Source organism: Streptomyces sp. DH24 (assembly GCF_029813775.1).
GTDB lineage: Bacteria > Actinomycetota > Actinomycetes > Streptomycetales > Streptomycetaceae > Streptomyces.
This window is the reverse complement of record NZ_JARVKW010000013.1, coordinates 115,344-162,622: the sequence shown is the minus strand read 5'-3', so window position 1 is coordinate 162,622 and position 47,279 is coordinate 115,344. Positions and strand designations below refer to the sequence as shown.

The following is a 47,279-nucleotide window of genomic DNA, read 5'->3' as shown; positions in this document are numbered from 1 at the left end:
CCCCCTCCCACCCCCCATCTCCGTCCGCTCCGCCCCCTCCCCCCTCCGCCCCCTGCGCTACGAGCTCCGGCGGGCCGCCGGTGTCGCCACCTCGTTCGTCATCGGTGCGGCCGTGCTGCTGGTGTCCGCCGTCACCGCCGTCGTGCTGGCACGGATCGGGCACACCCCGCAGCCGCGGCTGCTCGCCGCGTGGCCGCAGGAACTGCCGCTGCCGCCCGCGGCGCTCGGCGCGGGGCTGATCGGCGCGCTCGCCTTCGGCGACGAGTTCCGCCATCCCGCCCTGGCGGCCGATCGCGGCACGGTGCCCCGCCGGCTGGGGCTGCTGGCCGCGAAACTCGTCGTCTCCGCCGTCACCGCGCTGGTGCTGGCCGTTCTGGCTGTCGGGTGTGACGCCGAGGTGTTGTATCTGATTTACGGACGGGAGGTCGCGGAGGTTCCCGGGGACTGGCCCGTGCTGGGCGCGAGTTGGATCGGGCTGGTCGTGGGGTGTGCCTGGGCCGGTGTGCTGGCGGCGGGGGTGTTCCGGTCGACCACGGCGGGACTGGCGGCGGTGGTCGCCGTACCGGTCGCCGTCGTGCCACTCGTACACAAGCTCCTGGAGGGAGCGTCCGTGCGAACGGCGGCGGGGCTGCACGCTCGGCTGCGAGAGGTGTTCCTGGTGCAGTGGCCGTTCGGAGGAGGGCGATACGTGGCCGGTGCACTGAAGATGATCGTCCAACCCGTCGGCGGCGCGCTGGCGTTGTCGCTGACCACGCTGCTCTGCGTGTATGTGCTCACCACGATGCGCGGCAGGGTCCGCTGAACCCGGTTCGCACACTTCCGGTCCCGCCCTGTGCGCAACTCCCCGTGGAAAGCCCATTTCTTTCCGATAAGGCGTCAATTGCGACGGGGTGAGCGATCACCCTTTCGTGTGCTTTTCACCAAAGACCTCAAGGGAGTTGAGGACAGCGCCGACAAAGGATCCGTGAGTACCCTTGCGCACACCATGATGACCGCCGCCCGCTCCGTCGACTCCGGCCTGACGAGCCCGGGCGAACTCGACCGCTACCCCTTCGCGGAGGCGCCCGTCGGCGACCGCGTGGGCGCCCCCGCGTGGGAGGCCGCGGAACCCGAGCTGGGCCGCGTGGGCCGGCGCGCCGCGGGCAGCCGCGGACGCGGGCTGCACGGCCAACTCGTCCAGCAGCTCGGCCAGATGATCGTTTCCGGCGACCTGGGCGCCGACCGCCCGCTGGTGCCCGAGGAGATCGGCCAGCGTTTCGAGGTCTCCCGCACCGTCGTGCGCGAGTCGCTCCGTGTCCTTGAGGCCAAGGGCCTGGTCAGCGCCCGTCCGAACGTCGGCACGCGCGTGCGTCCCGTCAGCGACTGGAACCTCCTGGATCCGGACATCATCGAATGGCGCGCTTTCGGGCCGCAGCGCGACGACCAGCGCCGCGAGCTGAATGAGCTGCGCTGGACGATCGAGCCGCTGGCCGCCCGCCTCGCCGCGGGGCACGGCCGTGAGGACGTCCAGCAGCGCCTCACAGACATGGTGGAGATCATGAACCACGCCATGGCGCAGGGTGACGCGCTCACCTTCGCCCGCGCCGACGCCGAGTTCCACTCGCTCCTCATCCAGGTCGCCGGCAACCGCATGCTGGAGCACCTCTTCGGGATCGTCTCCGCCGCCCTGCAGGTCTCCGGCGGTCCGGTCACCGGCTGTGACCGGCCGAACGAGGTGTCGCTGGCGCACCACGCGAGGATCGTCGACGCCCTCGCCGCCGGCGACGGCGCGGCGGCCGAGACGACCATGCGGCAACTGCTCACGGTCCTCCCCGAGGTGGAGCGTGTGGTGCCTGCCCCGCGCGAGCACTGACCGCCCACCGAGGACGGCGCCGCCGGGGGTGGCACCCCCTCCTGTGGCATCGCCCGGCCGGCGAGCCGTCCCCCGTCGGGCCCCGCAGAATCCTGCGGGGCCCGACCGCGCGAGGCGCCCGTAGACCGCCGTGCCGACCGAATCGACACCGTCGGTGACCCACTCCGCCCATGTCTGACCGCTTTTGAGTGTTTACGAGGTGTGACTCGGGCCACGCGGATTGGGCGTAACACTCGTGGGAACAACGCGATGACCTAAGAGGCGACAGCCGCGGAGGAATACGGACGCCGTTCACGGCGCTGTGCATCTCCCGGCCCCCGCCCGCGCCGTCGGCCCATCCCCAAGCCGGCGGTCGGCTCCTGTCCGTCGTGGACGGGGCCGGAAGCCGTTTTCCAACGTTCCGAGAGGTTGTTCGTGTCGGCCAGCACATCCCGTACGCTCCCGCCGGAGATCGCCGAGTCCGTCTCTGTCATGGCGCTCATTGAGCGGGGAAAGGCTGAGGGGCAGATCGCCGGCGATGACGTGCGTCGGGCCTTCGAAGCTGACCAGATTCCGGCCACTCAGTGGAAGAACGTACTGCGCAGCCTCAACCAGATCCTCGAGGAAGAGGGTGTGACGCTGATGGTCAGTGCCGCAGAGCCCAAGCGCACCCGAAAGAGCGTCGCAGCGAAGAGCCCGGCCAAGCGCACCGCCACCAAGACGGTCGCGGCGAAGACGGTGACCGCCCGTAAGGCCACCGCCACCGCCGCCACACCGGCGGCGCCCACCGCCGACACCCCCGCCGAGGAAGAAGAGGCGGCGCCGGCCAAGAAGGCGGCCGCCAAGAAGACCACCGCCAAGAAGACAGCGGCGAAGAAGACCACCGCGGCGAAGAAGACAGCGGCGAAGAAGACCACGGCCAAGAAGGACGACGCCGAGGTCGTCGAGGACGAGGTCCTCGAGGAGGTCAAGCCCGGCGAGGAGCCCGAGGGCACCGAGAACGCGGGCTTCGTGCTGTCCGACGAGGACGAGGACGACGCGCCCGCGCAGCAGGTCGCCGCCGCCGGCGCCACCGCCGACCCGGTCAAGGACTACCTCAAGCAGATCGGCAAGGTCCCGCTGCTCAACGCCGAGCAGGAGGTCGAGCTCGCCAAGCGCATCGAGGCCGGTCTGTTCGCCGAGGACAAGCTGGCCAACTCCGACAAGCTCGCCCCCAAGCTCAAGCGCGAGCTGGAGATCATCGCCGAGGACGGCCGCCGCGCCAAGAACCACCTCCTGGAGGCCAACCTCCGTCTGGTGGTCTCCCTGGCCAAGCGCTACACCGGTCGCGGCATGCTCTTCCTGGACCTCATCCAGGAGGGCAACCTCGGTCTGATCCGCGCGGTCGAGAAGTTCGACTACACCAAGGGCTACAAGTTCTCCACGTACGCCACCTGGTGGATCCGTCAGGCGATCACCCGCGCCATGGCCGACCAGGCCCGCACCATCCGTATCCCGGTGCACATGGTCGAGGTCATCAACAAGCTCGCGCGCGTGCAGCGCCAGATGCTCCAGGACCTGGGCCGCGAGCCCACCCCGGAGGAGCTGGCCAAGGAACTCGACATGACCCCCGAGAAGGTCATCGAGGTCCAGAAGTACGGCCGTGAGCCCATCTCGCTGCACACCCCGCTGGGCGAGGACGGCGACAGCGAGTTCGGTGACCTCATCGAGGACTCCGAGGCCGTCGTCCCGGCCGACGCGGTCAGCTTCACGCTCCTGCAGGAGCAGCTCCACTCGGTCCTGGACACCCTGTCCGAGCGCGAGGCGGGCGTCGTCTCCATGCGCTTCGGTCTCACCGACGGTCAGCCGAAGACCCTCGACGAGATCGGCAAGGTCTACGGCGTGACGCGTGAGCGCATCCGCCAGATCGAGTCCAAGACCATGTCGAAGCTGCGCCACCCGTCGCGCTCGCAGGTGCTGCGCGACTACCTCGACTGAGTCCCGCTCGCACGAGGACAGGGCCCGGTTCCCCCGCGGGGGAACCGGGCCTTCGTGCTGTCGCGCGGGTGCGAGCCGCGGCGGGCTGGATGACGCTGGGTGTTCCACGTACACCCCAGAGTGAGGAGCGTTCATGCGTCGTCCCTTCGCCCGGGCGCTGGCCTGGCCGCTGGTTCTGGCGGCCGCCGCGTCCGCCCTGCCCCTGGTGTCCGCCGTCCCCGCCGCCGCCGACAGCGTTGTCGTCGGCGGCTTCCCGGTCGACGCGTCCGCCAGTCCCTGGACGGTGGCGCTGTCCAGCCGTGACCGGTTCGGGGGTACGCGGTCCGGGCAGTTCTGCGGCGGGGTCGCCGTGGGCCGGAGCACCGTGCTCACCGCGGCCCACTGCATGGGCGAGGAGGTCCTCGGGGCACGACCGGACCAGCTGCGCGACCTGCGGGTCATAGCGGGGCGTACGGACCTGCGCACCGACGAGGGGCGCGAGATCCCGGTCCGGGAGACCTGGGTGAATCCGGACTACGACGCCGGGAGCAACGCCGGCGACTTCGCCGTGCTGACCCTCGCCGAACCGCTGCCCCGCGAAGCGGTCGTCCCGGCGGCGGGCGCGGGCGATCCCGCGTACCAGCCGGGCACGAGCGCCCACGTCTACGGGTGGGGCGACACCACGGGCGGCGGCGACTACGCGCACAGCCTGCGCGCGGCACGCGTGCAGGTACTGCCCGACGCGCGCTGCGAGCGGGCGTATCCGGGCAGCGCCGACGAAGCGTACGTCGCCGCGCGCATGGTGTGCGCGGGGGAGTCACAGGGGGGCCGTGACGCCTGCCAGGGCGACAGCGGTGGGCCGCTGGTGGCCCAGGGACGGCTCATCGGCCTGGTGTCCTGGGGCAGCGGCTGCGGCCGTGCGGGCAGCCCGGGCGTCTACACGCGCGTGTCCGACGTCGTGCGGACACTGGGGTGGGACGTGGCGCGGGACGGCGCGCAAGGGCTCAGGGGAGCGGCTGAGGGCGTCTGACGGGCCTCGCCGGAACACGACGAAGGCGGCCGCCTCCGCGAGTGCGGGGGCGGCCGCCCGTTCACCGGCCTTGCCGGGCTGGCTCGTCGGACGCGAGGTCTAGCGCTGCAATCAGCGCTCTTCTTCGGGAGCGGGAACGGCCGTCAGCCGCTCCGTCTCGTCCTGTATCTCAGCGGCGATCTTCTTGAGTTCCGGCTCGAACTTGCGACCGTGGTGGGCGCAGAAGAGCAGTTCTCCGCCACTCAGCAGGACGACGCGCAGGTACGCCTGGGCGCCGCAGCGGTCGCAGCGATCAGCGGCCGTCAGCGGGCTCGCGGAAGTCAGAACAGTAGTCACGTCGCCTCTTCTCTAGCTCGACGAGCTGTCGTACCAGGGTCAACATCCAACCAGCCCCCAAACGTTCCCGCTCGCGGCTTTTCCTCGAAAAAATCTTTCCGAGACGGCTGGCAGTTGCCGGTTGGCGGCGAATGTGCCGTATTACGTGTCTGTCGTGTCGTACGGGTTCGCGCTGTCGGTCATGGCAGGTCCTCCCGGCCGGATTGCCGGTTTGTTCATGAGGACGTGCCCGGAGCCTAAATGGTTCATGCCTCGAAGGGAACGTGATGTGTACTTCACCCCCTCGAGGGATCGAACACGCATGCGACCGTGGTCTAGTGTGAGTCCCGGACGAGGGTGGCGTTACAACGGCTCTACCAGGCCTCGGTACCCTCTCACCGGTGACCGAAGCCGCGCCCTTACCCATCGGGGCCCCATCTGAAATTCAGCGAGGAGCGAACCGCGTGACCGCCGAGACGTCCGTGCCGTCCACAGCGCTGCTGGCAGGAGCAGACCGGGACGGTTCCAACTACACCGCGCGGCACCTGCTCGTCCTCGAAGGTCTTGAGGCCGTGCGGAAGCGCCCGGGCATGTACATCGGGTCGACCGACAGCCGGGGCCTGCTGCACTGCCTCTGGGAGATCATCGACAACTCCGTCGACGAGGCCCTGGGCGGGTACTGCGACCACATCGACGTGATCCTCCACGACGACGGCTCGGTCGAGGTGCGGGACAACGGCCGGGGCATCCCGGTCGACGTCGAGCCCAAGACCGGCCTGTCCGGCGTCGAGGTCGTCATGACCAAGCTGCACGCCGGCGGCAAGTTCGGCGGCGGCTCCTACGCCGCCTCCGGCGGCCTGCACGGCGTCGGCGCCTCCGTGGTGAACGCCCTGTCCGCCCGGCTCGACGTCGAGGTGGACCGTGGCGGACACACCAACGCCATCAGTTTCCGGCGCGGTGTCCCCGGCGCCTTCTCCGGAAATGGCCCGGACGCGAAGTTCGAGCCCGCCAGTGGCCTGCGCAAGACCAAGAAGATCCCCAAGACGCGCACCGGCACGCGCGTGCGCTACTGGGCCGACCGGCAGATCTTCCTGAAGGACGCCAAGCTCTCCCTGGACACGCTGCACCAGCGCGCCCGCCAGACCGCGTTCCTGGTGCCCGGCCTGACCATCGTCGTCCGTGACGAGTACGGCCTGGGGGAGGGCGGCAGCAAGGGCGAGGAGTCCTTCCGCTTCGACGGGGGCATCAGCGAGTTCTGCGAGTTCCTGGCCACCGACAGGCCGGTCTGCGACGTCCTCCGCTTCACCGGACAGGGCACCTTCAAGGAGACCGTCCCCGTCCTGGACGACCGCGGCCAGATGACGCCCACCGAGGTCACCCGCGAGCTCGGCGTCGACGTCGCGCTGCGCTGGGGGACGGGCTACGACACGACGGTCAAGTCGTTCGTCAACATCATCGCCACCCCCAAGGGCGGCACCCACGTCGCCGGCTTCGAGCAGGCCGTCGCCAAGACGATGAACGAGGTGCTGCGCGCCAAGAAGATGCTGCGCGTAGCCGAGGACGACATCGTCAAGGACGACGCCCTGGAGGGCCTGACCGCCGTCGTCACGGTCCGGCTGGCCGAGCCGCAGTTCGAGGGCCAGACCAAGGAGGTCCTCGGCACCTCGGCGGCCCGCCGCATCGTGAACACGGTGATCTCCCGCGAGCTCAAGGCGTTCCTGACCTCCACCAAGCGGGACGCCGCCCAGCAGGCCCGCGTCGTCATGGAGAAGGCCGTCGCCGCCGCCCGTACCCGCATCGCCGCACGTCAGCACAAGGACGCCCAGCGCCGCAAGACGGCCCTGGAGTCCTCCTCGCTGCCCGCCAAGCTCGCCGACTGCCGCAGCGACGACGTCGACCGCAGCGAACTGTTCATCGTCGAGGGAGACTCCGCGCTCGGTACGGCGAAGCTCGCCCGGAACTCGGAGTTCCAGGCGCTGCTGCCGATCCGCGGCAAGATCCTCAACGTCCAGAAGTCGTCCGTCACGGACATGCTGAAGAACGCCGAGTGCGGCGCGATCATCCAGGTCATAGGAGCCGGGTCCGGCCGGACCTTCGACATCGACACCGCGCGCTACGGCAAGATCATCATGATGACCGACGCCGACGTGGACGGCTCCCACATCCGCACGCTGCTGCTGACGCTGTTCCACCGCTACATGCGGCCCATGGTCGAGGCCGGCCGGGTGTTCGCCGCGGTGCCGCCGCTGCACCGGGTCGAACTCGTCCAACCGAAGAAGGGCCAGGACAAGTACGTCTACACGTACTCGGACCGCGAGCTGCGGGACAAGCTCATGGAGTTCCAGAGCAAGGGCATCCGGTACAAGGACTCCATCCAGCGCTACAAGGGCCTCGGTGAGATGGACGCCGACCAGCTGGCCGAGACCACCATGGACCCGCGGCGCCGCACCCTGCGGCGGATCAACCTCACCGACCTGGAGGCCGCCGAGCAGGTCTTCGACCTGCTGATGGGCAACGACGTCGCCCCGCGCAAGGAGTTCATCTCCAACTCGGCGGCGACGCTCGACCGGTCCCGCATCGACGCGTAGCAGCCGTCGTACCCGGCCGGGCGCGAGTCGTCGCACCCGGCCGTGCGTCGTGCCCGCGTACGGGCGCGTGCAGGGCATCGCCGGGGTTCGGTCACCTGATGGGGTGAAGGGTTCTGGGAAGAAGAGTCACGGATCTTCCCGGTCTGTCCATGCTTGGGCATGCAGTCAAGCAACGGCCGTTCCCCGGGCGGGGGAGCCGAGAGCCCGGCCGGGAAGCACCCGGACACTGCTGGTGAGACGTTCGGCGGTGTGCGGTACGACGACCCCTGGTACGACGCGCTGGCCTCCGGCTGGGGCGAGGAGGCGGGCGCGGCCGTACCGGCGGCCCGCCGGGAGCCCGGGGCAGGATCGGCGGCCGAGGTGTATCTGGAGGTGCAGCGCAGCCCGGCCTTCCAGGAGGTGCGCAGCCGCTACCGTAGATTCGTCGTACCGGCCGTCGCCGTCTTCCTCGCCTGGTACATCGCCTACGTCGTGACCGCCACCAGCGCGCCCGGCCTCATGGCCCGGCCCGTGGCCGGCGCCGTCAATGTGGCGATGCTCGCCGGACTCGGCCAGTTCCTCACCACGTTCCTGCTCACCTGGGCCTACGCCCGGCACGCGCGGCTGCGCCGGGACCGGGCCGCTCTCGAAGTGCGCTGGGACACCCAGGAACTGACGCGCGGCATCAGGGACGGAGCGTCGTGACCGGCGACCACCAGACCCTGGCACTGCTGCTGTTCAGCGCCTTCGTCGCCGTCACCCTCGGCATCACCACCTGGGTGAGCCGCGAACGACGCGGCTCGGCCGAGGAGTTCTACGCCGGCGGCCGTCTGTTCACCCCCATGGAGAATGGCTTCGCCATCGCGGGCGACTACATGTCTGCCGCCTCCTTCCTCGGCATCTCCGGGCTCATCGCGCTGTTCGGCCACGACGGGATGCTGTACTCGGTGGGCTTCCTGGTGGCCTGGCTCGTGGTGCTGTTCCTCGTCGCCGAACTGGTCCGCAACTGCGGCCGGTTCACCCTCGCCGACGTCGTCGCGGCACGCATGTCCGAGCGGCCCGTGCGGATCGCCGCGGGAACTTCCTCGGTGACCGTGTCCGTTCTGTATCTGGTGGCGCAGATGGTGGGCGCGGGCAGCCTGGTCGCCCTGCTCCTCGGAGGCACGGGAGAGGCGGCACGGACCTGGACCGTCGTCGCCGTCGGCGCGCTCATGGTCGTCTATGTGTCGCTGGGAGGGATGCGGGCCACCACCTGGATCCAGATCGTGAAGGCGGTCCTGCTGCTCGCCGGCACCGTCACGCTCACCGCCCTCGTCCTGATCCGCTTCCACGGCGACTTCAACCGGCTCCTGCTGTCCGCGGCCGAGCGCAGCGGCCACGGCGCGGCCTTCCTCGCCCCCGGACTCAAGTACGGCGGAGACTGGACCGCCCGCTTCGACTTCATCAGCCTCGGACTCGCCCTGGTCCTCGGCACGGCCGGGCTGCCGCACATCCTGTCCCGCTTCTACACCGTGCCCACGGCGCGGGCGGCGCGCCGGTCCGTCGTCTGGGCGATCGGACTGATCGGCGGCTTCTACCTGATGACGATCGTCCTCGGCTTCGGCGCGGCCGCGATCGTCGGCCCGGACGCCGTCCGCGCCTCCAACGCGGCCGGGAACACCGCCGTGCCGCTGCTCGCCCTCGACCTGGGCGGCGGCGCCGGCTCCACCGGCGGGACGGTGCTGTTCGCGGTGGTCGCCGCCGTCGCCTTCGCCACGATCCTCGCCGTCGTCGCCGGCATCACGCTCGCGTCCTCCGCGTCCGTGGCCCACGATCTGTACGCGTCCCTGCGCCGCCGCCGGACCGAGCCGCGCAGTGAGGTGGCCGTGGCCCGCGTCGCCGCCGTCGGCATCGGCGTCGTCGCGATCGCCCTCGGCCTGCTGGCCAAGGACCTCAACGTCGCCTTCCTGGTCGGCCTCGCCTTCGCCGTCGCCGCGTCCGCCAACCTGCCGGTGCTGCTCTACTCGCTGTTCTGGCGCGGCTTCACGACCCGCGGCGCCGTGTGGTCGGTGTACGGCGGACTGGTGCCGGCGATCGTCCTCGTGCTGCTGTCGCCCGTCGTGTCGGGCAGCCCCGAATCGCTGTTCCCCGGCGTGGACTTCCAGCTGTTCCCGCTGCGGAACCCCGGCCTGGTCTCCGTCCCCCTGGGCTTCCTCGCGGGCTGGCTCGGCACCGTCACCTCGTCCGAGCCCGCCGACGAGGCCAAGCACGCGGAGACGGAGGTACGGGCCCTGACGGGCGCTGGGGCCGCGTGAGAAAGAGCGGCGGCCGAGGCGTACGCGCGCGTGTGGGGCGGGTGCGGCCCGCGCTCACCCCGGGTGCCGGATGCGCGGTCCCCGCCGAACGCGTGTGTCCTACGCGCGCGTGGCCCACGCGTAACGGTGCTCGGGGCGGCCCGCGTCGCCGTACTTGAGGGTCAGTCGGGCCCGTCCCGTGCGCTCCAGGAGCTTCAGATAGCGCTGGGCGGTCTGCCTGCTCACGCCGGTCCGCTCCGCGATCTCCTGCGCCGACAGCGGGCCCTCGGCGTTCATCAGCGCCTGGCGCACCAACTCGGCGGTGGTGGGGGAGTGGCCTTTGGGCAGCCCCGGCTCCGACGGCGCGGACAGGGCGCCGAAGATGCGGTCCACCTCGGCCTGCTCCGCCTCGCCGCCGCCCTCCAGGGTGCGGCGCAGCTCCGCGTACGCCTCCAGCTTGGCGCGCAGGCCCGCGAAGGCGAACGGCTTGACCAGGTACTGAAGCGCCCCGTGCCGCATCGCCGCCTGCACCGTCGACACGTCCCGCGCCGCCGTCACCATGATCACGTCGGTCTGGTGGCCGCGCCGGCGCATCTCCCGGACCACCGACAGGCCCGTCTCGTCGGGCAGATAGTGGTCCATCAGCACCAGGTCCACCCGGGGCAGCGTCTCGACCTGGCGCAGCGCCTCGGCAGCGGTGTGCGCCTCGCCCGCGACGCGGAAGCCCGGGACCTTCTCGACGTAGGCGGCGTTGACCCGCGCGACCCTGACGTCGTCGTCCACGACCAGGACCTCGATCATCGCGACTCCTCCCCGGCGGCCGGGTCTGCGGCGGTGGGCCCGGCGGACGGCACGGTCAACGCCGGCACCGCACCCGCGTCGGCCAGTGCCTCCGGCAGGACCACGGTGAACTCCGCGCCCCCACCGGGCGCCGCACCGACCGTCGCACTGCCACCCTGCCGCTCGGCCAGCCTGCGCACCAGGGACAGCCCGATGCCACGCTGCCGGTGCGCCGGGGCCTCCTTCGTGGACCACCCCTCCCTGAAGATCAACTCGCGCTGGTCCGGCGGGATTCCCGGCCCCGTGTCGCGCACCTGGAGCATCACGGCCCGCCCTTCGGAGCGCAGCGCCACCTCCACGCGTGCGTGCGGCGTCCCCGCGGCGGCGTCGAGGGCGTTGTCCACCAGATTGCCGACGACCGTGACCAGCCCACGGGGGTCGATCAGCCGGTCCGGCAGCCGGGTGCGGTTCGAGATGCCGAGGGCGACGCCCCGCTCGGCCGCGACGGTCGCCTTGCCGACCAGCAGCGCCGCAAGCAGCGGGTCCCGGATCTTCTCCGTGACCTGCTCGGCGGTGGCCCGGTGGTCGCCGACGACCTCCCCGATGTACTCCACGGCGTCGTCGTACATCTCCAGTTCCAGCAGCCCCAGAAGGGTGTGCATACGGTTGGCGTGCTCGTGGTCCTGGGCGCGCAGCGCGTCGATCAGGCCGCGTGTCGAGTCGAGCTCCCGGCCCAGCTGCTCCAGCTCGGTGCGGTCGCGCAGGGTGGCCACGGCTCCGCCGTCCTCGGTGGGCATGCGGTTGGCGACCAGGACGCGCCTGCCGCGCACGGTCAGCAGGTCGGTGCCCGTGACCCGGCCGGCCAGGACGTCGGCCGTACGGCCCGCGCCGAGCGCCTCGTCGGGGGTCCGGCCGACGGCCTCCTCACCCAGGCTCAGCAGGCGCTGCGCCTCGTCGTTCAGGAGGCGTACCCGGCCGGCGCGGTCCAGCGCGACGACGCCCTCCCGGATGCCGTGCAGCATCGCCTCGCGCTCCGCGAGCAGCGCCGCGATGTCCGAGAAGGCCAGGTCCCGGGTCTGCTTCTGCACCCGCCGGGAGATCAGCCACGCCGCCAGGGCACCGACGGCCAGGGCACCGCCCGCGTACGCGAACAGCCCCGGGATCGCGTGCATCAGCCGGGCCCGGACACTGTCGTACGCGATGCCCACCGAGACCGCTCCGACGATGTCGCCGTCACCGTCCCGCAGCGGTACCTTCCCGCGCGCGGAGCGGCCCAGGGTGCCCTCGTCGATCTCCATCACCTCTTCGCCGGCCAGGGCACGGTCCGGGTCGGTGGAGACGTGCCCGCCGATCTGGTCCGGGTCGGTGTGCGACCAGCGCACGCCCCGCCGGTCCATCACCACGACGTACTCCGCGCCGGTGGCCTTCCTGATCCGCTCCGCCTCCCGCTGCACCGGTCCGTCCGGTGACGCGGGCGTGCTCCGCACGTCGTCCGCGAGCTGCGGTTCCTGCGCGGTCGTCTGCGCGATCGCGAGCGCGCGACGCATCGCCTGGTCGTCCAGCTGGTCACTGAGAGGCGCCAGGAACAACCCGGTCGCCAGTACCGCGACACCCGCGGCGATCGCCAGCTGCATCAGCAGGACCTGCGAGAACACCCGCCGCGGCAGACCGAGGCGCAGACGGCGTGCGGGGGGAGTGGAGCTCATACCCATGACGGTACGTGGACGGCGGCCCCGGGAAGGAACAGGTGCCGTGTGGATACCTTGATCAACCCATGCGCGGGCGGGGGCCGGCCGCGTGTCAGCCGGCGAGCGCCGTCACCGTGACCTCTCGCACCGCCACCACGTCCATCCGCGCCGGCGCACCGAGCACCGACGCGCCGCAGCTCTCCGCGCGGGGCGGCAGGGACGCGCCCTGCGCCACCACGACCCGCCAGCGGCGCCCGTCCGCGTGGGCGACGGTCACCTCCCAGCGCGGGGCGGCACCGTCGGTCCGCACCACGCTCAGCACGTCCGCCGCGTACTCGCCGGCCGCCGTGCGCACGGCCAGTTCGGCCGCCTGGCCGGGCCGCTCCCACGCGGAGCTGCCCCGGCAGCCCTCCACCACGATCCGTCCGTCCTGCACCGCGTGCAGGATCTCCTTGACGCCGTGGGCCTCGGCGCGGCCGTACGCGTATCCGTAGGGCAGCACGAGCAGCGTCGGGGAGAAGCGATGACCGCCCAGATGAGTGACCTCCCAGACGCCGTCGACACCGGACGCGGCGAGCTCCGCGGCGAGCGGGCGGCCGAGGAGGGCGCAGCAGCGGTCCCGCTTGCCGTTGGTGCACACGAGGGCGAGCGGGTCGCCGGTGTGGGGGTGGCCGTCGAGTGCGGCGTCGAAGGCGGTGTGGTCGCCCCTGCCGAGCGCGGCGAAATCGAGGTCGAGCAGCCGCGCCGGGTCCGTTGTGGTGGCCTCGTGCAGCCAGACCTTCCCGGGTGTGGTGTGAGCGGCGTAGACGCGGCGCGTGGCGGGGGTGCCGAAGTCGGCGTGCCGTCCGGGGCGGCGGATGAGCGCGATGCGTACGCCCGTGCCCTTCGCGGCCGCCTCCAGGGCGCGGCCCAACGCGGGATCCAAGTGGCTCGAAGTGAGCGCTGCGGCACCCCACGGACCCGGTTGCTCCAGCAGCAGCCAGGTCCTCGCGGTGGCCGCGGTGCCCGAAATGGGCTCGTCGAGGTCCCGGGAGACGGTTGAGCACGTACTCACAGAGGTGAGCCTAACCTGACTTGACGCGGGGTGACTTCCAGCCGCGCCCGGAAGCTACTCCGGCAGGGGCCGGGGCGGCCTCGGGCCCGTGTAGAGACCGCTCGGGCGCATGCGCATGGGGTGCTCGCCGTACTCCTCCAGGGCGTGCGCGATCCAGCCCGCGGTGCGGGACACCGCGAAGATCGTCTCGCCTGCCGTGGCGGGCATCCCCGACGACGCGGTCAGTACGGCCAGCGCCAGGTCCACGTTGGCGTGCAGCGGTGCGTGACGTGCGGCGGTGGCCACGACGTCGCGGGCCGCGGCCAGGGCCGGCGCCGCGCGCGGGATCTCCTCCAGCAGGGCGAACAGCGCACGCGCGCGTGGGTCCTCGCCGGTGTAGATCCGGTGGCCGAGGCCCGGGACGCGGCGGCCGGCCCGCAGTTCCTCCGCGACGACGGGGGCGGCGCTGCCGTGGTCCAGCACGTCGAGCAGCATGCGGTGGGCGAGGCCGCTCGCCGCCCCGTGCAGCGGCCCCTCGATCACGCCGAGCCCGGCGGAGACGGCCGCGTAGGCGTGCGCGCGGGCCGAGGCGGCGACGCGCACGGCGAGTGTCGACGCGGCCAGGTCGTGGTCGACGAGCAGGGCGAGCGCCGTGTCCAGGGCGCGCAGCGACGCCTCGTCGGGGTCGCGGTGGCTCAGCCGCCCCCACAGCCGGTCGGCCAGCGGGCCGTCCCCGCCGGCGTACGCCTTCGGAGGCAGGGCGTCGACCAGCGTGGGGATGAGGATGCGCGCGGTGGCCAGGACGGTGTCCTCGGACAGGTCGAAACGCAGCGGGTCGGCCGCCGCCGCGGCGATCGCGGCGACCCGCAGCCGGTCGGTGGGGCCCGCGTGTTCGGGCAGGGCGTCCACGGCGCGGCGGGCGACGGCGACGGAGGCCTCGGGCGCGGTGAAGACTGCGCCGGGGCGTGGTGTGCCCGTCCACAGCCACTCGGCGACCTCTTCGTAGCTGTGGCGCGCGGCCAGTTCGGTAGCGTCGACTCCCCGGAAGTAGTACCGGTCCCCCTCGATGAGGGTCAGCCGGGTCCGGACGGACAGCTCGCTGCCGGGGCCCGAACTCCCGCCGCTCTCGCGCCTGTTGCGCCGGGCGAGCGCCTCCACCTCGGCGGCGTCGAAGGTGCTGCCCCGGCCGCCGGGCGTCCGGCGGCTGCTGAGCTGGCCGCGGCTCACGTACGCGTACACCGTTTCGGGCTTCACGCCGAGCAGCTCGGCGGCCTCCTTGGTGCTCAGCCGGCGTTCCGAGGCGGCGGGGGAGGGCTCGTGATCACGCATGGAGGCCACCGTATCGACAGTCGGACGTATTGATTGTTAATCAATATTGACAGGTATTGAGTCAACCATGGACAGTCGAATCAAGTCCAGGGAGGTCATCATGTCCGTCAGCAGGTCCGAAGCAACTCTTGTCGACGTTCCGCGGGGACTCGCCGGCGTCGTCGTCACCGACACCCGCGTCGGGGACGTCCGAGGGCACGAGGGCTTCTACCACTACCGCCAGTACTCGGCCGTCGAACTCGCGCGGAGCCGTTCCTTCGAGGACGTCTGGCACCTCCTCGTGCACGGCGAACTGCCCGGCGCCGCGCGCGGTGCGGCCTTCGCCGCCGAGACCGCGGCGCTGCGCCGGCTGCCGGACGAGGTGCGGGCGGTGCTGCCCGCCGTCGCGGCGGCCGGCGGACGCTCCGGCCCGCTCGCCGGCCTGCGCACGGCCCTGTCCCTGCTGGGCGCGGCGAAGGGCTTCCGCCCGGTCTACGACATCGACGCCGGGCAACGCCGGCGGGACACCCTCGTCGCCGCGGCGGCCGTACCGACGCTGCTCACCGCGCTCCACCGACTGGGCAAGGGACGCGAACCGGTGGAGCCGCGCGAGGACCTGTCGTACGCGGCCAACTACCTGTACATGCTGACCGGTTCGGAGCCGGACGAGGAGCGGGCCCGGGCGATCGAGCAGTATCTGATCTCAACTATTGATCACGGATTCAATGCATCAACATTCACGGCACGGGTCATCGCGTCCACGGGCGCGGACGTGGCGGCCTGCCTGTCGGGCGCGGTGGCGGCACTGTCGGGCCCGCTGCACGGGGGTGCGCCGAGTCGCGCACTGGACACCCTGGACGCCATCGCCACGCCCGACCGCATCGACTCATGGATCCGTGAACGGGTCCTCGCCGGTGAGCGCATCATGGGCTTCGGGCACGCCGTGTACCGCACGGAGGACCCGCGCTCCCGGATGCTCCGGGAGGTCGCCCTGCGGTTCGGCGGCCCGCGCGTGGGGTTCGCCGTGGAGGTCGAACGCCGCGTCGAGGCGATCCTCGCGGAACTGAAGCCGGGCCGCGAACTCCACACCAACGTCGAGTTCTACGCGGGCGTGGTCATGGAACTGTGCGGCCTGCCCCGCGAGATGTTCACGCCGACGTTCGCGGCGGCGCGGACGGTGGGGTGGAGCGCCAACGTGCTGGAACAGGCGGGCGACTCCAAGATCATCAGGCCGGCGGCCCGGTATGTGGGGCCGCGGGCACCGGAGCCGGTACCGGCCGCCGGCTGACACCTGCGAGCGGCCGGGACCACCGACACCCGCGCCGGTGCCGGCCACGGCCGAACGGTGATCCTCCCGGCTCGTATCCTGGGGCGGCATCATTCCCCGTGCGTGCGCCGCAGACGTGAGCCGGTGCACGCGTAGGCGTCAGAGAGGTCGCACGTTGGGTCAGAGTCCGCGTCCGCAGATCCCGGTCGTCGTCCTCGCCGGGTTCCTCGGCTCCGGGAAGACCACCCTGCTCAACCATCTGCTGCACCGCAGCGGAGGCAGCCGTATCGGCGCCGTCGTCAACGACTTCGGCGCCATCGAGATCGACGCGATGGCCGTCGCCGGCGCCCTCGGCGACTCGACCGTCTCGCTCGGCAACGGCTGCCTGTGCTGTGCCGTCGACGCCAGTGAGCTGGACGAGTACCTGGAGCGCCTGGCCCGCCCCGAGGCCGGTATCGACGTCATCGTCATCGAGGCGAGCGGCCTGGCCGAGCCGCAGGAACTCGTGCGCATGGTGCTGGCGAGCGAGAACCCGGCCGTGGTCTACGGCGGGCTCGTCGAGGTCGTGGACGCCGCCGAGTTCGACGACACCCGCGCCCGGCACCCCGAGCTCGACCGGCACCTCTCGCTCGCCGACCTCGTCGTGGTCAACAAGCTCGACCGCGCGCCGGACGCCGAACGCGTCCTCGGCCTCGTGCGGTCCCTGGTCGACCGCGCCGCCGTCGTCCCCGCGACCTACGGCCGCGTCGACCCCGAGTTCCTCTTCGACTGCCGGCCCAGCGAGGAACGCATCGGGCAGCTGTCCTTCGACGACCTGCACGAGCACGACGAGCACGACGAGCACGGCCCGCTCGGCCCGGACACCCACGCCGGGCACCTGCACGCCGCCTACGACAGTCTGTCCTTCGTGTCCGACGTGCCCCTCGACCCGCGCCGGCTCATCGCGTTCCTCGACAGCCGGCCCGAGGGGCTGTACCGGATCAAGGGATACGTCGACTTCGGCGCGTCCGACAGCCGCAACCGGTACGCCGTGCACGCCGTCGGCCGGTTCCTGCGCTTCTACCCCGAGCCGTGGCCCGCCGCCGAGGAGCGCCTCACCCAGCTCGTCCTCATCGGCTCCGGCATCGACACCCGCGCCCTCGGCAAGGAGCTCGACGCCTGCCGCAGCGACCCCCCGCACACCGCCGACGAGCACGGCATGTGGGGCGTCCTGCGCTACGTACAGCACCCGGACGACCAGGATCCGCACGGCCAGGACCCCGACCTGACGGAACCCGGCCTGACGGAACCCGGCCTCGCGGGTCCGGCCGGCCTCGCGTCCCCGGGTGAGGACCCGGACAGCCCGGGCCCCCACCGCCTCGTTCCCTAGATCGGCCCTGCCACCACCGACACCGTCTTCGGCAGGGACACGCCCGAGCCGTCGCGGCGCGGGTCCATGTCCGGGAGCTCGGCCGGGGTGCCGTTCTTCTGCGCGGCCCGCGCCGGGGCCGGGCCCGCCCAGGCCAGCGACAGGCAGTCCTCGCCCTTCAGGAACCGCTGGCAGCGCACGCCGCCCGTCGCGCGGCCCTTGCGCGGGAACTGGTCGAACGGGGTGAGCTTCGCCGTCGTCTGCACGGAGTCGTCCAGCGTGCCCCGCGAGCCCGCGACCGTGAACACCACCGCGTCCGCCGCCGGGTCGACGGCCGTGAAGGAGATGACCTTCGCGCCCTCGGCGAGCTTGACGCCCGCCACCCCGCCCGCCGGACGGCCCTGGGGGCGGACCTGCGAGGCCTGGAAGCGCAGCAGCTGCGCGTCGTCCGTGATGAAGACCAGGTCCTCCTCGCCGGTGCGCAGTTCCACCGCGCCGACGATCCGGTCGCCCTCCTTGAGCCCGATGACCTCCAGCTCCTCCTTGTTGGCCGGGTAGTCGGGCACCACGCGCTTGACGACACCCTGTTCCGTGCCGAGCGCGAGGCCCGGCGACGACTCGTCCAGCGTGGTCAGGCAGATCACCGTCTCGTCGTCCTCCAGGGACACGAACTCGGCGAGCGGCGCGCCGCCCGAGAGGTTCGGCGTCGGCATCTCCTGCGGGAGCTGCGGCAGGTCGACCACGTTCAGCCGGAGGAGGCGGCCGGCCGAGGTGACCACGCCGACCTCGCCGCGGGCCGTGGCGGGAACGGCCGAGACGATCACGTCGTGCTTGACGCGCTTGGCCTTGGCGTCCTCCTGGAAGGGCTCGCTGTTCGCCGTGCGGGCCAGCAGGCCCGTCGAGGACAGCAGGACGCGGCACGGGTCGTCCGCGACCTGGAGCGGCACGGCGGCCGGGGCGCCCGCCGACTCCAGCAGGAGCGTGCGGCGGTCGGTGCCGAACTTCTTGGCGACGTTCGCCAGTTCCGTCGAGACGAGCTTGCGCAGCTCCGCGTCCGAGTCGAGGATCCGGGTCAGCTCCTCGATCTCCGCGTTCAGCCGGTCCTTCTCCGCCTCCAGCTCGATGCGGTCGTACCTGGTGAGCCGGCGCAGCGGCGTGTCGAGGATGTACTGGGTCTGCACGTCGCTCAGCGAGAAGCGGTCGATCAGGCGCTGCTTGGCCTCGGCGGAGTTGTCGCTGGAGCGGATCAGGCGGATGACCTCGTCGATGTCGACCAGGGCCGTCAGCAGACCCTCGACCAGGTGCAGCCGGTCGCGCTTCTTGCCGCGGCGGAACTCCGAGCGGCGGCGCACCACATCGAAGCGGTGGTCGAGGTAGACCTCCAGCAGTTCCTTCAGGCCCAGGGTGAGGGGCTGGCCGTCCACCAGGGCGACGTTGTTGATGCCGAAGGACTCCTCCATCGGCGTCAGCTTGTAGAGCTGCTCCAGGACCGCCTCCGGCACGAAGCCGTTCTTGATCTCGATGACCAGGCGCAGGCCGTGCTGGCGGTCGGTGAGGTCCTTGACGTCGGCGATGCCCTGGAGCTTCTTCGAGCCGACCAGGTCTTTGATCTTGGCGATGACCTTCTCGGGGCCGACCGTGAAGGGCAGCTCCGTGACGACGAGGCCCTTGCGGCGCGGTGTCACGTTGTCCACGGTGACCGTCGCGCGGATCTTGAACGTGCCGCGGCCGGTCTCGTAGGCGTCCCGGATGCCGGACAGGCCGACGATGCGGCCGCCGGTGGGCAGGTCGGGGCCCGGGACGTGCTTCATCAGGGCGTCGAGATCCGCGTTCGGGTGGCGGATCAGGTGGCGGGCGGCGGCGATGACCTCGCGCAGGTTGTGCGGCGGCATGTTCGTGGCCATGCCGACCGCGATGCCGGACGCGCCGTTCACCAGGAGGTTCGGGAAGGCGGCGGGCAGGGCGACCGGCTCGCGCTCCTGACCGTCGTAGTTGGGCGCGAAGTCGACCGTGTCCTCGTCGATGGACTCCGTCATCAGGCTGGTGGCCTCGGCCATCCGGCACTCGGTGTACCGCATGGCGGCCGGCGGGTCGTCGTTGCCCAGTGAGCCGAAGTTGCCGTGGCCGTCGACCAGCGGGACGCGCATCGAGAAGGGCTGCGCCATGCGCACCAGCGCGTCGTAGATCGACGCGTCGCCGTGCGGGTGCAGCTTGCCCATGACCTCGCCGACGACACGGGCGCACTTCACGTAGCCCCGCTCGGGGCGCAGGCCCATCTCGTTCATCTGGTAGACGATGCGGCGGTGCACCGGCTTGAGGCCGTCGCGTGCGTCCGGCAGGGCGCGGGAGTAGATGACCGAGTACGCGTACTCGAGGAAGGAGCCCTGCATCTCGTCGACGACGTCGATGTCGAGGATCTTCTCCTCGTACGAGTCGTCGGGCGGCGGGGTCTTCGTACTACGGCGGGCCATCGCTGCCGGCTCCTTGCTGAAGCAGTGAACGGACGGATCTGACGCGGACCATTGTGGACCGAGGCACTGACAGCGACCGACCAGGACCCGAGACGGCGCCCCGGCCCGGCGCTGCCCGCAGGTTACGCCCTCCCGCGGCGCAACCCCGTTCTCGCTGTGGGCGTACAGCGCCGCGGGAACTTCGCGGAGGCTCCGCACGCTTGCATACAGTGGCAGGACCGGCAGCATTCTGCGGTTTCCATGCAGTTTCCGCGATCGAAGGGACGTACATGCCCATGGGTCACACGGCCACAGCCCAGGCAGGCTCCGGCGGCCTGACAGCGACCGAGCACCGCCTGGCCAACGGCCTGCGCGTGGTGCTCTCCGAGGACCACCTGACCCCGGTCGCCGCGGTGTGCCTCTGGTACGACGTCGGCTCGCGCCACGAGGTCAAGGGGCGCACCGGCCTGGCTCACCTTTTCGAGCACCTGATGTTCCAGGGCTCCGCCCAGGTCAAGGGCAACGGTCACTTCGAGCTGGTGCAGGGCGCGGGCGGCTCGCTCAACGGCACGACGAGCTTCGAGCGGACCAACTACTTCGAGACCATGCCCGCCCACCAGCTGGAGCTCGCCCTGTGGCTGGAGGCCGACCGCATGGGCTCCCTGCTGGCCGCCCTCGACGACGAGTCGATGGAGAATCAGCGTGACGTCGTCAAGAACGAACGCCGCCAGCGCTACGACAACGTGCCCTACGGCACGGCGTTCGAGAAGCTGACCGCCCTCGCCTACCCGGAGGGCCACCCCTACCACCACACGCCGATCGGTTCCATGGCCGACCTGGACGCGGCGACGCTGGAGGACGCGCGCGCGTTCTTCCGCACCTACTACGCGCCCAACAACGCCGTGCTCTCCGTGGTCGGCGACATCGACCCCGAGCAGACGCTCGCCTGGATCGAGAAGTACTTCGGCTCCATTCCCGGGCACGACGGCAAGCCCGCCCCGCGCGACGGCACGCTGCCGGACGTCATCGGCGAGCAGCTGCGCGAGGTCGTCGAGGAGGAGGTCCCCGCGCGTGCGCTGATGGCGGCCTACCGCCTCCCGCAGGACGGCACACGCGCGTGCGACGCGGCCGACCTGGCGCTGACGGTCCTCGGCGGCGGCGAGTCGTCGCGCCTGTACAACCGGCTGGTGCGCCGGGACCGTACGGCTGTCGCGGCCGGCTTCGGCCTGCTGCGGCTGGCCGGGGCGCCCTCCCTGGGCTGGCTGGACGTGAAGACGTCCGGCGACGTCGAGGTGCCGGTCATCGAGACCGCGATCGACGAGGAGCTCGCCCGGTTCGCCGAGGAGGGCCCCACGGCGGAGGAAATGGAGCGCGCCCAGGCCCAGTTGGAGCGCGAGTGGCTGGACCGCCTCGGCACGGTCGCGGGCCGCGCCGACGAACTGTGCCGGTTCGCGGTCCTGTTCGGCGACCCGCAGCTCGCCCTCACCGCCGTGCAGCGCGTGCTCGACGTGACCGCCGAGGAGGTCCAGGAGGTCGCCAAGGCCCGCCTGCGCCCCGACAACCGCGCGGTGCTCGTCTACGAGCCGACGGCGCCCGAAGCCGACGCGACCGACGCCACCGACGAGAACGAGGAGACGGCCAAGTGACCGACCTGGCCCCCATGGACTTCCACCCCCGTCCGCAGGGCGGCGAGCCCAAGCCCTGGGCCTTCCCGGCACCCGAGCGCGGCACGCTCGACAACGGCCTGACGGTTCTGCGCTGCCACCGCCCCGGCCAGCAGGTCGTCGCCGTCGAGGTGCTCCTGGACGCGCCCCTGGAGGCCGAGCCCCAGGGCCTGGACGGCGTCGCCACGATCATGGCGCGCGCGTTCTCGGAAGGCACCGACAAGCACTCCGCCGAGGAGTTCGCCGCCGAGCTGGAGCGCTGCGGCGCCACACTCGACTCGCACGCCGACCACCCCGGTGTGCGCCTCAGCCTGGAGGTGCCCGCCTCCCGCCTGGCCAAGGGGCTCGGGCTGATCGCCGACGCCCTGCGGGCGCCCGCGTTCGCCGACAGCGAGGTCGAGCGGCTGGTCCGCAACCGCCTCGACGAGATCCCGCACGAGCTGGCCAACCCCGCGCGGCGGGCCGCCAAGGAGCTCTCCAAGGAGCTGTTCCCGGCGGACTCGCGCATGTCGCGCCCGCGCCAGGGCACCGAGGAGACGGTCGCCGCCGTCGACGCGGCGGCGGTGCGCGCCTTCTACGAGCGGCACGTCAGGCCCGCCACCGCCACGGCCGTGGTCGTCGGCGACCTCACCGGCACCGACCTGGACGCCCTGCTCGGCGACACGCTCGGCGCGTGGACCGGCTCCCCGGCCGCCGCCCGTCCCGTGCCGCCGGTGACCGCCGACGACACCGGCCGCGTCGTCATCGTGGACCGCCCCGGCGCCGTCCAGACGCAGCTGCTCATCGGCCGCGTCGGCCCGGACCGCCACGACCGCGTGTGGCCGGCGCAGGTGCTCGGCACGTACTGCCTGGGCGGCACCCTCACCTCCCGCCTGGACCGCGTCCTGCGCGAGGAGAAGGGCTACACCTACGGTGTGCGGTCGTTCGCGCAGGTCCTGAGGTCCGCCCCGGACGGCTCGGGCGCCGCGATGCTCGCCATCAGCGGCTCCGTCGACACCCCGAACACCGGCCCGGCCCTGGAGGACCTGTGGACGGTGCTGCGCACGCTCGCCGAGGAGGGGCTCACCGACGCCGAACGCGACGTCGCGGTGCAGAACCTGGTGGGTGTCGCGCCGCTCAAGTACGAGACGGCGGCGGCCGTGGCGAGCACGCTGGCCGACCAGGTCGAGCAGCACCTGCCCGACGACTACCAGGCCACGCTGTACCGGCAGCTCGCCGCGACCGGCACCGTGGAGGCCACCGCGGCGGTCGTCAACGCCTTCCCCGGGGACCGGCTGGTGACGGTCCTCGTCGGTGACGCGGCGCAGATCAAGGAGCCCGTCGAGGCGCTCGGCATCGGCGAAGTCACCGTGGTGTCCGCGGAGTAGGACGCGCGCGAACGGCGCGTCGGAGGCACGCCCGAACCAGGTGCCCTGGTGGCTGAAGCGCCACCAGGGCACCTTTATGCCGGAATTGGCATGGATTGCGGGAGAGGTTGCCTGTCTGACCTGTGGCATGCGCTACAAAAGCCATGCTCCGTTTGGGATTTGAAAGATGTCCCGTTTAGCGTCATCCGGGCTGTCCGTCAGGCACCACGCCGCACCCGCGGCACCGGACAGTCATCGCCGAGTCCCCGGACGGCGCGAGCCAGGGGAGCCGGGGACCCACCATCACAGTCCCTGGGGTGAATCGGACGCCCGCGCGTGCCGCGAGGGGGTCCGTAGGAGACCTTCCTGCTCCGAACCCGTCAGCTAACCCGGTAGGCGAGAGGGAAGGAAAGGACAAGCCTCTACATGGCGTTCACTCGCGCCACCGGGAAGCACCGTCGTCCCAGCCGAATGCAGCGCTCCACCGCCCGCGCGGCGGGTGTGGCGGCACTCGCCACCACCGGCGTCGTCGGCACCCTCGCGGCCCCGGCCCTCGCCGCCGGAACCGCCGCCGAGCACACCGGTCTCACCCCCGTCGTCAGCATCGGCGACACGGTCGCCGACCGGATCGAGGCCCAGGCCGCCGCCCAGCGGCACGCCGCCGAGGTGGCCGAGGCGGAGCGCAAGGCCGCCGAGGAGGCCCGCGAGAGGGCGGCTCGGGCCGCCGAGGAGGCCGCCGAACGGGCCCGCGAGGCCAAGGAGCGCGCCGCCCGCGAGGCCGAGCGCAAGCGCCTCACCACCTACGTCTCCCCGATCGCCGGTTCGTACGTCTCCACCGGCTACAAGAGCGGCGGCGCCGTCTGGTCCTCCGGCAGCCACACCGGCGTCGACTTCCACGCGGCCGGCGGCACGCCCGTCCGATCGGTCGGCACGGGCACCGTCGTCGAGGCCGGCTGGGGCGGCGCGTACGGCAACCAGATCGTCATCCGGATGAACGACGGCACGTACACCCAGTACGGCCACCTGTCGTCCATCGGCGTCTCGGTGGGCCGGCAGGTCACCCCGGGCACGCAGATCGGGCTGTCCGGCGCGACCGGCAACGTCACCGGGCCGCACCTGCACTTCGAGGTGCGGACGTCCCAGGAGTACGGCTCCGACATCGACCCCGTCGCCTACCTCCGCTCGCACGGCGTGGCCGTCTGAGGCGTCCGAAAGCCTCGGCGCGTCCGCCTGACGGCAGGCGTCGGCGGCCGCCCCCGGCGCCCGTCCGACGGCGGACGTCGCGATTCCGCCCGGCCCCGGCTCACCAGCCGGGGCTTTCGGCGTTCCGGGCGGCCGTACGTCCAAAAACTTTCCATGGATTTCGACCCGCCGTCGGAAATTCCGGCTCATTGCAATAGAGTCACGGAACACGCGTCCATCGTCGACGTTTCACGGGGATTAAGGCGGAGGTCGGTCATGCGTATTCCGGCGCATTCGGTGTGCACGGCGATCCGGGACGACATCGTCGCGGGTGTCTACGAGCGCGGCAGCCGGCTCACCGAGGAACTCCTCGCCCGCCGCTACGGCGTCTCACGCGTCCCCGTCCGCGAGGCCCTGCGCACCCTGGAGGCCGAGGGATTCGTGGTGACCCGGCGGCACGCGGGCGCGTGCGTGGCGGAACCGACCGAGCAGGAGGCCGCCGACCTGCTGGAGATGCGGCTGCTCCTGGAACCGCTCGGCGCCTCCCGGGCCGCCCAGCGGCGCACCGAGGCCCATCTGAAGGTGCTGCGCGGCCTGGTCCGGCTCGGCCAGGAGCGCGCCCGGCGCGGCAACAGCGACGACCTGCGCTCCCTGGGCGGCTGGTTCCACGAAACGCTCGCCCAGGCCTCCGGCAGCCAGGCGCTGGCCTCGATGCTGACCCAGCTGCGGCACAAGATCGCGTGGATGTACGCGGTGGAGGCGCCCGCCAGCCCCACGGAGTCCTGGGCGGAGCACGGCGCGATCGTCGACGCCGTGGCCCGCGGCGACAGTGAGCGCGCGCGGGCCGTCACGGCGCTGCACGCCGAGCGTTCCGGCGCCGCGCACCGGCTGCGGTTCGCTTCCCGGGGCGAGCGCCCGGACCGTGTGAGGAACTCGCAACATTCCGTAAACACGGCGAGCCTGCGCTATTAACACGGGCGCCGTATACAAAGGAAAGATATTCGGCGAAGGGCTGTTCGGCGTGCCCTTTTCTCGCGCGGCGTGAATTTCCGTCGCGCTGTTTCCGCGTGCCTGTTTCGGAGCGCCGCGCTCCGGCCCCGTCAATCAATGAACCGTGCCGTAATAACGGCGGAGCCGTGCCCGCCGGAAAGCGGGCACGGCTCCGCGCAACTGCGCTCGGTTGCTCAGACGGTCTCGGGAAGTTCCTCAAGACCCTCGGAGACCAGCTTCGCCAGACGGTCCAGGGCGGCGTCGGCACCCTCGGCGTCGGAGGCGAGGACGATCTCCTCACCGCCCTGGGCGCCGAGACCCAGGACGGCCAGCATGGACGCCGCGTTGACGGGGTTGCCCCCGGCCTTGGCGATCGTCACCGGGACGCCTGCGGCCGTGGCGGCTCGGACGAAGATGGAGGCGGGGCGGGCGTGGAGACCCTCGGCCCAGCCGACGTTGACGCGGCGCTCAGCCATGTGATGCTGCCCTTCAGGTGTTCAGGGTTGTCTAGACCAGTTTCCCATATCGTGAAGCATGCCCCGGGCGGCGCTGCGCACCGTTCGGGGACGACTCCGGACCGCGGCCTCGGCCCGGTGTGCCGTCATTGTCCTCGTGGTGGCTGTCCTCCGCAGACTGCCTCGCGCCGTTGTCGTACGCGAGCCGTACTCTGGGGCCCATGCAGACCTCGTCGGACCGGCACGAGTACCCCGCCCACTGGGAGGCCGACGTGGTGCTGCGCGACGGGGGCACCGCGCGCATCCGGCCCATCACCGTCGATGACGCCGAGCGCCTGGTCAGCTTCTACGAGCAGGTCTCCGACGAGTCGAAGTACTACCGCTTCTTCGCGCCCTACCCGCGCCTGTCCGCGAAGGACGTCCACCGCTTCACGCACCACGACTTTGTGGACCGGGTGGGACTCGCGGCCACCGTGGGCGGCGAGTTCATCGCCACCGTACGCTACGACCGGATCGGCGCCGACGGCACGCCCGCGTCCGTCTCCGACGAGGCCGAGGTCGCCTTCCTCGTGCAGGACGCCCACCAGGGCCGAGGCGTCGCCTCCGCCCTGCTCGAACACATCGCGGCCGTCGCCCGGGAGCGCGGCATCCGCCGCTTCGCCGCCGAGGTGCTGCCCGCCAACTCCAAAATGATCAAGGTGTTCACCGACGCGGGCTACACCCAGAAGCGCAGCTTCGAGGACGGCGTCGTCCGCCTGGAGTTCGACCTCGAACCCACCGACCGCTCCCTCGCCGTGCAGTACGCGCGCGAGCACCGCGCCGAGGCCCGGTCCGTGCAGCGGCTGCTGACGCCCTCCTCGGTCGCCGTCATCGGCGTCGGCCGCACCCCCGGCGGAGTGGGCCGCAGCATCCTCGGCAACATCCGGGACGGCGGCTACACCGGCCGCCTGCACGCCGTGAACCGGGCGCTCCCGGACGGGCAGAAGGACATCGACGGGGTCCTCGCCCACCGCTCGGTGGCCGACATCGGGGAGCCGGTCGACCTCGCCGTCGTCGCCGTGCCCGCCGAGCACGTGCCGCGGGTCGTCACCGAGTGCGGCGAGCACGGCGTGCGGGGACTCGTCGTGATCTCCGCCGGGTACGCCGAGAGCGGGCCCGAGGGCCGCGAGCGCCAGCGGGAACTCGTGCGGCACGCGCGCGCGTACGGCATGCGGATCATCGGCCCGAACGCCTTCGGCATCATCAACACCTCCGCGCGCGTGCGGCTCAACGCCTCCCTCGCCCCCGAGATGCCCAGGCCCGGCCGGATCGGCCTGTTCGCCCAGTCCGGCGCCATCGGCATCGCCCTGCTGTCCCGGCTGCACCGGCGCGGCGGCGGCGTCACGGGCGTCACGGGCGTGTCGACCTTCGTCTCCTCCGGCAACCGCGCCGACGTCTCGGGCAACGACGTCCTGCAGTACTGGTACGACGACCCGGACACCGACGTCGCCCTGATGTACCTGGAGTCGATCGGCAACCCCCGCAAGTTCACCCGCCTCGCCCGGCGCACGGCCGCGGCCAAGCCGCTCGTCGTGGTCCAGGGCGCCCGGCACGGCGGCGCGGCCCCGCCCGGACACGCCGTACGGGCGACCCGGCTGCCGCACGCCACGGTGTCGGCGCTGCTGCGCCAGGCCGGCGTCATCCGCGTCGACACGATCACCGAACTGGTCGACGCGGGCCTGCTGCTCGCCCGGCAGCCCCTGCCGACCGGACCGCGCGTGGCGATCCTCGGCAACTCCGAGTCGCTCGGCCTGCTGACCTACGACGCGTGCCTCGCCGAGGGCCTGCGTCCGCAGCCGCCCCTGGACCTGACGACCGGCGCCGGCCCGGAGGACTTCCGCATGGCGCTGGCCCGGGCGCTCGCCGACGACACCTGCGACGCGGTCGTCGTGACCGCAATCCCCACGGTCGGCGAGGACTCCGCGGGGGACGCGGCGCTGGCCGAGGCCCTGCGGTCGGCCGCCGCGACGGTGCCGTACAAGCCGGTGCTCGTCGTGCACGTGGAGCTGGGCGGCCTCGCGAACGCCCTCTCGGCCGCCGCCAGCACGGCACCGCAGGCCGCCTCCGGCACCCCGTCGCCGCCCCCGGCCTCCACCACGGGGGAACCCGCCGCACCCCCGGCCCCCGCCACGAGCGGACCCGCCGCACCTCCGGAACCCACCACCGGCGAGCCGGCCGCACCCGCCGACTCCCGCCTCATCCCGGCCTACCCGGCCGCCGAGCGCGCGGTGCGAGCCCTGGCCGAGGCCGTCCGGTACGCGCAGTGGCGGCGGGACGCCGCCGACCCCGGCAAGGTGCCCGAGTTCGAGGACATCGACGAGAAGGGCGCCGCCGAACAGATCGACGGCCTCCTCGCACGTGCGCAGGGCTTCACGCTCGGCATGGAGGAGACCTGCGAACTGCTCGGCACGTACGGCATCCACGTCCACCGAGCCCTGCCCGCCCCCACGCCCGACGAGGCGGTCGCGGCGGCCCGCGCCCTCGGTTACCCGGTCGCCCTCAAGGCCACCGCCCCGCACCTGAGGCACCGCGCCGACCTCGGCGGCGTACGCCTGGACCTCGCCGACGAGGAGCAACTGCGCCGGGCGTACGCCGAGTTGACAGAGCTGTTCGGCACGCCGGAGGAGTTGCGCCCGGTGGTGCAGCGGATGGCACCGCGCGGCGTGGACACGGTGGTGCGGGCCGTGATCGACCCGGCGGCCGGCGCCGTGCTCTCCTTCGGGCTCGCCGGGGCCGCGTCCCAGCTGCTCGGAGACACCGCTCACCGGCTGATTCCGGTCACCGACCGCGAGGCGACGTCCCTGGTGCGGTCCATCCGGACGGCGCCGCTGCTGTTCGGCTGGCGCGGCTCCACCCCGGTCGACACCCCCGCGCTGCAGGAATTGCTACTGAGAGTGTCTCGCCTGGTGGACGACCATCCCGAGGTCGTCGCGGTCACCCTGGAGCCGGTCGTGGTCGCCCAGCAGGGCCTGAGCGTCCTGGCCGCCTCAATACGCCTGGCCCCGCCCCCTGCCCGGGACGACCTGGGGCCCCGTACCCTTCCGGCGTACTGACCGGAACGACCGCCGGAACCCTGTCGGGAACCACCGCCGGGCCCCATTCGGACCGTCCCCGGCGGTGCCTCGCAGTCAGCGGTCCCCCGTAGGATGGGCGCATGGCCAAGACCAGTACGACGACCCAGGGGCTGCGTGCGGCGATCGAGCGCAGCGGCTACTACCCGGCCCTCGTGGCCGAGGCGGTGGAGGCCGCCGTGGGCGGCGAGCCCGTCCGGTCGTACCTGGTCCACCAGGAGACGACGTTCGACCAGAACGAGGTGCGGCGGCACGTGACGGTGCTCGTCCTCACCGGCAACCGCTTCATCGTCAGCCACACCGACGAGCAGGCCGCCGACAGCACCTCCCCGACGCCGTACGCCACGACGTCGACCGAGTCCGTGAAGCTCAGCCGGATCTCGTCGATCGTCGTCAGCCGCGTCGTCGCCAACCCCGAGTCGTACACGCCGGGCACCCTGCCCCGCGAGATCGTGCTGACCATCGGCTGGGGCGCCGTCTCCCGCATCGACCTGGAGCCCGCCGCGTGCGGCGACCCCAACTGCGAGGCGGACCACGGTTACACGGGCAACTCGACGGCGGACGACCTGAGCCTGCGCGTCAGCGAGGCCGGGGACGGCCCGGAGACGGTGCGCCAGGCGCTGGTCTTCGCGCAGGCCCTCTCCGAGGCGACCGCGGACCCGACGCACTGATGGCGCAGCCCGCCGCCTGGGACCACGACCCGGAACCGCTCGCCCTGGACACCGCGCCCCTGCCCGCGTACGGCACGGGTTCGCTCGCCGACCTGCTGCCCACGCTCGCCGCCGGCATGGGCGTCCCCGGCACGACCGCCGCGATCCCCGAGCTGACCCCCGCCGACCGGAACTGCGTGTTCCTGATCGACGGCCTCGGCTGGGAGCAGCTGAGGGCGCACCCGGACGAGGCCCCCTTCATGGCCTCCCTGCTCGCCACCTCGCGCGGCGGCACCGGACGCCCGATCACCGCCGGCTACCCGGCGACCACCGCCACCTCCCTCGCCTCCGTGGGCACCGGCCTGCCGCCCGGCGCCCACGGCCTGCCCGGCTACACGGTGCGCAACCCGGACACCGGCGAGCTGATGAACCAGCTGCGCTGGCAGCCGTGGACCCCGCCGGCCCCCTGGCAGCCGTACCCCACGGTCTTCCAGCTGGCCCACGACGCGGGCGTGCACGCCGCCCAGGTGACCTCCCCGACCTTCGAGAACACCCCGCTGACCAAGATCGCCCTCAGCGGAGGAGCGTTCCACGGGCGGCTGTCCGGCGAGGACCGCATGGACGTCGCGGCCGAGCAGCTGGCCGCCGCCGACCGCTCCCTGGTCTACACGTACTACGCCGAGGTCGACGGCGCCGGGCACCGCTTCGGCGTCGACTCCGACACCTGGCGCGGCCAGCTCATGTACGTCGACCGCCTGGTGCAGCGCCTCGCCGAGCAGCTCCCGCCGCGCAGCGCGCTCTACGTCACCGCCGACCACGGCATGATCGACGTGCCGTTCGACGAGGACCACCGCATCGACTTCGACCACGACTGGGAGCTGCGCGCCGGCGTCGCCCTGCTCGGCGGGGAGGGCCGCGCCCGGCACGTCTACGCGGTGCCCGGCGCCCAGAACGACGTGCTGACCTGCTGGCGCGAGGTGCTCGGCGAGCAGTTCTGGGTGGCCTCGCGGGACGAGGCGATCGAGGCGGGCTGGTTCGGCCCGCGCATCGACGAGCGGGTCTACGACCGCATCGGCGACGTCGTGGCCGCCGCCCGGGACGACGTGCTGCTCATCGCCTCCGAGCGGGAGCCGAAGGAGTCCTCGATGGTGGGCAACCACGGCTCGATGACCCCCGCCGAGCAGCTGGTCCCGCTGCTCGAAGTACGCTCCTGACCCACCCCGAACCACCTCCCGTTCCGCCGAAAGGTGCTCAACCCCCCATGCCCGAGCTGGTCTTCTTCTCCGGAACCATGGACTGCGGGAAGTCGACGCTGGCTCTGCAGATCGAGCACAACCGCTCGGCGCGCGGCCTGGCAGGCATGATCTTCACCCGGGACGACCGGGCCGGCGAGGGCAAGCTGTCCTCACGCCTCGGCCTGGTCACCGACGCGGTGGAGGTCGAGGACGGCACGGACCTGTACGCCTACCTCGTCGATCACCTCTCGCACGGCGGGCGCGCGGACTACGTCATCGCCGACGAGGCGCAGTTCCTCGCGCCGGAACAGATCGACCAGCTCGCGCGCGTGGTGGACGACCTGGAAATCGACGTCTTCGCCTTCGGCATCACGACCGACTTCCGCAGCAAGCTGTTCCCCGGCTCCCAGCGGCTGGTCGAGCTCGCCGACCGCGTCGAGGTGCTCCAGGTGGAGGCGCTGTGCTGGTGCGGCGCCCGCGCCACGCACAACGCCCGCACCATCGGCGGCGTCATGGTGGTCGAGGGCGCCCAGGTGGTCGTCGGCGACGTCAACCAGTCCGCGGACGAGGTCGGCTACGAGGTGCTGTGCCGCCGGCACCACCGGCGCCGCATGACGGCGGCGACGGCACGGGCGGCGGCGCTGTCCCCGGACGTGCTACCGGTGTCGTCGGCCTGACCGGCCCGGCGACCGCGGCGGGCAGGGGAGTCAGCGCGCGCCGCACAGCAGCGAGAACCGCGCCCCCTCCGGATCCGCCACCGTGGCCACCCGCCCCCGCGGGCCGTCCCCGGCCGGCACCAGGACCTGACCGCCCAGCTCCTTCACCCGCGTCAGCGCCTGGTCGAGATCGTCGACCTCGAAGTACGTGATCCAGTGCGGGCCGCGGTCCCGTAGCAGGCCGTCGCCCAGGCCGTGGATGCCGGCGACCGGACGGCCGTCGAGGTGCAGCGTCACGTGGTCGAGGCCGGCGCAGGCCTCGGCCTCCTCCTGGTAGCCGAACACCGACTTGTAGAACTTGGCGGTGCTCGCCGAGTCGAAGGTCAGCAGCTCGTTCCAGGTGGGCGTGCCCGGCACGCCGGTGACCGCCGTGCCGAGGTACGCCGCGGCCTGCCAGATGCCGAAGACCGCGCCCGACGGGTCGGAGCCGATCGCCAGGCGCCCGGCGTCGGCGGCGTCCAGCGGGCCCACGCCGATCGTGCCGCCGCACAGCCGTACCGTTTCGGCGGTCGCGTCCACGTCGTCCGAGGCGAGGTACGGAGTCCAGGCGACGGGCAGATGGCGGTCCGCGGGCAGCCGGCCGATGCCGGCCACCTCGCGTCCGTCGAGCAGGGCCCGTACGTACGGGCCGAGTTGCTGCGGGCCGGGCCGGAACTCCCAGCCGAACAGCGCCCCGTAGAAGACCTGGGTCGCGGCCACGTCGTGCACCATCAGACTCACCCAGCAGGGCGTGCCGGGCGCGTACCGGGTCTGATCCGCGCCGTGCAGGCCGGCCGACCCCCGTGCGTCGGTCATCGTCACTCTCTTCTCGGCCCCTCGTGGTGGGCCGTGTTCGCGTCGCCGCTCCCGTGCCGATGTCGCACCACCCGCTGCGCCGCGCGCGGCCGGCGCGCCCCCTGTCCGGGATTGCCAGGCTCGCGGGCCGACGTCCGCATCCGAGCGCGTCGGCGGTGTTGATCGGCTGTACAGCATGTGCTCGATCCCGTACGCCACGTGACCGAGACGGTCCGGCCGAGCAGACTAGCCGGACATGGGCGACTCGGCCACCCTGTGCGCAAGGATGGTGACCATGAACGCCATCATCTCCGCATCCGAACTCGCGAGCGAACTCGCGGGCGATAACCCGCCAGTCCTGCTGGACGTCCGCTGGCAGCTGAGCGTCGCCAGGGCGGCCGGCGAACCGCCCTTCGACGGGCGTGCCGAGTACGCGGCCGGTCACCTTCCCGGCGCCGTCTTCGTCGATCTGGACAGGGAGTTGGCGGGTGCGCCCGGCACGGGCGGTAGGCATCCGCTGCCCGATCTCGCGGTGTTCGGCGCCGCGATGCGCCGGGCGGGCGTGTCGGCGAACCGGCCGGTCATCGTGTACGACGGCGGGCAGGGCTGGGCGGCGGCACGCGCGTGGTGGCTGCTGCGCTGGACGGGTCACCCGAACGTGCGAGTGCTCGACGGCGGGTTGCCGGCCTGGCAGGGTCCCCTGGAGACCGCGGTGCCGACGCCGGCCGAGGGCGACTTCCGGCCGGTGCCGGGCGGGGCGGGGCTGCTCGACGCCGACGGCGCCGCGACGTTGGCGCGATCCGGCGTGCTGTTCGACGCGCGCGCGGGGGAGCGGTACCGGGGCGAGGTGGAGCCGATCGACCCGGTCGGCGGGCACATTCCGGGCGCCGTGTCCGCGCCGACCTCCGAGAACGTGGCGGCGGACGGGCGGTTCCTGCCCGCGGCGGAACTGCGGGCGCGCTTCACGGCGCTCGGCGCGTCCGACGGGACGGACGTGGGCGTGTACTGCGGCTCGGGCGTCTCCGCGGCCCACGAGGTGCTGGCCCTGGCCGTGGCGGGGATTCCGGCCGCGCTGTACGTCGGCTCGTGGTCGCAGTGGTCGTCGGACCCGCAGCGGCCGGTCGCCGTGGGGCCCGATCCCCAGTAGCCCCGCACGCGCCGGGCCGACCGGCGGCCGTGCACGAGTGAGGGCCCGCACCATCCGGCGCGGACCCTCACCTCGGAGAACGGCGACTACTCCTGCTTCTTGCGCCGCGTCCCGAACACGATCTCGTCCCAGCTCGGCACGGCCGCGCGGCGACCCGGGCGGACACCGTCCGCCTCGGCCTGACGGTCGGTGGAACCGATCAGCCGGTCGCGGTGACTGCCGACGGAACGCGGCATGAGCACATCGGCGTAGGCCGAACCCGCCGACGCGGCGGGCGCGGGTGGCTCCTCGGCCTCGGGCTCCGGCTGCTCGTCCGCCTCGGCCTCCGCGGGACGCTCCGGGACCACCAGGTCGCCCCGGAAGCTGGGCACGGCCTCCAACAGGCTGGTCAGCGAGTCCCGTTCGGCCGTGGCCGTGGTCTCCTCGGCCGGCTCGGACGGCTGCGCCGGCAGGCTCGGCCGCTCCCGGTCCAGGGAACGGTCCAGCGGACGGTCGCGCGGCAGCCGGGCGATGCGCGGCACGAAGGGGAAGCTGGGCTCCGAGGCGGCGAGGTCGTCGGACTCGCCGATCAGCGAGCGGGCCTCCTCGTCGACGGCCTGCACGAGTCGCCGCGGCGGGTCGTACGTCCAGCTCGCCGAGTGCGGTTCGCCGGCGACCCGGTAGACCAGCAGGACCTCCCAGGTGCCGTCGTCGCGGCGCCAGGAGTCCCACTGGACGGTGTCCTTCTCGGCGCCGCGCAGCAGCAGCCGCTCCTGGACGGCCTCGCCCAGCGGTGGACCGGAGTTCTCGCCGGGCCGGCGGACGGGGGTCTTGCGGGCCCGCTCCGCCATGAAGGCGCGCTCGGCGAGGACGGGGCCCTCGAAGCGGCGCACGCGGTCCACGGGGATGCCGGCCATCTGCGCGACCTCTTCCGCGGTCGCGCCGGCTCGTATACGCGCCTGGATGTCGCGGGGGCGGAGATGGCTCTCCACCTCGATCTCGATCTGGCCGAGGCGGGGACGGTCGCCGCGCACGGCGGCGCGGAGCCGTTCGTCGATCGGAAGCGTGTACTCCGTGCTGTCCGCAGCCTTCAGCACCAGCCGTGTGCCGTCATTCGAGACGGCCACGACACGCAGTTCGGGCATGGGGACCTCCCGGGTGGTGCCTGCCGACGTCACGTGCGTCGCTGCTTCCGCTAGTCGAGTGTGGCCTGCCCGGGTGCAGCCTGCCACAACCTTGCCGAGTTGCCCGGCGTGTCGGGCGCGGGCCCTGGATCGCCGTTATGGCACGGTTACCTATTCGCAACGCTAAGTGACCAACTGCGTCACCCTGTGCAACTAGCCCCCTCCCGGCGGTCCATGAGGCCCCGTGCACCCTACGGGAGACCGGACCCAGGGCTCGCAACAGTACTCCATTTGGGCCACGTGCGTGGATTGGCACGCCGCCCAACTTCTGGCAAGGGGTGCGACTTGGCCGCCCGTTGCCCGGATTCCTCGATCTTGAACGTGGTGTACTTCACGCGGTCACCCGAAACGGAGAGAACCGTTTCGAGGTGTTGACGACACCGCCGGTCACGCCCCGAGAACCCTGCGCAAGTAGTCGTTCTGGAACCGCCGTTCCGGGTCGAGACGGTCCCGCAGTTCCGTGAACTCGCCGAAGCGGGGGTACAGCCGTGCGAAGTACTCGGCGTCCCGGGTGTGCACCTTGCCCCAGTGCGGCCGCCCCTCGTGCGCGGTGAAGATGCGTTCCGCGGCGGTGAAGTACGCCCGGTAGGGCGTCCCCTTGAACATGTGGACGGCGACGTAGGCGCTGTCGCGGTCCGAGGCCGTGGACAGCGTGATGTCGTCGGCCGGGGCGGTGCGCACCTCGACGGGGAAGCTGACGCGCAGGTCCGAGCGGTCGATCGCGGTCCTCAGCTCGCGCAGCACCTCGGTCACCGCCGTGCGCGGGACGGCGTACTCCATCTCCACGAAGCGCACCCGGCGCGGAGTCGTGAAGACCTTGTAGGGAATGTCGGTGTACGTCCGGGCCGACCACGCGTGGCCGGCGGCCTTCGCGATCGCGGGAACCGTGGCCGGAACCGCGCGGCCCACGAGATTGGCCACCTGCCAGACGCCGTTGGAGAGGAACTCGTCCTCGATCCAGGCACCGACCCGGCCGACCGGCTGCTCGGGGCCCGCGCTGCGGTTGTTGCGCTTGGTGTGGCAGCGCTCGGTGTGCGGGAACCAGTAGAACTCGAAGTGCTCGTTCTCGGTCCACAGTTCGTCGAAGTCGGCCAGCACCTTCCCGAAGGGCATCGGCTCCTCGCGGGCGGTGAGCAGGAACAGGGGCTCCACGCGGAACGTGAGGGCGCTGACGACGCCCAGCGCGCCGAGGCCGATGCGGGCCGCCGCGAAGATCTCCGCGTTCTCCCCGGCGGAGCAGGTCAGCACCGAGCCGTCGGCCGTGACCAGTTCGAGTGCCGTGATCTGGGCGGCGATCGATGCGGAGTCGCGGCCGGTGCCGTGCGTGCCGGTGCTGGTGGCGCCGGAGACCGTCTGCTCCATGATGTCGCCCATGTTGGCCAGCGACAGACCCTCGCGCGCCAGGGCCACGTTGAGCCGCTTGAGCGGGGTGCCGGCCTCCACCGTGACCGTCATGTTCTCGCGATCAATGTTGCGTATGCCCGTCAACAGATCAGGGCGTATCAACAGGCCGTCGGTGGCGGCTATGGAGGTGAAGGAGTGCCCGGCCCCGACGGCCTTCACGCGCAGCCCGTCCTCGGCGGCCCGCCGTACGGCGTCGGCGAGTTCGTCGACCGAGGCCGGGGCGGCCTCCCGCGCGGGGCGGGCCGAGACGTTGCCGCCCCAGTTACGCCATGTGCCGTTCTTCGCGCTCGCTGTGCTGCCCAACGGAGCCTCCCCGACCCGGAGCCGGCCGCTTGAGCCGGCGGTACCCCAGGAACCCGACCGCGACCGCGACGGCCCCGGCCACCGCCGGAACCCCGTACCCGGCACGCGCCCCGGCGGCGTCGATCACCCAGCCGGCCGCGGAGGACCCGACCGCGACCCCGACCGCGAGCCCGGTGCTCACCCAGGTCATGCCCTCGGTGAGCTGCGTGCGTGGTACGTGCTCTTCGATGAGGGACATCGTCGTGATCATCGTGGGAGCGATGGACAGACCCGCAACGAACAGCGCCACGGCCAGAAACGGCAGGTTCCCGACCAGTAGGAGGGGGATCATACTGACGGCCATCGCGCACACGCCCAGCAGCCAGCGGCGCTCGGGCGCCCCCGCGAAGCGCAGCAGCCCGAACACCGCCCCCGCCACGCAGGAGCCCGCCGCGTACAGCGCCAGGACGACGCTCGCCGCGCCCTTGTGGCCCTGCTCCTCGGCGAAGGCCACCGTGACCACGTCGACCGCCCCGAAGATCGCCCCGGTCGCCACGAACGTGCCGACCAGCACCCGCAGTCCGGCGGAGCGCATCGCCGTGCCGCCGTCCTTGCTCTCGCGCGGGTGCGGCTCCGGCTCGGTGGCGCGCTGCGCGGTCAGCCAGAACACGCCGACCGCCAGGAAGCAGGCGGCGAGCAGCGGCCCGGCCTCGGGAAACCACGCCGTGGACAGGCCGATGGAGATGATCGGGCCGAAGATGAAGCAGATCTCGTCCACCACGGACTCGAAGGAGTACGCGGTGTGCAGCTGCGGAGTGCCGCGGTACAGGGCGGCCCAGCGGGCCCGGATCATCGCGCCGACGCTCGGCACACAGCCCACGCCCACACAGCACACGTACAGCACCCAGTCCGGCCAGCGGTAGTGCGCGGCCAGCAGCAGTGCCGCGGCGGCGACGAGCGCGATGAGGGTCGCCGGGCGCAGCACCCGCCGCTGCCCGTGCCGGTCCACCAGCCGCGACACCTGCGGGCCCGCCACCGCCGCCGACAGGGCGATGGTGGCCGACAGCGCGCCGGCCAGGCCGTACCGGCCGGTGAGCTGGGAGACCATCGTGACCACGCCGATGCCCATCATCGACAGCGGCATCCGGCCGAGGAAACCGGCGGCGGAGAAACCCTTGGAGCCGGGGGCGGCGAACAGGGCGCGGTAAGGGCTGGGCAACGGTGTCTCCGATGGGCCTCAGTAAGGTGCGAGCGCAGTTGATACAGCTTACTGGTTAGGTAACCCTAACGCACCACGGATTTCCTGGGGGCCGCGCGGCGCGCACGTGCACCCCGCCGTTTCCCGGCCGTCGGTGCAGGGTGGCAGGATCGAGACATGCCAGACGTGCTCGATGCCACCCCCTACGACGCCCTGCTCCTGCTCTCGTTCGGCGGCCCCGAAGGGCCCGACGACGTGGTCCCGTTCCTGGAGAACGTGACACGCGGGCGCGGCATCCCGAAGGAACGCCTGAAGGAAGTCGGGCAGCACTACTTCCTCTTCGGCGGGGTCAGCCCGATCAACGACCAGAACCGCGCCCTGCTGGACGCCCTCCGCAAGGACTTCGCGGACCACGGCCTGGACCTGCCGGTCTACTGGGGCAACCGCAACTGGGCGCCCTATCTGACGGACACCCTGCGCGACATGGTCCGCGACGGCCGCCGCCGCGTCCTGGTCCTCGCCACCAGCGCCTACGCGTCCTACTCGGGCTGCCGCCAGTACCGCGAGAACCTCGCCGACGCGCTCGCCGCCCTGGAGGGCGAGGGGCTGGAGCCGCCGAGGATCGACAAACTGCGGCACTACTTCAACCACCCGGGCTTCGTCGAGCCCATGACCGACGGCGTGCTGCGCTCCCTGGCCGACCTGCCCGACGACGTCCGGGACGGCGCGCACATCGCGTTCACGACCCACTCGATCCCGACCGCGGCGGCGGACACCTCCGGCCCCGTCGGGGACCACGGCGACGGCGGGGCGTACGTCAAGCAGCACCTCGACGTCGCGCGGCTGATCGCCGACGCGGTCCGCGAGCGCACCGGCGTCGACCACCCCTGGCAGCTCGTCTACCAGTCCCGCTCCGGCGCGCCCCACATCCCGTGGCTGGAGCCCGACATCTGCGACCACCTGGAGGAGCGGCACGCGGCCGGCGTCCCGGCCGTCGTCATGGCCCCCATCGGTTTCGTCTCCGACCACATGGAGGTCCTCTACGACCTCGACACGGAGGCCACGGCGAAGGCGGAGGAGATCGGCCTGCCGGTGCGCCGCTCGGCGACCGTCGGAGCCGACCCCCGGTTCGCCGCCGCGATCCGGGACCTCGTCCTGGAGCGGGCCGCCGCCGAGCAGGGCCAGGACGTCACGCCCTGCGCCCTCGGCGCACTCGGCGCGAGCCACAACGTCTGCCCGGTCGGCTGCTGCCCGGCCCGCGCCCCCCGGCCCGCCGCAGCGGGCGCCGACAGCCCTCACGCCTGACGCCCGCCCCGCCCCCCGACGACCGGTACGCCTGAGGAGCCCCGTGACCGACCCCCTGCACTCGGAACTGCTGGAGATCGCCCTGGAGGCCGCCCGCCGCGCGGGCGAGCTGCTGCGCGACGGCCGCCCGGCCGACCTCGCGGTGGCGGCCACCAAGTCGAGCCCGATCGACGTGGTCACCGAGATGGACATCGCGGCGGAGAAGCTGATCACGACCCTGGTCGCCGAGCGCCGCCCGCACGACGGGTTCCTCGGCGAGGAGGGCGCCGCCACGGAGGGCACGAGCGGCGTCCGCTGGGTCGTCGACCCGCTCGACGGCACGGTCAACTACCTGTACGGGCTGCCCACCTGGGCGGTCTCCGTCGCCGCCGAACAGGACGGCGAGACGGTCGTCGGCGTCGTCGCGGCCCCGATGCGCGGCGAGACCTTCCACGCCGTGCGCGGCCGGGGCGCCTGGGCCTCCGGCAGCTGGGTGGGGGAGCGCAGGCTCGGCTGCCGCCCCGCGCCGCCGCTGGACCAGGCCCTGGTCTCGACCGGCTTCAACTACGTCGCCGACGTCCGCGCCCACCAGGCCGAGGTGGCCGCGAAGCTGATCCCGCGGCTGCGCGACATCCGGCGGGGCGGGTCGGCCGCGGTCGACCTGTGCGACCTGGCCGCGGGCCGCCTCGACGGCTACTACGAGCGCGGACTGAACGCCTGGGACTGGGCGGCCGGCGACCTGATCGCCCGGGAGTCGGGCGCGCTCACCGGCGGGCGTCCCGGGGAACGGCCGTCACGCGACCTGACGGTCGCGGGCACGCCGGGCGTCTTCGAACCCCTCCAGCAGCTCCTGGAGGACTACGGCGCCTGGCACGACTGACAGCCGACGCGACGGGGCCCCGGCCATGGATGCGCCGGGGCCCCGTCACTTACGGGCCTGTCGGATCAGACGCTGTAGGCGCCGACCTCCACACCGTGCTCGGCGGCGAGACGGCGCAGGTCGTCGAGCTCGCCCTGCTCCACCTCGACGAGGAAGTCGTCGCCCTCGTCACGAGCCCGCGAGAGATCCGACTCGGTCGCCTTTATGCGCTGCAGAAGTCCTGCGGTGAAAGCGTCCATGCTGCGCCCCCTCGTCCTGGGTCGTGGGTCGGTGGCACGGGGGTGTGCCTGTACGAAGGGGCGATCACGTCTCAAGCGGATGCCCGGTGCCGCTCGACCGGGGGCGGCGACGGTGCCGGACACCCACGCCCGCCCTGCGGAAAGCGGATCTTTCGTATCGCATGGTCGTGCGCTACGAGCAGAGCGTGATCGCGGGGTGTAAACCCGTCCTCCCCTCGGTCCCTCCCGCGGAAACCTCAACAGCACGGGAAAATCTCGCATTCCCACGCCCCGCCCGTCCTCCGCGGACCGTCCGCCCACCCGCCTTACAGCCGACTTATGGCCGAAAAGGGCAGGATGGAGGCAACACACCGACGAAGCCCCTGCCCGCGCATGCCCGGGATTCCCGCGCGCGGGCGGTCGACCAGGAAGGACCAGCCACGTGCGCGTACTCGTCGTCGAGGACGAGCAGCTGCTCGCCGATGCGGTGGCCACCGGACTGCGCCGGGAGGCCATGGCCGTCGACGTCGTGTACGACGGTGCGGCCGCCCTGGAGCGCATCGGCGTCAACGACTACGACGTGGTCGTCCTCGACCGCGACCTCCCGCTCGTGCACGGCGACGACGTCTGCCGCCGGATCGTGGAACTCGGCATGCCCACGCGCGTGCTGATGCTCACCGCGTCGGGCGACGTCAGCGACCGTGTCGAGGGCTTGGAGATCGGCGCCGACGACTACCTGCCCAAGCCCTTCGCCTTCAGCGAGCTCATCGCACGCGTACGTGCCCTCGGCCGGCGCACCAGCCTGCCCCTGCCGCCGGTCCTGGAGCGCGCCGGCATCAAGCTCGACCCCAACCGCCGCGAGGTCTTCCGCGACGGCAGGGAGATCCAGCTCGCGCCCAAGGAGTTCGCCGTCCTGGAGGTGCTGATGCGCAGCGAGGGCGCCGTCGTCTCCGCCGAGCAGCTCCTGGAGAAGGCCTGGGACGAGAACACCGACCCGTTCACGAACGTCGTGCGGGTGACCGTCATGACCCTGCGCCGCAAGCTGGGCGAGCCGCCCGTCATCGTCACCGTCCCCGGCTCCGGCTACCGGATCTGACGCCCGATGGCCGCCACCCCCGCACCCCCCGCCGCTCCACCCAAGCCCACCTGGGACCCGCGCAAGCCCGTACCGCCCTTCCCGTGGCTGCGCCCGACCATCCGCATACGGCTCACGCTGCTGTACGGCGGCATGTTCCTGATCGCCGGCATCGTGCTGCTGTCGATCATCTACCTGCTGGCCGCCCAGGCGCTCAACGTCGGCAGCGACCTCCCCTTCCGCATCGTCGAGGGCAAGGTCACGAGCGAGATCTGCAACCTGCCCGACCAGGCCTCGCCCAGCTCGTTCAACAGCGCCATGAACGAGTGCGTCAACGAGCAGCGCCGGCACGCCCTGGACAACCTCCTCAGCCGCTCCCTGCTGGCGCTCCTCGGTCTCGCCGTGATCGCCTTCGCGTTCGGCTACGCGATGGCGGGCCGCGTCCTGTCGCCGCTCGGCCGGATCACCCGCACCGCCCGCGCGGTGGCCGGCTCGGACCTGTCCCGCCGTATCGAGCTCGACGGCCCGGACGACGAGCTGAAGGAGCTGGCCGACACCTTCGACGACATGCTGGAGCGGCTTCAGCGGGCCTTCACCGCCCAGCAGCGCTTCGTCGGCAACGCCTCCCACGAGCTGCGCACGCCGCTCGCGATCAACCGCACGCTCCTGGAAGTGCACCTGTCCGACCCGAATGCCCCGGTGGAGCTCCAGCAGCTCGGCAAGACGCTGCTGGCCACCAACGAGCGCAGCGAGCAGCTCGTGGAGGGCCTGCTGCTGCTCGCCCGCAGCGACAACCAGATCGTCGAGCGCAAGCCCGTGGACCTCGCCGAGGTCGCCTCGCAGGCCATCGACCAGGTGCACGCGGAGGCCGACGCCAAGGGCGTGGAGATCCGCGGCAGGCGCGAGCCGGCCGTCGTGCGGGGCAACGGCGTCCTGCTGGAGCGGATCGCCCTGAACCTCGTCCAGAACGCCGTGCGGTACAACGTGCCCGAGGAGGGCTGGGTGGAGGTCTCCACCGAGATCCAGCACGGCCAGGCGGTGCTGGTGGTGTCCAACACGGGCCCGATCGTGCCGGCGTACGAGATCGACAACCTCTTCGAGCCGTTCCGGCGGCTGCGCACCGAGCGCACCGGCAGCGACAAGGGCGTCGGGCTCGGTCTGTCCATCGTCCGGTCGGTGGCGCGGGCCCACGGCGGCCACATCTTCGCCCAGCCCAGGGAAGGAGGAGGGCTCGTGATGCGCGTCACGTTGCCGATCTGAGATCATGGGGCCGACACACGGGATGTTCGCTTTGCGCGGAATTTTCGAAGGCGCCACCCGGGGAACCCATGTGTGATCGATCACAGGAGCGATTTTCCGGCCGTCTACTCTCCGTGATCATGTCGGCCGCCGGAAAGCCGGGAAAATCCTGGTTTTCAGGGGTCTTGATCACGGGAAGTACACGATGAGACGCCTTTGAGGTGCGGCATCCGGACCGTGTACGGTCCCCTTCGCCATCCAAGCCGATCACTCTTGAGGAGTCCGGTTGGGTGTCGATTGAGTAACAGACCTTGATGTGAGGCAAAATCTCCGCCTCGGGTCGGGCACAAGTCCGGCCTCTCACGCGTTACGTGCGCTGGAGACACCGCAGATACCCAGAGGGGGAGAGCGACCATGGCAACCGACTACGACACTCCACGCAAGACCGACGACGACGTCGACTCGGACAGCCTCGAAGAGCTGAAGGCTCGACGGAACGACAAGTCGGCCTCCGCAGTCGACGTCGACGAGTTCGAGGCCGCAGAGGGCCTCGAACTTCCGGGCGCCGACCTCTCGAACGAGGAGCTGGCAGTCCGTGTACTGCCGAAGCAGCAGGACGAGTTCACCTGCATGAGCTGCTTCCTGGTGCACCACCGCAGCCAGCTGGCCCGCGAGAAGAACGGCCAGCCGATCTGCCGCGACTGCGACTGAGGGCGGGTCGGCCGTGACTGGCTCGACCCCTCCTTGGAAGCGCCGCTTCACCAAGAGGGACACCCCGCGGGAAGCGGACCAAGGGCCGGACGGCCCGAACGGCGCGCGTGACGACGAGCGAGGCCCCACCACTTCGGGGGCGGCGGCCTCGCTCGAACCGGCCGACCGGGGTGACCTCCCGGCGTCCCCGGCACACAGCACGCCCGCCGAGGGACGGCGGGCGGCTCTGCGTGACAAGGCCAGGGCAGGCGTCCGCAAGGGCGGCGACCGCGCCCGGGCGGGACTCACGTATCTCACCGACCGGATCATCGACATCGCCCCGCGCGTTCCCGTGCGGGATCTGGCGACGCTCCGCAGGCAGTTCCCCGGCCTCGGCCCCGAGCAGCTCGCCGACAAGCTCGTGGCCAGTGCCGCGAAGGCCAGCGCCACGGTCGGCGCGGGCGTCGGAGCGGCCGCGATGCTGCCCGTGCCGCCCGCGATGCCGACGGAACTGGCCGCCGAGATCACCGGAGTCGCCGCGATCGAGCTGAAACTGATCGCCGAACTCCACGAGGTGTACGGCGTACGCCCGCCCGGCAACCTCAAACAGCGCTCCACCGCATACCTGAACTCCTGGTCGGGAGAGCGCGGTGTCGACGTGACGAAGCCGTCGACCGTGAGCTCCGCGCTGAACGGCCGCATGAAGCAGCAACTGCGTCAGCAGATCATGAAGCGCCTCGTGCGCGACCTGCCGAACCTGCTGCCGTTCATGGTGGGTGCCGCCGTCGGCGCGGTCATGAACCGCAAGGACACCCGGAAACTCGCCGAGCGGATCAGGGCCGACCTGCGCAAGAACCAGGTGCCGTGGGACGCCCTCGGCGGGCTCCCCGTCCTCGGGACCCCGCCGGACGCCCTGGACATGAACAAGGGCCCGAAGGAACTCGGGCCCTGACACCGGCCGGCGACGGACCGGCCACGACGACCGGCACGGCCACGCCGGTCCGGCAGCGGGAGATCAACTCCCGCTCTGCGGCGCCGCCTTCGCCGCCCGCAGCGCCTCCGCCAGCCGCTCCGGCTCCCGCGTCGACAGGTACAGGTACGGCGTCGGGTCCTCGGGGTCGGTGACCTCCACGCGCAGCGCCGTCGGAATGTAGGCCCGCAGCAGCAGGAAGGCCCGGACGTCCGCCTTGTAGGTGCGCCAGGCGCGCGCCTCCTCCGCGTCCAGCACCTCCGCCCCGCCCAGCGCCGAGACCGGGATGCGCGCGTCGCCCGCGATCAGGACGTCGCGCACGACCCGGATGCGTACCGAGCCGTACGAACTGGTGACGACCGCCGCGGCCGCCGTGCCGCCGGCCAGCCCGCCGAGCATCGGCAGCGTGCCGAACGGCAGCAGCACCAGCCCCAGCGAGATCCCCACGAGCACGGAGATCAGCCACCAGGAGCGGGGGGCGGTGAGGCGTTCTTCGTACGGGGTGGCGGAGAGCTGCATGAAACCAAGCTTGGCACGGTGTCGGGCGAGCGCCGACGCGCGGGTAAGGTCTGCGGCTGTGAGTGGTACTTCCGCAGCTCTTGAGCCCCCCGCCGACGCGGCGCGTCCCGTGCGGCACCCCGACGCCCCCGCCCCCGGCGAACTCCTCGGGGCCCACTACGGCCAGTGCTTCGGCTGTGGCGGCGAGCAGCCCCACGGACTGCACCTGCAGGCCCGGGCCGGCGAAGGGGTGTCCGTCACCGCCGAGTTCACCGTGCAGCCCGCCCACCAGGGCGCCCCCGGCCTCGCGCACGGCGGCGTGCTCGCCACCGCCCTGGACGAGACCCTCGGCTCGCTGAACTGGCTGCTGCGCACCATCGCCGTGACCGGCCGCCTGGAGACCGACTTCGTACGGCCCGTGCCGGTGGGCACCACGCTGCACCTGACGGCCGAGGCGACCGCGGTGGCCGGGCGGAAGATCTACTCGACGGCCACCGGCCGGATCGGCGGCCCCGACGGGCCCGTCGCCGTCCGCGCCGACGCCCTGTTCATCGAGGTCAAGGTCGACCACTTCATCGACAACGGCCGCGAGGAAGAGATCAGGGCCGCCATGAGCGACCCCGACCAGATCCGCCGGACCCGCGCCTTCGAGGTGAACCCGTGAGCCCCGCCCGGGTCGAGGTCCTCATCCGCCGCGTCGACCCCGACGTACCGCTCCCCGCGTACGCGCACCCCGGCGACGCCGGAGCCGATCTGCGGACCACCGAGGCGTGCGAGCTCGCGCCCGGCGAGCGGGCCGTGCTGCCGACGGGGGTGTCCGTCGCCCTGCCCGAGGGGTACGCGGCCTTCGTGCACCCGCGATCCGGCCTCGCCGCCCGCTGCGGTGTCGCCCTCGTGAATGCCCCGGGGACGGTTGATGCCGGGTACCGTGGGGAGATCAAGGTGATCGTGGTGAATCTCGACCCGCGCGAGAGCGTGCGGTTCGAGCGCTTCGACCGGATTGCCCAACTGGTCGTCCAGCAGGTCGAGAGGGTCCGCTTCCAGGAGGTCGCGGAACTTCCCGATTCGGCGCGGGCCGAGGGGGGCTTCGGGTCCACCGGAGGCCACGCCTCGGTGGGCGGCGGGAGCGGCACAAACGGTCAGGCCGCCCTGGGCGGCCAGGCGGGCGGGAATCGATACGCTTCGGTCGTATCCGACCGGGAAGGACAGTGACGTGTTCGGACGTCGCAAGAAGAGGGATGCCGCCGAGGGCGCGGCCGGCGAGGCCGAGCAGGTCGTCGACAGCGTCGACACCGAGGCGGACGAAGAGGCCGAGCGCGAGCGCGTGAGGCTCGAACCGGAGCCCCGGCCCGACGGGCCCTGGGACATCTCCGAGGTCCGTGAGCCGGCCGAGGGCCGGGTGGACCTGGGCGGTCTGTTCGTGCCCGGCGTCGACGGCATGGAGCTGCGGGTCGAGGTGGCCGGCGACGCGATCGTCGCGGCGACCGTGGTGCTCCGCGACAGCGCCATCCAGCTGCAGGCCTTCGCCGCCCCCAAGCGCGAGGGCATCTGGGGCGAGGTCCGCGAGGAGATCGCCGGCGGCATCACCCAGCAGGGCGGCATCGTCGACGAGGTCGAGGGGCCGCTGGGCTGGGAGCTGCGCGCCCAGGTACCCGTACAGCTGCCGGACGGCACCGGCGGCTTCCAGGTCGTGCGGTTCGTCGGCGTGGACGGCCCGCGCTGGTTCCTGCGCGGTGTGATCTCGGGCCAGGGCGCGGTGCAGCCGCAGGCCGCCGGGCTGCTGGAGTCGATCTTCCGGGACACGGTCGTGGTCCGCGGCGAGGGCCCGATGGCCCCTCGCGACCCGATCGTCCTCAAGCTGCCCAATGACGCCCAGATGGTTCCCGAGAGCGTCCAGCAGGACGAGCAGGCCGGCTCCCGCTTCTCCGGCGGCATGGGCCAGCTCCAGCGCGGCCCCGAGATCACCGAGGTCCGCTAGCACGCACGAGGCGATCACGACGAGGGCCGTATCCCCGCGGGGGTGCGGCCCTCGCGCCGTGACCGCGCGCCCCGGACCGTTGATCGCCCGGGCGTCCGGCGGCGATACTGGCGCCCGGTTCAGGGGGAGGGCACATGACCCAGGTGGTCACCGAGACCATGGTGCGCGTCACCGACGTGCACAAGTCGTACGGCACCGGCGCCGCCGCCGTGCACGCCCTGCGCGGCGTCTCCTTCGAGGTCCGGCGCGGTGAACTCGTCGCCCTCAAGGGCCGCTCCGGATCGGGCAAGACCACGCTGCTCAACATCGTCGGCGGACTCGACGCACCCGACGCGGGAAGCGTCGAGGTCGACGGGCTCGACCTCGCGGGGCTCGACGAGGACGGACTGCTGGCGCTGCGCCGGGACCGGGTCGGCTTCGTCTTCCAGTCCTTCGGGCTCGTCCCCATCCTCACGGCCGCCGAGAACGTGGGCGTACCCCTGCGGCTGCGGCGCGCGGACCCGCGGGAGCGGGAGGCACGAGTCGACCTGCTGCTGTCCCTCGTCGGGCTCGCCGACCACGCCGCGCAGCGGCCCGGCGAGCTGTCCGGCGGCCAGCAGCAGCGCGTCGCCGTCGCCCGCGCCCTCGCCAACAACCCGGCGCTGCTGATCGCCGACGAGCCGACCGGCCAGCTCGACGCCGAGACCGGGCACGCCGTGATGGAGCTGCTGCGCGCGGTCGTCCGCAGCGAGAACGTCACCGCCGTCGTCGCCACCCACGACGCGACCCTCCTCGACCTGGCCGACCGGGTCCTGGAACTGCGCGACGGGGAGATCCTGGAGCACTGAGGACGCGAACGGCACAGGTCGCGGGCGGCGCGGACCGTGCGGCCCGCGCGCGTCAGGGTCGCGTCAAAGACGCCCTTCACGCCGCATCCCGGCCCTTTTCGCCGGGATCGGCGGCCGTAAGGTCGACTCTGCGCAGGGCGGACGCCGACCGGAAGACGAAGGGGCCATGGGACGCGGCAAGCTACGGATCTACCTCGGCGCGGCACCGGGCGTGGGCAAGACCTACGCGATGCTGGCGGAGGCCCGGCGCCGCGTCGAACGGGGCACCGACTGCGTGGTGGCGTACGCGGAGCACCACGACCGGCCGCGTACCCAGGACCTGCTGCACGGGCTCGAACAGGTGCCGTGCCGCACGCTGGAGTACCGCGGCGCCGCGGCCACGGAGATGGACGTCGACGCCGTGCTGGAGCGCAGGCCGCAGGTCGCGCTGGTGGACGAGCTCGCCCACACCAACGTCC

Annotated in this window: 41 protein-coding genes, 1 pseudogene and 1 riboswitch (1 of these 43 only partly in view); of the genes and pseudogenes, 29 read left to right on the top strand and 13 right to left on the bottom strand. The window is 72.2% G+C overall.

Annotated elements, in window-relative coordinates; genetic code table 11:
- From QC282_RS13605 to QC282_RS13590, 4 genes and pseudogenes are all read left to right on the top strand, one after another.
- Positions 1-802 (top strand): annotated as a pseudogene (locus QC282_RS13605) (ABC transporter ATP-binding protein); the annotation flags it as partial.
- Between the two features lie 162 nt (positions 803-964).
- Positions 965-1,852 carry a FadR/GntR family transcriptional regulator gene (locus QC282_RS13600; protein ID WP_279549570.1) on the top strand — a complete coding sequence of 296 codons (888 nt, stop codon included), beginning with the start codon at positions 965-967 and terminating at the stop codon, positions 1,850-1,852.
- 414 nt (positions 1,853-2,266) lie between these two features.
- Positions 2,267-3,808, top strand: coding sequence for an RNA polymerase sigma factor (locus tag QC282_RS13595; protein WP_279549568.1), 1,542 nt, complete (start codon positions 2,267-2,269; stop codon positions 3,806-3,808).
- Positions 3,809-3,941: 133 nt separating this feature from the next.
- The gene (locus QC282_RS13590) at positions 3,942-4,817 is read left to right on the top strand and encodes a serine protease (protein WP_279549567.1); all 876 of its coding nucleotides are present in this window, start codon (positions 3,942-3,944) and stop codon (positions 4,815-4,817) included.
- A gap of 111 nt (positions 4,818-4,928) precedes the next feature.
- Here QC282_RS13590 and QC282_RS13585 read toward each other — a convergent pair whose 3' ends face one another.
- On the bottom strand, positions 4,929-5,153 hold the full coding sequence (locus tag QC282_RS13585) for a hypothetical protein (RefSeq protein ID WP_279549566.1): 225 nt from the start codon (positions 5,151-5,153) through the stop codon (positions 4,929-4,931).
- 443 nt (positions 5,154-5,596) lie between these two features.
- On the opposite strand from QC282_RS13585, the gene QC282_RS13580 reads away from it, so the two are divergent.
- The 3 genes from QC282_RS13580 (at position 5,597) to QC282_RS13570 (ending at position 9,993) form a co-directional block, all read left to right on the top strand.
- Positions 5,597-7,720, top strand: a complete 2,124-nt coding sequence (locus QC282_RS13580) for a DNA topoisomerase IV subunit B (RefSeq protein ID WP_279549565.1) — start codon at positions 5,597-5,599, stop codon at positions 7,718-7,720.
- 159 nt (positions 7,721-7,879) lie between these two features.
- Positions 7,880-8,404 carry a DUF485 domain-containing protein gene (locus QC282_RS13575; RefSeq protein WP_279549564.1) on the top strand — a complete coding sequence of 175 codons (525 nt, stop codon included), beginning with the start codon at positions 7,880-7,882 and terminating at the stop codon, positions 8,402-8,404.
- Positions 8,401-9,993, top strand: coding sequence for a cation acetate symporter (locus QC282_RS13570; RefSeq protein ID WP_279549563.1), 1,593 nt, complete (start codon positions 8,401-8,403; stop codon positions 9,991-9,993). Before QC282_RS13575 ends, QC282_RS13570 begins: the two co-directional genes overlap by 4 nt.
- A gap of 99 nt (positions 9,994-10,092) precedes the next feature.
- Here the strand turns inward: QC282_RS13570 and QC282_RS13565 are convergent, their stop codons facing one another.
- The 4 genes from QC282_RS13565 to QC282_RS13550 form a co-directional block, all read right to left on the bottom strand.
- Positions 10,093-10,773, bottom strand: coding sequence for a response regulator (locus QC282_RS13565; protein WP_279549562.1), 681 nt, complete (start codon positions 10,771-10,773; stop codon positions 10,093-10,095).
- The gene (locus QC282_RS13560; protein ID WP_279549561.1) at positions 10,770-12,458 is read right to left on the bottom strand and encodes a sensor histidine kinase; all 1,689 of its coding nucleotides are present in this window, start codon (positions 12,456-12,458) and stop codon (positions 10,770-10,772) included. The genes QC282_RS13565 and QC282_RS13560 overlap by 4 nt, the downstream gene beginning before the upstream one ends.
- Positions 12,459-12,552: 94 nt before the next feature.
- On the bottom strand, positions 12,553-13,494 hold the full coding sequence (locus tag QC282_RS13555) for a sucrase ferredoxin (RefSeq protein ID WP_279549560.1): 942 nt from the start codon (positions 13,492-13,494) through the stop codon (positions 12,553-12,555).
- Between the two features lie 54 nt (positions 13,495-13,548).
- A complete protein-coding gene (locus tag QC282_RS13550; RefSeq protein ID WP_279549559.1) occupies positions 13,549-14,802 on the bottom strand; it encodes a citrate synthase in 1,254 nt (417 codons plus the stop codon).
- A gap of 100 nt (positions 14,803-14,902) precedes the next feature.
- On the opposite strand from QC282_RS13550, the gene QC282_RS13545 reads away from it, so the two are divergent.
- Both QC282_RS13545 and QC282_RS13540 read left to right on the top strand, forming a co-directional pair.
- Complete coding sequence (locus tag QC282_RS13545; RefSeq protein WP_279549558.1) at positions 14,903-16,069, top strand: citrate synthase/methylcitrate synthase; 1,167 nt, start codon at positions 14,903-14,905, stop codon at positions 16,067-16,069.
- Between the two features lie 154 nt (positions 16,070-16,223).
- Positions 16,224-17,417 (top strand): GTP-binding protein, encoded by a 1,194-nt coding sequence (locus QC282_RS13540; RefSeq protein WP_279549557.1) that lies wholly within the window; start codon positions 16,224-16,226, stop codon positions 17,415-17,417.
- Here the strand turns inward: QC282_RS13540 and QC282_RS13535 are convergent.
- Positions 17,414-19,867, bottom strand: a complete 2,454-nt coding sequence (locus tag QC282_RS13535; protein WP_279549556.1) for a DNA topoisomerase IV subunit A — start codon at positions 19,865-19,867, stop codon at positions 17,414-17,416. The genes QC282_RS13540 and QC282_RS13535 overlap by 4 nt on opposite strands.
- A gap of 269 nt (positions 19,868-20,136) precedes the next feature.
- On the opposite strand from QC282_RS13535, the gene QC282_RS13530 reads away from it, so the two are divergent.
- The 4 genes from QC282_RS13530 to QC282_RS13515 all read left to right on the top strand — a co-directional run bounded on the left by QC282_RS13530 (position 20,137) and on the right by QC282_RS13515 (position 25,010).
- Positions 20,137-21,492, top strand: coding sequence for a pitrilysin family protein (locus QC282_RS13530; RefSeq protein WP_279549555.1), 1,356 nt, complete (start codon positions 20,137-20,139; stop codon positions 21,490-21,492).
- Entirely contained in the window at positions 21,489-22,877 is a 1,389-nt protein-coding gene (locus QC282_RS13525; protein WP_279549554.1) for a pitrilysin family protein, read from the top strand. Before QC282_RS13530 ends, QC282_RS13525 begins: the two co-directional genes overlap by 4 nt.
- A gap of 225 nt (positions 22,878-23,102) precedes the next feature.
- Positions 23,103-23,270, top strand: a riboswitch (cyclic di-AMP (ydaO/yuaA leader).
- A 12-nt stretch (positions 23,271-23,282) separates the two neighbouring features.
- Positions 23,283-24,059 (top strand): M23 family metallopeptidase, encoded by a 777-nt coding sequence (locus tag QC282_RS13520; RefSeq protein WP_279549553.1) that lies wholly within the window; start codon positions 23,283-23,285, stop codon positions 24,057-24,059.
- 255 nt (positions 24,060-24,314) lie between these two features.
- Entirely contained in the window at positions 24,315-25,010 is a 696-nt protein-coding gene (locus QC282_RS13515; RefSeq protein ID WP_279549552.1) for a GntR family transcriptional regulator, read from the top strand.
- A gap of 212 nt (positions 25,011-25,222) precedes the next feature.
- Here QC282_RS13515 and QC282_RS13510 read toward each other — a convergent pair whose 3' ends face one another.
- Positions 25,223-25,504 (bottom strand): HPr family phosphocarrier protein, encoded by a 282-nt coding sequence (locus tag QC282_RS13510; protein ID WP_014675499.1) that lies wholly within the window; start codon positions 25,502-25,504, stop codon positions 25,223-25,225.
- Positions 25,505-25,704: 200 nt separating this feature from the next.
- On the opposite strand from QC282_RS13510, the gene QC282_RS13505 reads away from it, so the two are divergent.
- The 4 genes from QC282_RS13505 (at position 25,705) to QC282_RS13490 (ending at position 31,155) form a co-directional block, all read left to right on the top strand.
- On the top strand, positions 25,705-28,575 hold the full coding sequence (locus tag QC282_RS13505) for a bifunctional GNAT family N-acetyltransferase/acetate--CoA ligase family protein (protein WP_279549551.1): 2,871 nt from the start codon (positions 25,705-25,707) through the stop codon (positions 28,573-28,575).
- A 101-nt stretch (positions 28,576-28,676) separates the two neighbouring features.
- Complete coding sequence (locus QC282_RS13500) at positions 28,677-29,264, top strand: DUF5998 family protein (RefSeq protein WP_279549550.1); 588 nt, start codon at positions 28,677-28,679, stop codon at positions 29,262-29,264.
- Complete coding sequence (locus QC282_RS13495) at positions 29,264-30,457, top strand: alkaline phosphatase family protein (protein ID WP_279549549.1); 1,194 nt, start codon at positions 29,264-29,266, stop codon at positions 30,455-30,457. Before QC282_RS13500 ends, QC282_RS13495 begins: the two co-directional genes overlap by 1 nt.
- Positions 30,458-30,504: 47 nt before the next feature.
- Positions 30,505-31,155, top strand: a complete 651-nt coding sequence (locus tag QC282_RS13490) for a thymidine kinase (RefSeq protein ID WP_279549548.1) — start codon at positions 30,505-30,507, stop codon at positions 31,153-31,155.
- Between the two features lie 30 nt (positions 31,156-31,185).
- Here the strand turns inward: QC282_RS13490 and QC282_RS13485 are convergent, their stop codons facing one another.
- Positions 31,186-31,989, bottom strand: coding sequence for a VOC family protein (locus tag QC282_RS13485; RefSeq protein ID WP_279549547.1), 804 nt, complete (start codon positions 31,987-31,989; stop codon positions 31,186-31,188).
- A gap of 274 nt (positions 31,990-32,263) precedes the next feature.
- On the opposite strand from QC282_RS13485, the gene QC282_RS13480 reads away from it, so the two are divergent.
- The gene (locus QC282_RS13480; RefSeq protein ID WP_279549546.1) at positions 32,264-33,115 is read left to right on the top strand and encodes a sulfurtransferase; all 852 of its coding nucleotides are present in this window, start codon (positions 32,264-32,266) and stop codon (positions 33,113-33,115) included.
- Between the two features lie 86 nt (positions 33,116-33,201).
- On the opposite strand, the gene sepH is transcribed toward QC282_RS13480, so the two are convergent.
- The 3 genes from sepH to QC282_RS13465 all read right to left on the bottom strand — a co-directional run bounded on the left by sepH (position 33,202) and on the right by QC282_RS13465 (position 37,183).
- Entirely contained in the window at positions 33,202-34,239 is a 1,038-nt protein-coding gene (gene sepH / locus QC282_RS13475) for a septation protein SepH (protein ID WP_279549545.1), read from the bottom strand.
- A gap of 426 nt (positions 34,240-34,665) precedes the next feature.
- Positions 34,666-35,985: a D-arabinono-1,4-lactone oxidase gene (locus QC282_RS13470; RefSeq protein WP_279549544.1), complete on the bottom strand. Its 1,320-nt coding sequence runs from the start codon at positions 35,983-35,985 to the stop codon at positions 34,666-34,668.
- Positions 35,945-37,183, bottom strand: a complete 1,239-nt coding sequence (locus QC282_RS13465; RefSeq protein WP_279549543.1) for an MFS transporter — start codon at positions 37,181-37,183, stop codon at positions 35,945-35,947. Before QC282_RS13465 ends, QC282_RS13470 begins: the two co-directional genes overlap by 41 nt.
- Before the next feature lie 156 nt (positions 37,184-37,339).
- Between QC282_RS13465 and QC282_RS13460 the strand changes: the two genes are divergently transcribed.
- Positions 37,340-38,467, top strand: coding sequence for a ferrochelatase (locus tag QC282_RS13460; RefSeq protein ID WP_279549542.1), 1,128 nt, complete (start codon positions 37,340-37,342; stop codon positions 38,465-38,467).
- Between the two features lie 43 nt (positions 38,468-38,510).
- Positions 38,511-39,326, top strand: coding sequence for an inositol monophosphatase family protein (locus QC282_RS13455; RefSeq protein WP_279549541.1), 816 nt, complete (start codon positions 38,511-38,513; stop codon positions 39,324-39,326).
- 65 nt (positions 39,327-39,391) lie between these two features.
- Here QC282_RS13455 and QC282_RS13450 read toward each other — a convergent pair whose 3' ends face one another.
- Complete coding sequence (locus QC282_RS13450; protein ID WP_199785258.1) at positions 39,392-39,565, bottom strand: hypothetical protein; 174 nt, start codon at positions 39,563-39,565, stop codon at positions 39,392-39,394.
- 421 nt (positions 39,566-39,986) lie between these two features.
- Here QC282_RS13450 and QC282_RS13445 point away from each other — a divergent pair, with 421 nt between their 5' ends.
- The 4 genes from QC282_RS13445 to QC282_RS13430 all read left to right on the top strand — a co-directional run bounded on the left by QC282_RS13445 (position 39,987) and on the right by QC282_RS13430 (position 43,500).
- Entirely contained in the window at positions 39,987-40,640 is a 654-nt protein-coding gene (locus QC282_RS13445) for a response regulator transcription factor (protein ID WP_279549540.1), read from the top strand.
- 6 nt (positions 40,641-40,646) lie between these two features.
- Positions 40,647-41,879, top strand: coding sequence for a HAMP domain-containing sensor histidine kinase (locus QC282_RS13440; protein WP_279549539.1), 1,233 nt, complete (start codon positions 40,647-40,649; stop codon positions 41,877-41,879).
- A 393-nt stretch (positions 41,880-42,272) separates the two neighbouring features.
- The gene (locus QC282_RS13435) at positions 42,273-42,569 is read left to right on the top strand and encodes a DUF4193 domain-containing protein (RefSeq protein WP_003993510.1); all 297 of its coding nucleotides are present in this window, start codon (positions 42,273-42,275) and stop codon (positions 42,567-42,569) included.
- A gap of 13 nt (positions 42,570-42,582) precedes the next feature.
- A complete protein-coding gene (locus tag QC282_RS13430; RefSeq protein WP_279549538.1) occupies positions 42,583-43,500 on the top strand; it encodes a hypothetical protein in 918 nt (305 codons plus the stop codon).
- A gap of 63 nt (positions 43,501-43,563) precedes the next feature.
- Here the strand turns inward: QC282_RS13430 and QC282_RS13425 are convergent, their stop codons facing one another.
- The gene (locus tag QC282_RS13425; protein WP_279549537.1) at positions 43,564-44,037 is read right to left on the bottom strand and encodes a DUF3093 domain-containing protein; all 474 of its coding nucleotides are present in this window, start codon (positions 44,035-44,037) and stop codon (positions 43,564-43,566) included.
- Positions 44,038-44,095: 58 nt separating this feature from the next.
- Between QC282_RS13425 and QC282_RS13420 the strand changes: the two genes are divergently transcribed.
- From QC282_RS13420 to QC282_RS13400, 5 genes are all read left to right on the top strand, one after another.
- A complete protein-coding gene (locus tag QC282_RS13420) occupies positions 44,096-44,680 on the top strand; it encodes a PaaI family thioesterase (protein WP_279549536.1) in 585 nt (194 codons plus the stop codon).
- Entirely contained in the window at positions 44,677-45,228 is a 552-nt protein-coding gene (dut, locus tag QC282_RS13415) for a dUTP diphosphatase (RefSeq protein ID WP_279549535.1), read from the top strand. The genes QC282_RS13420 and dut overlap by 4 nt, the downstream gene beginning before the upstream one ends.
- Before the next feature lies 1 nt (position 45,229).
- Positions 45,230-45,994 (top strand): DUF3710 domain-containing protein, encoded by a 765-nt coding sequence (locus QC282_RS13410; RefSeq protein WP_279549534.1) that lies wholly within the window; start codon positions 45,230-45,232, stop codon positions 45,992-45,994.
- A 134-nt stretch (positions 45,995-46,128) separates the two neighbouring features.
- Complete coding sequence (locus QC282_RS13405) at positions 46,129-46,821, top strand: ABC transporter ATP-binding protein (RefSeq protein WP_279549533.1); 693 nt, start codon at positions 46,129-46,131, stop codon at positions 46,819-46,821.
- Between the two features lie 166 nt (positions 46,822-46,987).
- On the top strand, positions 46,988-47,279 hold the beginning of the coding sequence (locus QC282_RS13400; protein ID WP_279549532.1) for a sensor histidine kinase KdpD. It continues 2,261 nt past the right edge of the window; the window shows 292 of its 2,553 coding nt (coding positions 1-292); its start codon is at positions 46,988-46,990; the stop codon falls past the right edge of the window.

Coding starts and splice junctions, on each gene's coding strand:
- QC282_RS13590 (WP_279549567.1), top strand. CDS start 3,942: ATGCGTCGTCCCTTCGCCCGGGCGCTGGCCTGGCCGCTGGTTCTGGCG.
- QC282_RS13575 (WP_279549564.1), top strand. CDS start 7,880: ATGCAGTCAAGCAACGGCCGTTCCCCGGGCGGGGGAGCCGAGAGCCCG.
- QC282_RS13565 (WP_279549562.1), bottom strand. CDS start 10,773: ATGATCGAGGTCCTGGTCGTGGACGACGACGTCAGGGTCGCGCGGGTC.
- QC282_RS13560 (WP_279549561.1), bottom strand. CDS start 12,458: ATGAGCTCCACTCCCCCCGCACGCCGTCTGCGCCTCGGTCTGCCGCGG.
- QC282_RS13550 (WP_279549559.1), bottom strand. CDS start 14,802: ATGCGTGATCACGAGCCCTCCCCCGCCGCCTCGGAACGCCGGCTGAGC.
- QC282_RS13545 (WP_279549558.1), top strand. CDS start 14,903: ATGTCCGTCAGCAGGTCCGAAGCAACTCTTGTCGACGTTCCGCGGGGA.
- QC282_RS13535 (WP_279549556.1), bottom strand. CDS start 19,867: ATGGCCCGCCGTAGTACGAAGACCCCGCCGCCCGACGACTCGTACGAG.
- QC282_RS13530 (WP_279549555.1), top strand. CDS start 20,137: ATGCCCATGGGTCACACGGCCACAGCCCAGGCAGGCTCCGGCGGCCTG.
- QC282_RS13520 (WP_279549553.1), top strand. CDS start 23,283: ATGGCGTTCACTCGCGCCACCGGGAAGCACCGTCGTCCCAGCCGAATG.
- QC282_RS13515 (WP_279549552.1), top strand. CDS start 24,315: ATGCGTATTCCGGCGCATTCGGTGTGCACGGCGATCCGGGACGACATC.
- QC282_RS13510 (WP_014675499.1), bottom strand. CDS start 25,504: ATGGCTGAGCGCCGCGTCAACGTCGGCTGGGCCGAGGGTCTCCACGCC.
- QC282_RS13505 (WP_279549551.1), top strand. CDS start 25,705: ATGCAGACCTCGTCGGACCGGCACGAGTACCCCGCCCACTGGGAGGCC.
- QC282_RS13500 (WP_279549550.1), top strand. CDS start 28,677: ATGGCCAAGACCAGTACGACGACCCAGGGGCTGCGTGCGGCGATCGAG.
- QC282_RS13495 (WP_279549549.1), top strand. CDS start 29,264: ATGGCGCAGCCCGCCGCCTGGGACCACGACCCGGAACCGCTCGCCCTG.
- QC282_RS13490 (WP_279549548.1), top strand. CDS start 30,505: ATGCCCGAGCTGGTCTTCTTCTCCGGAACCATGGACTGCGGGAAGTCG.
- QC282_RS13485 (WP_279549547.1), bottom strand. CDS start 31,989: ATGACCGACGCACGGGGGTCGGCCGGCCTGCACGGCGCGGATCAGACC.
- QC282_RS13480 (WP_279549546.1), top strand. CDS start 32,264: ATGAACGCCATCATCTCCGCATCCGAACTCGCGAGCGAACTCGCGGGC.
- sepH (WP_279549545.1), bottom strand. CDS start 34,239: ATGCCCGAACTGCGTGTCGTGGCCGTCTCGAATGACGGCACACGGCTG.
- QC282_RS13460 (WP_279549542.1), top strand. CDS start 37,340: ATGCCAGACGTGCTCGATGCCACCCCCTACGACGCCCTGCTCCTGCTC.
- QC282_RS13450 (WP_199785258.1), bottom strand. CDS start 39,565: ATGGACGCTTTCACCGCAGGACTTCTGCAGCGCATAAAGGCGACCGAG.
- QC282_RS13440 (WP_279549539.1), top strand. CDS start 40,647: ATGGCCGCCACCCCCGCACCCCCCGCCGCTCCACCCAAGCCCACCTGG.
- QC282_RS13435 (WP_003993510.1), top strand. CDS start 42,273: ATGGCAACCGACTACGACACTCCACGCAAGACCGACGACGACGTCGAC.
- QC282_RS13425 (WP_279549537.1), bottom strand. CDS start 44,037: ATGCAGCTCTCCGCCACCCCGTACGAAGAACGCCTCACCGCCCCCCGC.
- QC282_RS13405 (WP_279549533.1), top strand. CDS start 46,129: ATGACCCAGGTGGTCACCGAGACCATGGTGCGCGTCACCGACGTGCAC.